Below are 57,671 nucleotides of genomic sequence, written 5' to 3' on the forward strand. Positions count from 1 at the left end.
TACTTCAATTACTTTATCTCGTTTGGAAACGAATAAAGATGTAGTCAAGCTACCCTTTTTGAATTGAATAAAACGGTCATTCAAAATGTATTGGGTATGTAAGAAATCTAACCATCTTGCTGCAACAACCACCATTAACAGAGCAGCCGATATGATCCACCATGCTTGCTCTATTCCTAGAACAGCTGGCTTAAAATAAAACAGAGCAGCTGATGATATCATCCATATCCAACTTGGGCTAAACACGCGGAACCATAATGATTTTTTAGGAAGCCGATTCATCTTTTGTGTAACTTCATACGCCGGTAAAATTTCCGATATCATATCATAGGCACGCCCGTCCGGAAGGAAAGGATAGAGTGAATTAATTTCAAGTTTCTCTTCCCCTAAACTTAAGCTACCAGCACTAGTCAGCTTCACTTCAGCAAAGCCAAGCAATCTTTTCAGAATGGACTGTTTTATTTCAATTGCTTGCACTTTTTCTTTTGCTATGGAAAAGGCCGTTTCATCAAGGACGCCTTTTGTAATGTAAATGCGGTCTTGATCAGAGGAAATTTCATACTTACCATATTTTAAAAATGTCCGCGCGATTCCGAAACCAACAGAAGCCATGATGAGAACAATTACGATGGTTGTAACAATCCACCAAGAACCGATGATAGAGAAAAAGATCCCCTTTGTTTGTTCCACCACATGAAAGATGTCATCCACTTTGGAATAAAAAGAAAGCAATAAAGGAATAAAAAGGAGAAAGCTTAAAGAAGTAAAGCTGGCCTTTAAGATGTCCTTTTTCATTGGCTTAAAATGAATGACTCTGTTTGAATCTACTTTTTCCACAGCCATTTCCAAAAGGGACAGATTCATAGCCTCTTCGTGTACAGCACTTGCTATAAATTCTTCCATTCGCTCTGCTTCTTTTTTGGAAACTACTTCGTATTTAACAGCGGCATCTTCACCTGTCATTCCTGTTTCAAAGCTGATGGAAGTCACATTAAACATCCGATGAAATAGAGAGGTATGACGGTTAACATTTTGAATTTTTGAAAATGGAATAGTCCGCTCCGATTTGCATAAAATTCCTTTGTAAAGATAAAAGCACCGATCGTCGAGCCCATATTTATGGGTGACCCATTTTAAAATAATGTAAATAAACGATACTCCACAAACAATAAAAAAAAGGAGCCTGCCATATGTAATGAAGAGTGATTGTGAACCTGCCTTTATTATAAATAAAAAAATGAAAATAAAAAAAATGTTCTTTAGTAGCTGCCATAGATCAAAAAGCATGAGAAGTGGGTGGTACCGTTTTACTTTTGTCATGACTCCACTTCCTTGATTTTTGCATAATGAGCAATTTGGTTCCTTAACTCAATGGCAATCTCTTTCGGCAGGGCAGGTATAGTGTGGGAGGAGCCCATCGTTTCAATGGAAACAGAGCAGAGGCCATATTTTCTGAGCAACGGCCCTTGTTTGGTTGCTACTGATTGTATTTTGGTCATTGGGACAAGTTGATGCCTTTCATTTATTACACCTGATTTCAATTGTAAAAACTCTTCATCGACATCATAACGCCAGTTTTTATAAAGTAAAAACGGATTAATCCATGACCAGACTGCTCCTAACACAGCGATTGGGATCAGCCCCTTTATAATCCAGCCAATCCATTCTTTCCATGAAAAACGAAAGTCTAGATAGAGTAAAATACCAAGGATGAGGAATCCAATTACATTCATAATCGTTTCATTTATAATCCATACCTTCACCGCATCCTTAGATAATCGTTTTTGAGGTCCTTTCATTTGAGGATACATAAAAAACTCCTTCTGTATTTCGATGACGTACTGTTTAGTTAGACATCGAAGTTATTCATCTAGAAATATGTCTTCAAGCGATGGCTCTTCCACTTCAACACGAAGGACATCTGCCCTACACTGCTGAATAGCTCGAATTATTTCAGCAATTTTTTTCTCATCTTTTACAGTGATGGTTACATAGGGATCATTCATTTCTAGATCTGTTCCTGCTGACTCGAGCCACTGATGTAAGTTCAACTGTTCCGAGTTCGGTACTGGAGAATGCTTGATCTTAACCTTGATGGTCGACCGATATAATGCTCTAAGTTCATCCATTGTGCCGCTATTGACTATCCGTCCTTCTTTCATAATCGCAATTCGGGTACACAGCTTCTCTACTTCAGCCAGATTATGGGATGTCATGAATATGGTCTTCCCTCTTTTTTGCAGCCCGCGGATCAGCGTATGGATTTGAATCGCAGATTCTGCATCTAAACCGGAAGTGGGTTCATCAAGGAAAAGGAGCTCAGGATCATGGATAATGGCTAGTGCAATCCCTAATTTCTTTTTCATTCCAAATGAAAATTTAGCCACTTTTTTTCGAGCATGTGATTCCAGGCCCACTAGCTTTAGTACTTCCAAGCACCATTCCATTCCGGCCGGCTGTCCTGACAAAGCTGAAAGATATTTTAAATGCTCTATTGCGGTTAAAGAGCCATATAAAGTGGAGTAATCAGGCATTACCCCAACTCGTTTCTTTACTTGATCATTGGGACCTTTTACACCTAACAGTGAGTATGTACCAAAGCTTGGTTGAATTATGCCGGTTAACATGTTAATAAAAGTAGATTTACCAGCTCCGTTACGACCTAAGAATCCAAAGATTTCTCCTTTTTCTACGAAAAGATCAATTCCTTTTACGATTGGCACTGATCCATACGATTTCTTCAGCTGTTTTGTTTCGATGGCAATCATCAGCATTCCCTCCTTTTAAAAATGAAATTGGCGAAAAAGAGCATGATACCTGATAATATAAAAATCACTAAAAAAGTAAAGTCTTCTCTGTCCAAATAATAAAAGGGGGTAAAAAACTTCGTCCAGCTTACCCAAACATTCGATGTAAGCACAACCCAAAATCCTAAAATCGGAAAAGTCAATCCAAACACAATTCCCAAAAACATGGTAAACCCTGGCTTAGGGATTAGGACAGAAAGCAAGATAGTAAAGGAAATTTGTAAGGTTACTAAACTTATAGTCTGAGAAAAAATGAAAAGATCGAACTTCTGTGCAAAAATACTGATAAGCAAGAAGGAGACCGTCAAACAAATAAACCAAAACATCCAAATACCAAAAAACTTCCCTAGTAAAATGGAGGTTCTTGACGTTCTTGTTACTAAAAATCGCATCGTGCGTTCGTGTGTCTCTTGGTTAATTGTATCATGGGAAAGTCCTGCTATAAATAATTGGCCTAGGAGGAACAACAATCCTAAAAGACCAACCGTGTGAATATTTTCAGCTTCCTTTGCTGAAAGCTCGATCCCCGTCGCTAATATATTAGCAAACTTGGCTGAATAATAGGAGGTTAACAATAAAATCGCAATGACTATACATGATTTAACCCCTTTGAATAAGCTCATAAATTCCCTTTTACCGATTACATACATATTTGAATTCCCCTTTCCACATTCATTCTGCTATTAATCCCTTTTATCTATTTACCATTATTATAGTTTTCCTTCCTTAAGCCACTCAAAAATCCACCTTAATTTTTCCTTAATTCCTAGATTTTTGACAACTGAGTGATATGATAATCTATAGATTGAAATAGGATAGGAGTTTCTTTATGCACGAGCCACAACTATTAATTGTCGATGATGAGAAAGCCATTTTACATATGTTAACAACGATTCTAAAAAAAGAAGCATTTAGCTTTATTGATACGGCAGGTACAGCTGAGGAGGCTCTTGCCTTATGTCAAACCAAACGATATGACTTAATCCTTTTGGATGTGATGCTTCCAAACCGTAGCGGTTTTGAAATTTGCCCTCTCATTAGGGAAACGACCGATGCCCCTATATTCTTTCTGACAGCTCGGTCAACAGATTTAGATAAACTTTCGGGCTTTGCATTAGGCGCAGATGATTATATCACAAAACCCTTCAATCCCCTTGAAGTCGTAGCAAGGATCAAAGCCCATTTACGTCGTCACACTGGAAAAATCACAAATACGTCTAAAACGTTTTACCAATTTGAACCCCTCCATGTAAACACACTCTCTGGGGAAGTGACCGTAAAAGGAAGGACAGTAGAATTACCAGCACAGGTCTATCAGCTCCTTCTTTTCTTCTGTAAACATCCAAATCAGCTATTTAGTAAAAACCAGCTTTATGAAAAAGTGTGGGGCGAAGAATTTCTAGGTGAGGATAATACCGTTATGGTCCATATTAGAAAGCTTCGGGAAAAAATCGAGGACAATCCTAGTAAGCCACGTCATATTATTACCGTAAGAGGGCTTGGCTATAAATTTGTACCTGATGGTGGCAGCCATGAACATCCATAAACGTTTTATAGTTCAATTTTTTATCCAGTTAATCCTTGTTTTCATCCTATTTTTCTTTCTATTAATCTTCATTTGGGGAATCATTGGCTTTTCGATTATGAATAATGAGGTTACCCAGGATCTATCCAAGGCAGATGACTCCTTTTTTTCTCATAGGATTACGATACATAGAAATAAAGCAACATTCGATGATGAATTAAAACAGCTGGCGGCGAACCAAAACGGCTGGCTCCTTGTCCTAACTCAAAAAGGGAAGGTCATCGGGTCTTACCATGCTCCTGAAAAAGTTCCTGCCCATTTTACACAAAGTGAACTGGCCTCTTTACTGCTGCAAGATAGCTCTGCTTCTGTGGAATACACGCATTGGCTGTTAAAAGAAACATATCCCAAGCCGTACTTGATTTTATTCGGAAGACAAAATGCGGAGACTAGATTATTAAACGAAATGGAATCAGATATTGATTGGAAAAATCATCAACTTCATCTTTCTGCTGTCACTGTTCAACAGTTAAATAAAGAAAATGGCTGGGCTCAATTGATTAATTCAACTGGAAAGGTAGTAGATCAATACGGTACACATAAGGAACCCATTACGTACTCAATTCAGGAACTTCACAGCTTATCAAAGAAAAATCAAGACTCAATTGCCGTCTACTATGATGCAAAGTCAGAACAAACAATCATTGTTGGCCTACATGATTTAAGTTCAACCCCTAATCTTGAAGTAAGCTTGTTTAAAACAATGAGTAAAGGTTTCGTCGTCATTCCTGTTGCATTATTTCTGCTATTGTTGATAGGTACATTTTGGTATGCACGTAAATTCGGGGTTCCACTGATTACGATGATGAAATGGATTCAAAATCTTGGCAGTGGTTTATTTGAGCAGCCGCATGATCTCCATCAACGCCCAATGATGTTAAATAAAAAGGGAAAACTAAAAAGGAAGTATCGTTTGTACAAGGATCTTATTGCAACCCTTTCACAATTAACTGAGATACTAAAACAAAACGAAGTACAACGGCGAAAAATGAAACAAACCCGTGAAGAATGGATTAGTGGTCTTTCCCATGACTTAAAAACGCCGCTTTCCTCCATTTCCGGTTATGCGCAAATGCTTGAATCCGAAAATTATTCCTGGACAGAGGCTGAGACAAGGGAATTCGCCGGAATCATAACGGAAAAATCAACCTATATGATGGACTTACTAGAGGACTTAACCTTAACTTATCGCTTAAAAAATCAAGCTTTACCAATGGCAAAAGAACAGGTAGATATGAATGAATTTATCCGGCGAACGATCATCCATTTCATCAATAATCCGACTAATACTGAGAAGAAATTCATCTTCCATCCGCATAATGGAACTATTTTCGCGCCGATTGATCCCAAATGGTTTCAAAGGATAATTGATAACCTGCTAACGAATGCCATTAAATATAATCCTTCTGGTACGGTGATTACGGTATCAATTTCATCTATTGAACAACATCTTATGATGATTACCATTGAAGATGATGGCATTGGCATGGACAATGAAACGCTCAATAAACTCTTCCATCGCTACTATCGGGGTACAAATACAAGCGACTCCGGCAGTGGAACTGGACTCGGAATGGCCATCACTAAACAATTAGTACATCTACACGGAGGATCCATTAATGTCAAAAGCGCGCTTCAAAAAGGCACAACCGTTCGAATTATCCTTCCCCTATTAATAGAGGAAAATAATAGAGGATTCGTATCAAAGTCAGATATTCAATAAAAGAGTTTAAGGGTCAGTCCCCCGTCGCTTTAAAGCATTGGGAGACTGACCCTTAATTTTGGTAGTTGAGTATCAAAATGATATTATTTTACTAAAATAGACTTTACCTTTTAATCCCCGGGGTCATACCAAGGCTTCCAGCTATTTAATCAATCGTTTGGTTAGTTTTCGAACCAGATACCTCTTTGGAACCAGAATTTAATCAAACGTTTGTTTAGTTTTAGCAAACCAGACATACCAAGGCTTCCAACGATTTAATCAAACGTTTGGTTAGTTTTTCAAACCATATATACCCAGGATCCCAGTGATTTAATCAATCGTTTAATTAGTTTTGGAATTCCAGACACTTCATAGGCTCTATAAAATTTAATCAATCGTTTGATTAGTTTTGCCATGCCAATCATACCAACGCTTCCAGCGTTTTAATCAAACGTTTGATTAGTTTTTCAAACCATATATACCAAGGATCCCAGTGATTTAATCAATCGTTTAATTAGTTTTGGAATTCCAGACACTTCATAGGCTCTATAAAATTTAATCAATCGTTTGATTAGTTTTGCCATGCCAGTCATACCAAGGCTTCCAACGTTTTAATCAAACGTTTGGTTAGTTTTGGCAAACCAGACATTTCAAAGGATTCAAAGATTTAATCAATCGTTTGTTTAGTTTTTCCATGCCAGTCATACCAACGCTTCCAGCGTTTTAATCAAACGTTTGATTAGTTTTTTGGACTGGTTTGTTACTTGTTTACGTCCTGATAATTTTTCGTGACCTTTACAGCATGTTCCTTAAGTTTTTCTAATATCCTGTTTTGGTTTTCTATCAATCGATCGTTAAAAGGAATTAGAATAGCAAAATCACCGAAATAAAGGACTTAAAAAAACAGGGACTTAGTATTCCGGAAATTAAAGAAAAACTAACTAAAAAAGGTTAGGATATTTGAAAAGGTGTCAGTCCCCCGCCGCTTTAATGCAATGAAGGACTGACACCGAAATTTAATTAATTCGTATAAGAAAGATAATAGGAAACATTTTCTGTGTTACTTCAATACTGAAGTTCTCCACACCATGCTCTCAACCATTTGCTCAAATATGAAAACTGATTCTAATTACCTTTATTTCTTTTTATCCAAAGGAACGACAAGTTCTAATTCCTTTATTTCTTCATTAAACCCTTCATTGTTTATATCTGCTGGCTTGAGTGTGAGTGATTCTGGTATCGTATCCATTGGAGGCAATGTCAGAACCATATGGTGGCCGTATTTTCCAGCCATGCCTGTTTGCAGTTTTAGTCGATCATATACGCGGCCATGATTATCAACTACAGAGAATTCAAACCATTTCCATGTATCGTTTTCGTCCAATTCAGTGGGGTAATCGACCGTTACGTCTATTCTTGTTGAAAGAGGTGTAAATGTTACTTTGTCAGCTGTTAACGTATAAACTCCGTTACCCTTTTCAGTTTTCACACCGGGATAGAACTCGTGCATATCACCCTTTACTTTTTCAAGTGGGAAGTCCACCTTCCATTTACCTTTATGTCCAAACAAATCTTCCCCATGGACAGCTATCTCAATTTTGTCGCCGTATTCATCGTAATTAGCAAGCGTGAATTGGTGATGCTCAATAATCGTTTTTGAGTTAATGGAATCCTGTCCAGTAGAACCAATCGCTGATTTGAATGGTTTTCCATTAATCGTTACATAATTAAAGCCCGTATTTCCTTCCTTGAGTGAAAGCTCTTTTTCTCCTGAATACTCCACCGTTACGATTAACCGGCCGCCATCATAAGCGGCTTCTTTCACTGTCATTGTTAAGCCGTTATGACTATCCTGTTTTTCAATCACTGTCGCAAGTTTGTCCCGCTCTATTTTATCAGATGCAATATCACTAAACTCTGCATAAATCGGCCCGATGAATGGTATATTTGATAGCGCTGCCGCCATACCCGATGAAACAAATCCAGAGCCTAATAATGTAATACATAAACCGCAGGCAATTAGTATCGAGTGCTTCGTTGTTCTGCCAACCTTTCGTCTATTCCTGGCTTGGGAGATAGCTGCCTTCTCTCTCGCTATTAACTTCTCTAGAGGTACATCTATGTTATCGATCGATTGATTAAAGTTTTCCTTATTCATAAATATAGCCCTCCTTTAAAATCGGCCTCAACTCTTTTTGCACTCGATGTAAGTGTGATTTGACTGTTCCTTCCGGGTAATTCATAATGGCCGCAATTTCCTTAATGGAAAAATCGTGATAATACCTCAATAAAATAATTGTCTTGTATTTGGGATCCAAAAATTTAAAGGCCTCAGATAAATCCATTGAATGGGCTATGTAATCAACGCTTTCTTTAGAAATTAATTCAGCAAATATCTCCTCATTATCTGTTGAAAAATGCCTCGATTCTTTTCGAATAAAATCAATACACTTTGAAACAAGAATCCTTGTTATCCAGCTTTGAAAACTCTCAGGTTTTTTTATTTTTTTTAGTGAAATGTAGGCTTTGTAAATCGTTTCTTGATAAATATCAAGAGCATCTTGTTCATTTCTAACGTATGAATAGGCAGTCCTATACAATTTAGAGCGAACAGAACTAATCAATTGTTCAAATGCTTCATCATTACCCTTCTTCGCCTTTTCTACTAATTTTGCTATTTCCATTGTTGCATTTCCCCTCCTTTTCATCATTAAGTCGAATGAGAAAGTGGAAACGTTGCATAATAATGAACTAAAAAATTATTTATCTATCTAAAGAACCATTGCTATCAACCCGCGGTTCACTTTCCATTTCATCGATGTACATTTTATCCTAACACAACTCCTTTTTAGAATATTTACCATTTCATTGTATTAATTCGTTTGAGAGCTCGTATAGAACGATTATCTATTCATATAGAATTAATTTTACCAGTAATCATTGCCATTGCCGGCCGTAGATTCTCTGGATTACGAACTCTACAGATATCTAAATGCAAAAAAGTGCTTCTTTTAAAAGCACTTTTTTGTGTTATTTCCATATTTTCATAATGGGTTCGACCGTCTTACTTTCCCCGGCATGCGCTAAACTGTAAAGATCCTCGATGGTTCTTAAAAGATGATAGTGATTTAACTTTTCATCGAATTGGCCTGTCTTTACCATTGGTCCGACAAAAAAGGTCGCGATTTTGTTGTCTTGTGAATAATCGTCCTCGTCCCAGGTCACAATCAATAAACTGTTATGATTTTTCGCCCATTGGACATAAGGATTGATCTTTTCCTTCAGCCAATCGTCTGCTTCCTTTATCGTTCCATCATGCATGTCATTCAGAAGATTCGGTATAACAAATGAAACCGTCGGCAGTTTGGTAAAATCCTTTGGAAAGTTAGTCAATGACTGATTTACTTCTTTCGGTACATTGGTGAAGTTTACCCAAGGGTTATGCTTACGGGCATAACCTCCCGGACCAGTTGATGCCCCATTATAGCCAGTAGAAGGCTGATCTTCGGAATAGCCAACAAATGAATAATTTTTAGCAATCAGCTCACTGGCCAAATTATCTGTAGAAAATTTCGTTTTTGGAACTTTATCATTTGTAACACCTTGGTTTGACCCCGAGAACAAGTCCAAATAGTTAGGCTGACTTGGGTGTTCAATAGCATGGAAGTTCGTTAAATTTGCTCCCTGCTTCATTAGTGAGTTGATATAGGGAGCAGACGGATTCCCTTCAATCGCTTTTTGAGATCGATTTTCTTCGACAACAATAACGATATGATCAATTTTTGGAAGCTTTCCTGTTACCGGGATAGTCTTTTCAGCTGGAGCCTGATTCTTAGGCTGACTTGGCGTACAAGCACTTACAATAATGACGACTAATAAAAGGAGAAATCCCCACTTTCTGAACAAATCAATGCCTTCTTTCTTTTCAATTCTTTATCTTATTATTAGCAAAAGAATATTAAAAAGACCAGTATCTCTGGAAAAAAAAGGGACACTCCCCACCACGTGAGCCACGCTCTGCAACAATTTCCGCTCGATTCCTTACAGCGTTTTGCCACACCTACCTGCAGAAATTTATGTATAACTGTGCTAGTATGGTTGATAGGAATAAACTATTGGGGGTAAAGAAAATGGTCCTAGCAAATTTTGATGAAAACCTACAAAAATATGCAAAACTTTTAGTAGCCAAAGGAATTAATGTTCAACCTGGTGATTGGGTAAAAATGACCATTACCGTTGATCAATCTCCTTTAGCCCGTTTAGTCACAAAAGAGGCTTATACGTTAGGTGCTGAAAAGGTCATCGTCAAATGGTCCGACGATGAAATTAGTAAACAACATTACTTACATCAACCTGTCGAAGTGTTGACCAACATTCCTGAATACGAAATTCAAGAATCCGAAGACCATGTATTAAATCATCGCGTAAGTCGTCTTTCTATTGTATCAAGTGATCCAGGCTTATTGAATGAAGTCGATCCTGCTAAAATTGCTGCCTATCAAAAAGTTGCTGGAAAGGCGTTCCATGCCCAACGTATTGCAACGCAAAATGATGATTTGAAATGGACCGTTGCCGCTGCAGCTGGCGCTGGTTGGGCTGCACAAGTGTTCCCTGACATGAAAACTTCCGAAGAACAAGTCGATGCCTTATGGGATCAAATCTTTAAAACTTGTCGTGTCTATTCGGATGACCCAATTGCTGCCTGGGATGAACATAAAAAAACGTTGAATGAAAAAGCAGCGAAATTAAATGAAATCCAATTTGATGCTTTGCACTACACAGCACCTGGTACGGATTTAACTTTAGGCTTACCAAAAAACCATATTTGGGCAAGTGCAGAAAGTAGTAATCCAAAAGGGGAAGAATTTATTGCCAACATGCCTACAGAAGAAGTCTACACAGCACCTGATACACATCGCATGGAAGGTGTTGTACGCAGCACAAAACCACTAAGCTATGCTGGTACATTAATTGAAGGCATTGAAGTGCACTTTAAAGATGGAAAAATTGTAGATATTTCTGCTGAAAAAGGGAATGAAACCATTAAGAAATTGGTTTTTGACAACGAAGGCGGAACTGGCTTGGGTGAAGTTGCTCTTGTTCCAGACCCTTCTCCCATTTCTCAATCTGGCATTACCTTCTTTACGACTCTATTTGATGAGAATGCATCCAATCACTTAGCAATCGGTGCAGCTTACCCTACTACGATTCAAGGTGGTACGAAAATGAGTCAAGAAGAATTATTAGAACATGGTATGAATACTTCCATTGTTCACGTTGACTTCATGATTGGTTCTAACAAGATGGATATTGACGGCATCAAACAAGATGGCACCATTGTTCCTATCTTCCGTAATGGAGACTGGGCATTTTAGATCTTAACGACAATCGATGGATTCCAAAAGTCCCGATAAAAGAGCCAGTTTCCTGCTGCTTTAAAGCTGCTGGAAACTGGCTCTTTCTTTACTCTGCAAGTTGCATAGAAAAAACCAATGCACTATTTTCACAGAAAAAATGGCATTTAATTAAGCAATTAAAATCTGTACCAGCGACGATTACGATTTTCGTTTTCTAAACAACATGATTAACCTAACAAAAGGGAAAATCCATCAACATAAAAAACACTAAGAAAAATCTACTTAGTGTTTTTTCGTTGAATCATAGATGAAATCTTTATTTGCCTTCACAAATCCAGTTGATTAGTTCTCTATCAAAGGATTGAGGTTCTTCGAACATCGGATTATGCCCACTATGTTCAAAAATCACTTTTTTCACGTTTTTATTCGTGTCATCAATAGCATCCCAAAGTGAAACAGGCGCTACCAAATAATCATATCTTCCTAAACCAATAAATACTGGTTTATTGAAAGTGTTCAGGGAATGTATAAGATTTAGTTCTCCGAACGCCTCTCCCCACAGGTAATCGATGATTGGCATATTCGTATATACACCTTCCCACATGTAAGCTGCATCAAATGTATAGTCATAAAAACTTTGCGCTCCCATACGAATACACATGTGGACAAATCGCCGCTCAGGGTCTTTCTGGATGTCACTTTCTAATAGAGCAATATCCTTTTCAAACTGCCTCTTTCTTTCTGGGCCTGCAGTCTCATTAAAAAATGCAAAGCTTTGATGCTGCCTAATCTGGCTATTTGTATGTGCTGAATTTAACAAGACAACTTTTTGGACATGTTCAGGATATTTTCTTGCATATTCCAAAGCCATGAAAGCGTGTCCTGAGTGCCCCAATATAATAAAATCTGTTAAGCAAAGAGTTTGCCTTGCTATTTCTATGTCATCTAACACTTTGCCCAATGTATAATCTTCTGACTCCAGAACCCGGGGCGGCTTCACAAATCCTCTATGATCAAGGAAAATAAGCTGGAATGTTTCATATAAATCTTCGGAGAATAGGTGAGGATAATACACACTGCTGCCTACCACCAATATGGGTCTTCCAGTTCCCTTTACACAATAATTCAGTTTAAATCCATCACTGCTTATACTTTGATATTTGTTCATTGTCATAGTCCTCTTTTCTTTTTTAATGAGAAGAGCTACTAATAAAGTAAAAGCTCTCCTTTACAACACTTCCTTTCTTCCTCTTAATTCCCAAACATTCTCCATAGAGCGTTCTAACACTTTACATCACCTCTAGCACATTTTTTCCTCTAACTAAGGATACTTTAGCATAAAACAAACTGACAGACAAAGCTCCAAATGTGTGGACCCGTGTTTGTCAGTCAAGCAAAAACATATGTCCAAAACTATAATGAAGGTGCTTCTCGCGGTTGAAGTTAACCACGCGGATTAACCGAAATAACGAAAAGCCGAAGTCGAGTTTTCTAATCAATTATTTTAGTTTCATTTAAACAAAAAGTTTTACGATCATGGATTGAGCAAATAAAAATATAAGCCATCCTCCCATCCCTAAACCTAACGAAACAAAAAGATGTAGAGAATTATGTAGAGATATTCCAATAATCACCAACATAACCACTGTTGCAGGAATTCCCCACACCACGCCTAATGCAAATTTACTTAATGTTTCCATCTGCTCCCCTTGCACATAAAGCCATATAATACTCAAAATGCTAACGATAGGTAATGCTGCAATTATTCCACCTTGAGTAGGAAATCTACGTGCTACTTCTGTAATTATCCCAATAATAATGGCCGATACGATAACTTTAATTATTGTGTACATCTTCTGCTCTCTCTTTCAATAATGTAAATGCGTCTAAAATGGATTGCCTCTCTTCATCAGTCATTTTTTCAAAAAGAAGATGTTCAAGCTTTTCTTCATCAAGACTAGAATGGCGGTGCAAAACACTAGTACCCTCGTCAGTTAGTTTAAGAATTACTTTTCGCTCATCAACTTTACTGCGAGTTTTAAATACGTACTCTTTTTCTAATAGTCGTTTGACATGTTCTGAGGCTGTGTTATGCGACACTTGAATTTCTTGAGCAATGTCTTTTATCCCAACTTCATTCTCTTTTTGAATGACCTGCATAATCCTTATGCTTTGGTGAGTAATCTTTTCTTTATGGTTATAACGTAATTGATAGTAAATATCCGTCCATAATTGGTTTATCTGAGCAATTTCTTTTACCATCTAACATTCCCCTTTTATCGTAAAATAAGATTATATCTTATAATACGATACAAAATGGAAATAAAACAACTTTTTTTGTAGCTTTGGAATAACGTTTAATAAAAAATATCATGAGGAGTTTTATATTTCGCAAAATAAAAAGAATCCATTATAAACAAGGTTTGATTAAAATGGATTCCTGACTTATATGCTATTTTATCGCTTTTATAATAAATTTTGGTACTCCCTAAGTAATTGAAAAATTTGACCTCTATGATGTGATTCATGTTCAATCAAATGGTATACAACCCACTCAGGTGTGACGTCATAATGTTCAAGTACCCTCGGTTTACGCCAATCCGTTAGGTCCATTGAACGAAAGTGGGATAGAAATACTTCACGCACCTTATTAAGTCGGTAAAAATGTTCTTCTAAACTTTGGCCCTCAAAGTGCGTCATTGAACCGTCTTCAGAACGGTCTTCTAACGGAAACAACGAGCGTATTTCGGGATCCCATTCAGCACCAAGGACTTCTACATATAACCAATCCGCCTCAACCAATGCAATGTGATATAACAGTGAGCCAATCGTTTGTCTTTCATCCATTTTTGTGTCGATTACACTTTGGCTGATTCCAGTTATTTCTGTAATAAGAGTACGGCGAACATCTTCTAAACACCATAGCCATCTGCCAATTTCTTGTTCATATTCTGGTAATGCAGATACCAGTAAGGATCTTCTCTCCAACGAGACCATCCTCCTCTTATTAAATTGATTTTACCATCATTATATTCGTCATTTCATAGCCCAACTTTTCATATAATCCACATGCAATTTTGTTTTGATCAAAAACAAGAAATGCATATTCTTCATTCCTAATTCTTTAGCAATAATTTCAATTTCGTTCATTGCTTTCTTACCATAACCCAGCCCATGATATTGCTCAAAACCTATAAAATCATAAATAAAACCTTCATCATTATTTATAGGAGATTTCTGTGCAATCTAAATCATTCCAACTATAAACACCTTCTCCTCTATAGGAAAGAGCCTAATTGTTGAAAATCCTACATGATAATTTAAGGGATATTGGGTAAAACGGAAATAGCCATGCTACTTCCTAGATACGTTCGTTATGATTAACGAAAGAACGGCATCTCGTTTACACCGATCAAACGTGCATACACGAAAAGTTGGCCTTTATGGTGAATCTCATGATCGTACATAGCGGTCAGATACCTCTTTTTTGTTCCTTGAAGTTTCGGGTGCGACGAATTATTTTCGGCTTCCAACTCCTCGTCAGTTAACGATTCATATAAAGCCTTAGTTTTTTCCGTAAAGTGCTTTACAGCTTCGCGTACGTCCCCCATCGTCTTACATTTTGGAATGTCCGGTAAAGCAAATTCTTCTGTTTTAACCAACGAAACGAACACATCATTCCATCCAGCAATATGCAACGCGAGTTCACCTAGTGACATGGCACCGTCCCAAGGCTTAAAATCAATATGTTCGTCGTCGATCTGTTCTAACAATTCCTCCATGACATTTCGATGCTGCAACCAATCGTTCATCATCTGCTCTGCTTGTTTCAAATGAATTCCTCCAATACGGTTTGTTATGGAGCTTTATTCCCCCTTTTAGGGTGGAAAGCCTTCTTTAAATCATATTTCTTTATAAAATAGATAAAATCCTCTTTAAGCCGTAAAACATGCTCTTATTATTTTTAAATAGGATTATTCTTTTTAAAGGTCTCTTTTCTAAAAGTTTGTTGCTTTTTACTTATTGTTGCTACCTATTTACCTGCTAATTTCTTGATTCCTAAAGGGCAGCTACTTTTAAGGCAGCAAATGAAGATGTCGATTTAGTCATTACAACAACGAATACTAAAGAAGCATTTGAGCAACTAAAGCAATATTAAGCAGATGTTGCCATATATGGAGGGGTATTTCGGAAAGACCAGAGGAAGTTGAATGGGACATCCATGTTACACATAAAATTGCGATTTGCACAAGAAAAATCGAGAAACAAAGCTTGCTAGTAACAAAATTTATTGAGACTTGTAAAAAAACCCTTTAAAAGAAAGTTGAACTTTCCATTTGAAGTTTTTAGGTGAGGCATTTTGAAAATAGTATATTTAGCTTAAGTTTGATCATTTTTAAATTCCAAATAGAACTAGTGCACCCCTTTGTTAAATATGTTAATGAAAGCTTGTTTATAAATAAACTATACACCCTTTTTCTTTTAACTTTTCTAGCCATTTCGGGATTTTCAAGTTATGGTTCCATCTTAAATCTAAACGTTCTAACCCTTCAATTTCCATCAAAGAATCCGGCAATTCAATCAATTGATTACTCCTTAAATCTAATTCCAATAAATTTACTAGCTTTCCAATTCCATCGGGTAAAGTATTCAATTGATTATTTCTCAAATTCAACCGTCTTAATTTTTTACATTGGTTGAGTGAATTCGGTAGTTGTTTTACTTTATTTTCTTCCATATCTAAAACTCGTAATAACGTCATATTTTCAAATATTTCTGGGAGAGTGCTGAGTTGATTATTTTTCAGATGTAGCTCTCTCATATTGGTTAACCTGCTAAAGCTCTCAGGTATTTTATTAAGATTGTTATTCATTAAGCGTAACTCTATCAGGTTGGTTAATTCACCAATTTCTCTTGGTAATTCACTTAAATTATTATCACTTAGATTTAAATATTTTAACTTTGTAAGGCTTTTAATTTCAGGGGGGATCGTTTGGAATTTATTATTGTGAAGATATAAATAATCCTCCAAATTCACAAGATATTCTATTTCAGATGGAATTATTTCAATCTGATTATGTCCTAAGTCCATCATTCTAAGTTCTTTCAAATTTTTTATATTAACAGAAATTTTTTCAAGCTCATTAGCAGAAATATTTAACACTTTTAAATGGTTCATTTTATAGATTTCTTCTGGAATTTCTTTAAAATTATTATCAAAAAGATTTATATCAGTAATTTCATTCAGAGATAAGTGTATGTTTTGTAAAGAATTTAAATTAGCATGAGGTAAGCTGATTTCCATTTGATCTCCTCCTAAGCTCAAGTTACCTATTAGCGACAAAGTACTGCGCCTTTCCTTTTTCGGTTGCCTTGAACAACTCAATCATTGCCTTTAAAAGAATACTCTCTTACTATCTTACAAATCTGCACGTTGTAATTACTGTACCACGTTTCTTTTCCTTTTTGTTGTGCTACTTGATGTGCCGTATTCGCTTTCCACTTTTGAATCGCTTCTAACGATTCCCAGTAAGAAACGGTAATACCATGTCCTTCGTGATCTCTTGCACTCTCTACGCTAATAAATCCAGGTTGTAATCTTGCTAATTCTTCCATCTTGTCTGACATACTTGCATATCCTTTTGAATCGTTCTCTGTTCTTTGAGAAGTAAAAATTACTACATAATAGGTATTCATCCTGTTCCCTCCTTGATTTGTTATGATTCATTATACATGATAGACACTTCAGCTATAATCGAAATATGGAATGCAGATGGAGATAACCAAAAGGATTATATTGTGTTTTCAGTGAATTAGAGATTCGTATATTCGGACAGGGCAAGGGGCAGATAACGAAATCCTGTCTGAATCACGGTCCTATTCGGACAGGACAAGGGCCCAAAAACGAAATCCTGTCTGAATCACGGTCCTATTCGGACAGGTCGAGGGCCAAAAAGTGAAATCCTGTCTGAATCCCGGTCCTATTCGGACAGGACAAGGGCCTAAAAACGAAATCCTGTCTGAATCCCGGTCCTATTCGGACAGGACAAGGGCCCAAAAACGAAATCCTGTCTGAATCCCCGTCCTATTCGGACAGGGCAAGGGCCCAAAGCAACCGTTAATCGAGCTTCTTCAAGATACTCTAAAACAGACGTATAAGAAAATCAAAAAGTTAATTCAAAGTCAAGTTGCTCAGTGGATTTATGGCCTTCCTAGTTATATTAAGGTTTATTTACCAATTTCACTCTGCGAAAGTTGAGTTATTAAAAAATAAAGAATGATATTTTGTAAGTTATTATGACATCTTTTATGAAGAAGGAATAATAATAGAAAACTGTGTTCCCTTTCCTTTTTCGCTTTTTATTTCTATATCTCCATTTAACTCTTTTATAATACCGTATGAAATCATAGTGCCTAGCCCAGTTCCCTTCTCTTTTAAAGAATAAAACGGCATAGCGATTCGCTTTATCTCCTCAAGCGACATTCCAATACCTGAATCAATAATATCAATCACAATATTATTCTTTACCTTTCTCACATTAATTCGTAGTTTCCCTCCATTAGTCATGGCTTCAATCCCATTTTTTGCAATGTTAATTAAACACCGTTTTATATTAACAGTGTTGGCATTAATATAAAGGGAACTAATAATATCGCATTCAACTTTAACATTATATAGGCTAGCCATCGGTAATATATCATCTATTACTTGATGGACGATTGGTCTGATATCTAATAATTCCTTCACAACATTTTGTGGTTTTATAAGGGATAAATAATCGTTAATAACGAGTTGGGTGTTTTCTAACTCCATTAGGATGACTTGCATATATTCGCCTTTTTGTGTTTCGGAGATTTCGTTTTTACTAAACATTTGCATAAATCCATATACCGTAGTCAACGGGTTCCTTATTTCATGAGCAATAGACGCAGCTAATTCACTAGTCACAATAAATTTTTCTGTACGGTGAATTTTTTCTTTCATTTTAAACCTTTCTATCATTCCTTCAATTAGATAAAGAGATAACAAAACAGTGAGAATATTGATTACTATATAATTGGATAAAAAGTGAATAAAACCAGGTTGAACTTTATCGCTTATCCGCATTTGGTTCATTAAAGCGAAGATGGAGAAGGAAATAGTGCAAAGAGAAAGAAGCAATGTGCTAAACAATATTTTTCTTTTTTTAAAATAATCAGATAGAAAATATTGTGATAGCATAGTAATGGAAGTGGCCATAAAATATACAATAACTGCAGGGAATACTCCGTTTCCACCCAAATAAAAACGGTAAGAAACAAATACAAAGGTGATGAAAATAAAGCTTCTAAAACCACCATAGAGAACGGCTAAAAGGATTGGGATAAGCCGTAAATCATATATGTATCCGGAATTAAACTTAAAGGGGAACGTCATACAAAGAACGATTGCAATAGATGCAAGAAAGGAAATTAATACATCATTACGTGCTTCTTTTCCATCTTTATCTAACCAAAATATTTGGTAGAAAAAAATACAAAGGATAATAATAAAGGCATTTATTAACAGTGTCGGTGTCCCCATGCTCAGCGCCCCTAAATTGAGTGATAAGTATCTGAAAGGTATTAAAGTATAAAATGTTAAGATAATTATAAACAGTTTTTTATAAAAAAAAAGCAGGAAGTTGAAAATAAAGTCAAAAAAAATTCCGTTACAGCGTACTCTTTTCACATTTCTAAAAGACTACAACTGCTCGGAATCGATTGTTTAACTCTTTATCTCCAATCGTGCCGATTTTAGCTTTATTTGATAGGATTTCCTTTTACCAGATTCCAAATAGAGTCATCGGATTATGTGAATCTCCATACATCGACAGGATTCTGGCCTCAAGATTGTTAAACAAACGTTTGATTAGGACTGCCTCAATCTCGTTTAAATAAAAGAGTTCAAGTTCTCCTAACTGAGGAAAGATGTCGAAAAAAAAGAAACCCACTAAGGGGTTGTTGACTATGGAAATCTTCATAAGGAAATAGGTAAAGTGATATCTACTATTGTACCCTTGTTGATTTCACTTGTGATGTTGATACTGCCTTGATGATCTTTAATAATTTTATTACTAACAAGTAAACCTAATCCTGTTCCCTTCTCTTTTGTGGTGTAAAAAGGTTCCCCAAGTCTGGCCAGGAGCTCCTTTGAAATGCCACAGCCGTTATCAGAAAAGCGAATAAGGACCTGGTTGGCACTTAGAAGTTTTGTTTGAATACAGATTTCGCCATTTGCTGAGGTGGCATCCAGGGAATTCTTCATGATGTTAATAAATACTTGTTTTAATTGATTTTCTTCACAGTTGACCGCAACAGTTGTGTTTTCGAATTCTTCCATAATTGCAATACTTTTTAAATTAGCTTCAGATTTAAGCAACTGTACAACATTTTCAATGATACTGTGCAAAAGAATCGGTTTCACATGAAGATTTTGCGGCTTCGCCAAGACAAGCAGCTCACTCACGATAAAGTTAATTCGATCTAGCTCAGTCAACATAATATTAGTGAAAACAGAATTATCTGAAATCTCTGGTTGCAAATACTGAATAAAGCCCTTTATTGTTGTAAGAGGATTTCTTATTTCGTGCGCTATACTTGCAGCCAATTCTCCGATGACTGATAGCTTTTCTGTTCTCCGGAGAAGGTCTTCATTTTGTTTTCTCTCTGTAATATCACGTGTAACGTTGAAAAAGTATTGACATTCGCCATCAGTGCTGAAAAAAGGTATTCCTCTTGATTCCAAATGAATCCAGCTTTCATTTTCAAGTTTGTATCGATATACACAAATAATAGGGGTTTTCGATTGAAGCATGTATGAAAATCGTTCACAGACAAGAGAAGCATCGTCAGGATGGATATTTTCAAAGTAAATTCTATCAGTACCTAACTTTTTCACATGAGAAGGAGAGCTGTACGATACATCTCCATTCTTATCAATCACAGAAATGAAGTCTGCTGTATTTTCAGCAATGAACCTGTATCTTTCCTCGCTCTTCTGCAATGCTTCTTCTGATTGTTTTCGTTCTGTAATATTACGTGAAACTACCAGATAGCTCTCTATCTCAGAGTTCTCAGATAAGATAGGTACACAACGAGACTCTAAATACACCCACGATCCATTTTTATGTCTTAACCTGACCTCAATTTGAGCATTTTTTTTATGGATAAAGATCGATTGCTGGAGATCTACTACTTTTTTTACATCATCAGGGTGAATAAAATCAAAAGTACCAGCCTGATGATATTCAAATTGAGTGTATCCCAATTGGAGCTCTACAGAAGGAGATACAAATGTTTTGTTCATGTTCAAATCATATGTGCTTATAATCTCGTTCGTATTTTCTACTAGTATCCGGTATTTAGCCTCACTTTCAAGCAATGCTTCTTCAGCCTTTTTACGGTCTGTAATATCTCTGGCGATAACAGAAGTGCCAACGATATTCCCTACTCTATCTCGTATAGGGGAAGCTGTTAGACATACTTGAACAATCGTACTATCTTTTCGGTTACGTACGGTTTCATACCCCGAAATTTTCTCTCCTGAGAATTTAATCAGATGAAAAATTTCTTTCGTCTCGTTTATTAAATTTTCAGGTACCAGGCAGTAGGGTTCATTGATCAGGTCCTGGTATGTCCAGCCATAAAATTTTTCAAAGGCACTATTTACGAGGAGTATGTTTCCCTGCATGTCCCTAATAGAAATAGCGTCAATCGTGGTTTCAACAAGAGACTGAAGCAGTTCTTTCATGTAGATATGCTCTTTACTTAGACTTGTTCGAAGAGTATCTTTATCCATTGAGTTATACCTGCCTTAAATAAAGATTATATTTAGATATATATATTCCATCTTTTTTGTAAAACTCCTTGGAATGTGAAAGAAAAAAATTCACTTCCCCCCCTACCCAAATCCGTATTCCATCCCTTTACCGATTTAAACTTTATCTAAGTGAGGGGCTGACCCAAGGAATAATAAAAAATATCCCAGAGGGTTACACTATCCTGGTAACGAAGTTGCTTTCTAGGAGAATATAAATGAAAAACCAAACCATAAGCTTACTTCAAATGTCATTGATCCTGATTGGCAGCACCGGACTTGTTAACCATGTCATTATCATCCCTATGCTTTTAGACGTTTCGGGCCGTGATTCCTGGATTGCTATATTGCTCTCATGCGTTTCTTTTCTATTCTTGTTACCGATTCTCTATTTTATCCAAAAACGTATGAATGGAGAGCAGCTGTTTATTTGGATTAAGCGGAACTTTGGGATTTTTGTTGCCTATCCATTATCAGCTATTATCCTCCTATACCTATTTTCCTTGAGTATTGTCACTTTAAAGGAAACATTAACGTTTTTATCGTTTTATCTCCCGATGACACCTAAACTAGTTCTAGGTGCTACATTTTCTATTATCTGTTTTTATAATGCAAAGCACGGGATTCAATCCATTGGGTTAACAGCGGGTATCCTTCTACCGATCGTTTTTATTTTAGGTTTATTTGTCATGACAGCGAATTTCCCGAATAAAGACTTCTCTTTTTTAAAACCATATATGGAGTATGGCATCTCACCTGTCATAAAAGGCACAATCTATCCAATATCAGGATTTATCGAGTTTGGTTTTATCCTATTTATTCAGCATCACATAAAGACAAAAATAAAGTTCACTTCTTTGATTTGGATTGGAATCATTTTTTTAGTACTTACTCTTGGACCAACGATCGGGGCTATCACAGAGTTGAAGGAAATGAAAATTCAAATCAAGTGGATTTTCCGCAGTATCAAGGCATTGGAAATGATTGACTTGACCCCAAGATGTTGTTAAAATTATTGTTGGAATTTATGTGAAAATATTCACAAGGTTTAACTCTTATTCTACTAAAAAATACTGTCAAAAGGGGTTTCACGTTATGAAAAGAATCGTAACACTGAGCACTCGTAATCTGAAGGATACCGCAAAACACGGTGGATGCGGTGCATGCCAGACATCTTGCCAGTCGGCTTGCAAAACTTCTTGCGGAATTGCAAATCAGAAGTGTGAAAACACAATAAACAGATAGGAAACAGGAAATGTGCCGCCCAACTGCTTTCTAGATGGGCGGCAATTTTTATGGACAAAAGGAGATTGATTATCAAGTATGATTCATCAATATAAACTAAACGGATACAACATCGTACTCGATACCTACAGTGGATCGGTGCATGTAGTCGACGACCTCGCCTATGAAATCATCGCGCTTTATGAGAATACTCCTACGGAAGAAATCGTGATAATGATGCTGGAAAAATACGCATATGATTCCGACATCTCCGAAGGGGACATTCGGGACACCATCGCGGACGTCGAGAAGCTAACAAATGATGGGCAACTCTTTACTGTGGATGAATATAAGGATCTTTCAATTGATTTGAGAAATCGCCAGACTTATGTAAAGGCCCTCTGCCTCAATGTCGCACATACGTGTAACCTGTCATGCGAATATTGCTTCGCCAGCCAGGGGAAATACAACGGAGACAGAGCAATCATGAGCTATGAGGTTGGCCAAAGAGCCATCGATTACCTATTGGAAAACTCCGGTCATCACCGAAACCTCGACGTTGACTTCTTCGGTGGAGAACCACTAATGGCCTGGAAGGTTGTCAAACAGATTGTCACTTACGCAAGAAGCAAAGAAAAAGAGTACAAAAAGACATTTCGCTTCACTTTCACGACGAATGGCATGATGCTCACCAATGAGGTCACCGATTTCTTGAATCAGGAAATGTACAATGTCGTATTGAGTCTTGATGGAAGAAAAGAGGTCCATGACCGACTTCGCAAAACGATCACTGGAAAGGGCAGCTACGATCATATCGTTCCGAAATTCCAGGAATTCATCGAAAAGCGTGGAGACAAAGAATACTATGTACGTGGGACATACACCCACAACAATGTCGATTTCACCAATGACATTTTTCACATCGCAGACCTTGGTTTCGACAAACTCTCGATGGAACCAGTCATCTGTGATCCACGGGAACCTTATGCGCTCACCGAGGAAGACCTCCCAGAGATTTACAACCAGTATGAGATTCTCGCCAAGGAAATGCTGAGTCGCGAGGAAAAAGGCAATGGCTTTACCTTCTACCATTACATGCTTGACCTCTCAGAAGGCCCTTGCATCCAAAAGAGAATTTCCGGCTGCGGTTCAGGAACCGAATATCTCGCAGTTACACCTTGGGGTGAGCTCTTCCCTTGCCACCAGTTCGTTGGGGATGAAGAATACAGCTTGGGGAACATCTGGGATGGAATCACAAAACCAGAGACGCAATGCCAATTTAAAGAGAGCAACTGCTACTCGAAGCCGGAATGCCAGGATTGCTGGGCGAAACTCTACTGCAGTGGCGGCTGCCCTGCCAACGCGCTGCACGCAACCGGCTCCCTCAAGGGAACCTACGACTTCAGTTGTGACATCTTCCGCAAGAGAATCGAATGTTCCATGATGGTTAAGGTAGCTGAATCCATCCGAGCTATGGAACAGGCCGTGACTGAATAAGAACAAAAGATGCAAAAAGAGGCTGGGACATAAGTCAGAAAAAATCTGATTTATGCTCAGCCTTTTTTGATTTAATTCTTATTCCTTTGCCAAATTCCACTTAATGATATGTACAGCATGTGTAAGTCCACCTCCAAATCCATACAGTAAAAGAGTATCCCCATTTTTTAACTTTCCTTCGTTTATCGCTATCTGTAAGGCTAATGGAATGGAAACAGAAGAGGTATTCCCTGTATATTCCATACTAGTTATTGTTTTATCTAGTGGAAAACCTGATTTTTCACAAATGGATTCAATCATTCGTAAATTCTTTTATAAATATAATCCAAACCTCTTTAATTCAATGAAAATACTTTCTAATCGTTTTCCTTTTTCTGTTAATGTATATTCCACACGAGGGGGAACCTCCGGAAATACCTTTCTTTCCAATATCCCATGATTCTCCAGTTCCTTAAGGCGTAGCGAAAGTGTTTTTGGACTAATTCCATCCATTGATTTCAATAGCTCACTGAATCGCATTGTTCCTTCGATAAGCAGATCCCGAATAATTAAAAATGTCCATTTAGTTCCAATTACGTCAAGCGTTTTAGCTATAGGGCAAATCTCACCTGGTGTTCCTTTGGTCAGTATGACAGGCTCCATAACACTCATCTGAAACATCCTTCCTAAAACATTTTTTGATTAATTTCCTTTATCATATCAAAAAAGTATACTTTCGGTTACTTTATGAATTATTTATCACTACTTCCCTAAATAAAGTTCCTATATTTATAATATCAATAAACCTATTATTCCATCACATTCTTGAGGAATTGATCAGAATAAGTGAGAGAAATCCAACAATCAAAGGAGAGAGAAGAAAGATGAAAAATATACTTATTATTAACGGACATCAAAGGTATAGTACAGCGGAAGGTAATTTAAACCAAACATTAATGGACAAGATGGTCAGCTTGTTAAGTGAAAAAAACAATATAAAAACAACCATTGTTCAAAACGGATATAAAATTGAGGAAGAACAGCAAAAGTTTTTATGGGCTGATATTGTCATTTACCAAACACCTGTCTATTGGTTCAGTGTTCCAGGCTTATTGAAGACGTATATGGATGAGGTTTATGCTTATGGTTTGTTTTTTAAGAGTGCTGATCAATATGGAAGCGGAGGTTTACTGACCAAAAAGAAATATATGTTTTCGACTACCTGGAATGCTCCTGAAAAAGCATTTAATGATCCAACTCAATTTTTCGAAGGGAACAGCCTGGAAGATGCATTAAGCCATTTGCACCTCATGCAGAAATTCATCGGAATGAAACCTTTAAAGAGTTTCACTTGTTATGATGTAATCAAAAATCCGAAAGTTGGAAAATTTGTATTCGAACTTGAACTACATCTGAAAGAAGTATTGAACTTTTAATCTTTAAAGGAAAATTACAAGGAGGTAAAAAGATGTTACAAGATAAAAAAGTGGTAATTATCGGCGGAAGCTCGGGGATTGGTTTTGAATCAGCTAAACAAGTAATAGCCGAAGGAGCAAAAGTTATTATTGCCAGCCGTTCCGAAGGGAAATTACAGAATGCAATAGAGCAACTAGGCGATAAAGCTACGGCTTTTACGCTGGATACAACACAAGAACAGCAAGTTCAGTCTTTCTTTGAAAAAGTCGGCAAGTTCAACCATCTTGTGGTGAGCGCGGCTGAAACATCCGGCGGGTCATTCCTCCAGACGGATACAGCCCATGCCAGACAACTGTTTGAAAACAAATTTTGGGGCCAATACTACGCAGCTAAATACGGTGCACCGAAAATCTTACCACATGGTTCGATCACTTTATTCTCTGGGGTAGTAGCCTACAAATCGATGGTTGGTTCGTCAATTTTGGGTGCAGTCAATGCGGCCATTTCGAATCTAGGTCAGACCTTGGCTTTAGAACTTGCTCCGATTCGAGTGAACATCGTTTCACCCGGTATCATTGATACACCTTCCCGCAGCAAAATGCCAGAAGAAGATCGTAATCAGTTCTATGCAACGGTCAGAAACAAACTTCCTGTGAAACGAATAGGAAGGGCTGAAGACGTTGCACAAAGCGTACTATACCTGCTCCAAAATAGTTTCGTGACCGGAACCGTCCTTCATGTAGAAGGCGGTCACATTTTAGCTTAAGTAGCGGTAATATTGTAGGTTAAACAAAGATTGTAAAGTGGCTTCTCCTCAAAAGGTAATGTTAAGTGAAAGTACGTCAACCAGCCGTTATCCCTTAAGGGAATTCGGCTGGTTACTAAAGAAGAGATAGAGGTATGAGCTATTATAAGGGTGTAATGAGTTAAGTTTAATTTTACAATGTTTGACCATTATCAATTGTAAAAACTTGACCTGTGACAGATTCTTGAGTCAATTGAAAAAGAATAGCTTCCGCAATATCATCTGGCGTTGAAATTCTTTTAAGTGGTAGGTTACCTGCAAGTTGATACATCTTCTCTTCATGACCTGACCACCACCTTGTATCAACTGCACCAGGAGCTATACTATTTACTCTGATATAAGGTGACAATGCGATAGCTAATGACTTTGTCATTGTGTGAATAGCTGATTTTGTGGCTATATACGGTATGGATGAACCTATTCCGGTCATTCCCGCTACACTGCCCATGTTAACAATTACACCCGCTTGTTGCTTCTTCATATAAGGAACAACAGCTTTTACACAATGAAACATTCCCTTCACATTCACACTAAAAAGGGAATCCCACACTTCATCTGTTACGGCATCTAAGTCATTCATAGCAATTTGAGCTGTAATACTTGCATTGTTTACTAAACCATCCACCGTCCCTAATGATGTAATCGTTTGGGATACCATATCATTCACTTCTTTTTCTATCGCTACATTCGCTTTATAAGCGATTGCTATGCCACCTAGTTGTGTAATCTCATTGATAACCTCGACCGCTTCTTTTTCCGATCGGTTATAATTAATAACCACTTTTGCACCTGCATTTGCTAATTTCAAAGCTGTTGCTTTTCCTATACCAGTACCACCGCCAGTTACAATGACTACTTTATCTTTTAATTCCATTCTAAATCATCCTAACTTTGTTTGATTTATATGCTCAATTATACTTTTGAACACATAAAGGATATAATACTGAAAAATGAAGTAGGTATCATTTTAAATAATACCAGTGGAGGAATATATTCTTGGAAAGCCATGATTTGTGGATTTTTAAACATGTTGCAGAGCTGCATTCAGTATCAAAAGCTGCTGAAAAATTGGGCTACGTACAACCTAATGTCAGTCAGCGAATTAAGAGTTTGGAAGATGAACTACGTGTTAAATTATTTATGCGTAACAATAGAGGGGTTACATTGACCGAAAAGGGAAACGTTTTATTAGAGTATACAAATCAAATCATATTATTAATGGATGAAGCCAAGTCAGTCATTAGTCCGCAAAAATGGAGAGAATCAATAACAATAGGTGCATCCCAAACCATTTCTGCGGTTAGAATTCCTCAGCTGTTTTCTTCTTTTTTGAAGGAGCATAAAAATATGGATGTAAAGGTACGAACGAATGATAAACAAAGGTTACAAGAAATGCTTTCCTATGGAGAACTTGATGGTGTTTTTATAAATAGTGCGGATAATTCCTCACAGTTTGAAACCGTTTATCGTTATTTTGAGAAAATCGTACTCATTTCACCTAAACATAGTCAACTTGAAAAGCAACATGATCAAACGTTAATTGTTAATAGTGACATAAATTGTATCTACAGAAACAAAATGATAGATTTCGCTAACAAAAGTTATTTCCATGATCCTACTATTATGGAGTTTGATTCTCTAGAATCTATTCTGCAAGCGGTTCATGATGGACTTGGAATCACGATATTACCGGCAGATGTTGCTTATAATCGAAAAGAAATAAAAACGGTTCAATATCAAGAACTGTCTGACACAATCATGATAGATTTTATAATCAAACGTAGAAAACAGAAACCGCAAAGTCTAACAAAGTTTATTCGTTTTTTGCAGAGAACATAATTCGGTAGTACTTGGAATAGTTTTTCCTTTCGATTTATGATTTTCGAGAATTCAACAAATTAATTCTAGACATTCCCTGTAAGATCGAGTAATATGAAGTTAAGTTCACGTGAAACAAACTTCACATTACGCTATGTTAGGAGTGATTTGTTTGAAAAATAAATTTACACAGTTTTATTTAGTCTCATTAGCAATGATTGCACTCGGTTTGATTGAAATTTATTTCAATTATACTAACGCTAATACTACGGAAAGATTGTATTTTGGTTTTTTAAAATTATTCGTAGGAGCAATGCTTTTAGTCTTCGCTATAACTTCTCACGTTAAATTTAATACTAATCGCAAACAATTAGAAAGAGAGCTATCAAAAGATTATGATGAACGCGATGATTTAATTGAAGGAAAAGCTGCTCACTTTACCATAAGCATTCTAATGATTGTGACGATCCTGATGATGTTTCTTTCAAAATGGATTACAATTCCAACAAATACTGCTTTAATGATCATTATAGTATTTTCCCTAATTACTAGCACTTTAGCTAAAAAATATTATAATCATTTTCTTTAATTTGGTGAATTATATGAAAAATATAGTAAAAGAATTGCGGTTAAAGCATGGAATTACACAACAAGAATTAGCGGATAGAGTATGTGTATCTTCAAGAACAATAATCTCTTTAGAAAAACAACAATATAATCCATCTGTTTTACTAGCATATAGAATATCTTCAATTTTTAACTTACCAATTGAAGAAACTTTTATTTTTGAAGAGGAAGATCAATGCTAATAGTGTACAAATATAATTGTTGCGAAAGATTTTAATACAAAAGTAAAATAAAAAGAATAAAGAGAGGTAACTATATGATCATTTTAAAACTATTATTTATACTTTTTGGAGTAGTCCTTGTATTATGGGGTAGATATAGAATGAAAAAGGATGATGCGTTTGTAGGAAAAACCCAAAAGAGAAAAAACATTTTTAATCTTTTAATAATGGGGGAAGCCTCTGGACTAGGACAATTTTTAGGTGGAATCTTGTGTATAATTTTAGGGATTATATCCTTTTTCATAAAATAATTTGTAAATAAAAGGGGCTAAGCTGTATTTTAAAGTTAGCTCCTTTTAATATTATTCTAAAAAAATTTCTGCCCTTTATTTTGCTATGAGAAACTTAAGGGAAATACTGCGCTTAATAATATTATCTCTCTTTAAAGAGCAACGGAAATCTAACCCCAGGTATGCCCGTAATCTAGAGTAATTTACTTCAATACCTTGTTTAAGAAGTCCAGCTTCTGTTTCGCATTGTCTTCAGTAATAATATCTACACCACTATCAATGTTTCTTTTAATCTTTACTCGCCTTGTAACTTTTAATGCAGCTTGAACGCTTAAATATCCCATATCATAAGGGTTTTGGGCTACTGTACCGGTTAATGTTCCTTTTTCTACTAACTCAACCATTTTGCTTATTCCATCTCCTCCTGTAACAGGCATAGTAAGTCCTTGTTCCTGAAGAACCTTAACCACAGGAATGGCCAGATAATCAGTTGAGGTAATAACACCTTTAAGATCTGGATGCTGCTGCAAAATCGTCTCGATTACCTTGATCATGTTTTGATTATCCTCTTTATCCTCAATTGATAGTTTTAACGTTTCTGCCGCTATATTGATCCCTGCAGCTTCTAAACTAACTTTAGCTCCTTTTATCCGTTCTCTCTCCACGGATGATTCTCTGCCGATAAGAGCCACTTTATCTCCAGGCTGAAGCATCGCACCCATCAATATCCCTGCTTTTCTCCCTAATTCTATGTTATTGGTACCAATATAAGCCGTTTTATTTTTCCAAGGTTCATCTGTATCTATCAGCAATACAGGAATGTTCCTTTTGACAAACTCTTCTAAGTTAGAAATGATATCAGGTGAAATAGCCGGAGAGACAACTAATACATCTGGAGGTTCTTCAAGAACATTCTTTAACATCTTCATTTGTTCTTCGGCTGTTCCATTTTTCGGTGCCATTACCAAACCGTCTATCCCAAAATCTTTACATCCCTGCTCGACACCAGCTTGAATAATTTCCCCATACTGATTATCTAACGTTCGGAAAACAAAGACGACTTTTGGCTTTTCAACGACAAATTGCTTATAAATAATAACGATTAATATAGTAGAAATCATAAAGAATATAAGAAGAAATAGCTTGCTCCTTTTTAACATGCAAACCGTCCTTTTCTATTTTGAAATACCCTAGAATGGTTTGAAACGAATGGAAAAGGTTGACCCCGCGTCTCCCGTTTCGATGTCAATATCTGCTTGATGACGTTCTGCTACACTATAGCAGATTGCGAGGCCCAACCCTGTTCCATTTTCCTTCGTTGTGAAGAACGGTGTTCCTATTTTTTCTAAAATCTCCGAGCTAATCCCTATCCCCTGATCTTTTATTTCCAAAATAACAGCCTGTTCTTCTGCATATGTTTTTATCGTAAGCTGCCCTCCAGACGACATGGAATCGAGCCCATTTAACACAATATTTAAGATTAATTGGCGAATTTCTTTTTCATCTACTGAGATATTGGGACAATCATGTAAATCGAGCACAGCTTGTTTTCTAGAACGTAAGGCTTCAGCTTGAATAAGCGGAAATAATGCTTCAATAATCGTATTTAAGTCTTGGATTTTTTTATCACTTACTTTATTTTTAGCCAAATTAAGAAACTCAGTAATAATAGAATTAGCCCTGCTTAATTCTTCCAGCATGAGGTCAACAATTTCTTTTGGTAATCCCTCACTGTTGCTTCTTGCTACTTGCAAAAATCCAGAAACGGTTGTCATCGGGTTGCGAATTTCATGGGCAATTCCGGCAGCCATCTCGCCAATTAAATTCAACCGATCTAGTCTGGACATCTCCCTTTCCATAAGAATCCTTTCCGTATAATCTGTCAAAACAAATAGAATACAAGGTTCAGGTTGGACATCAATTATTTCTGTAGATAATAATCCCGCACGGATTTCCCCATGTTTTGTCTTATAGTGGATTTTCTTACTACGAATGTGCTGCCCTAAATGAAGATAGTTACCGTCGGGTTCGTCAATAAAATCTAGAAAATTTATTTTTTGATGAATTAATTCATCATAACTGTAACCCGTAATGTTTATCCAACTTGTATTAACATCTAAATATGTTTTATCTTTTAGCGAAATAATCGCCACCAAGCAGGGACTAGACTCAAAGATTTTCCGAAACCGTTCTTGAGAAACAAAAAGATAATCGGTAATCTTTTTTCGCTCCTCAATTTCTATTTGCAGCCGCTCGTTTGCTAATAAGAGCTCTAATGTGCGGTCTTTTACCATATTCTCCATCTGATTGAATTGTTTCTTTTTAACTTCTTCCATCAGCTTTCTTTCCGTCACATCACGAATGGTACAAACAAAAATTGGATGACCATCTACTGCTGTCTCGCCAATTTGAATATCCGCAGGAAAATGGCTTTCATCCTTCCTTAATGCAACCGATTCGATCACACTACCTAGACATGAGTTGATTAAAGAAAAGAACAAATACGGAGAGCTATTTCTATTGTCCCCCTTCACTTTTAGAAACAGATTGCCAATAGGCTGTCCTACTAATTCATCCGGATGATAGCCAAACATGGTTTTTACAGCTGAATTCACCGATAGTATAGACCCTTGACCGTTAAAGGTAACAATGGTATCAATTAACGTTTCACTAATCACCTTTGCTAATGCTTCTGTCCTCTGCAAATCCAAGGTTGTCTGATCTAACTTTTTATTTACTTCATTTAATTCAGCTGAACACTGCGACTCACTCTTGCTAATTTCCTCTTTATATTTTTGATAGATTTCAACAAATTTCTCTATTTTTTGTTTCAATGTTTCAGGCTGATATGGTTTAAAAATATAATCAATTGCCCCTACAGAGTAACCACGTTGAACATGCTCCATATCTTGACTAATAGCGGTAATGAAAATAATTGGAATATGTTTAGTTTTTTCTCTTGCCCTAATCAGTTTAGCTGTTTCAAAACCGTTTAGTTCTGGCATCTGTACATCTAGTAAAATAACAGCAAATTCTTGTTTAAGCAGACATTTCAGCGCCGCGTTTCCTGAGGTTGCACTAACTAAATTATAGTGTGGAGAAGAGAGTACTGCTTCCAATGCCAGTAGATTTTCAGGTTGATTATCCACCATTAAAATATTGACTTTTTGAGTAGTGGTACTATTTAAATTTACGGTACAGTCTTTCTGCCTGGTTAAATTCTTCGTAACAGGTTCCATAACTAGTAAATCTAATCCCCTCTCTTTTACCCAGCCCAAGAAAGCCTGATAAACTTAGGCTTTCATAGAGAAGCTGATGGACATCATTTTGCAAACACTTATTAAAATAGATTAGGACATTTCGACAAATAATCATATCAAACTCATGAAATGAAGAGTCTGTTACTAAATTATGCTCTGCAAACACCACGTTTTTTTGTAGATCAGGGTGGAAAACAACTTGGTCAGCAACCACCTGGTAGTATTCTGAAAAAGCCCTCGTCCCACCAGCTAATAAATAATTTTTGGTGTAAAGTTGCATATCAGCTAAAGAAAAAGTACCTTTCTTCGCCTTTTCTAACACACTTGTGTTGATATCGGTTGCATAAATTTTTGTCTTTTCATATAGGCCCTCTTCTTGTAACAAAATGGCCATTGAATACACTTCTTCACCAGTAGAGCAGCCCACATGCCAAATTCGAATTTCAGGATAATCTTTTACTAATGGAATAAGATTTGTTCGTAAAGACTTAAAAAAACTAGGATCACGAAACATTTCGGTAACATTTATAGAAAAATCAGAAAATAAACCATTCATGACGATCGGATCACGCAATATTTTTTCTTGCAGAGCAGATATACTTGTTAGATTCTCCTTTTGAACACGTTGCAAAATTCTCCTCTGAATGAAGGGACGGGCATAATTTCGAAAATCGTAGCCGTAAAAGCGGAAAATCGCTTCAAGGAGTAAATCGATTTCAATCGTTTCTACCACTTGGCTCGGTGTTTGCTTTTGTAGGTTTTCCCTTTTTTGAATCGTAATCGCTTATCCTTCCTTTCTATACAACCATACATGCATAAGCGAGAATAACTGATCTAAGTTTAATGGCTTACTGATATAGTCCGTTGCTCCTGCATCTAAACATTCTTCTCGGGCTTGTTTCATCGCCTTTGCCGTAAGGGCAATAATCGGTAAGGATATAAACTTATGATTACTTCGAATTGTACGTATTGCCTCAAATCCATCCATTTCAGGCATCATAATATCCATTAAAATAATATCTGTATCTGGATTCCTATGTAAAACTTCAATCCCTTCACGGCCATTGTCGGCCACAATAATTTCCATTTCATACTTCTCTAACGCGATCGTTAGCGCATACACATTTCGAATATCATCGTCGACAATGAGGACCTTTTTATCTTTTAGCGAAGATTTCCCGAGTTGTTCATTACTACTATCTTCTTCATCCATTGTGTTAGTAGCTTCCGGTAAGTAATACTTATTCTCGAGGCTTGCAGAAGCTTCCTTCATATAAGATTTCACCTCTTTTGGCTCGTTTACTTGGTCGTAAGGCAGATATAAAGTAAAGTTGCTGCCCTTTCCTACCTCACTCGTTAACTCCATAAATCCACCTAATAAATATGCTATTTCTCGGCAAATAGATAATCCAAGTCCTGTACCACCATACTTTCGACTTGTCGTTCCATCTGCTTGTTTAAAGGCATCAAATATCGTCCCTTGTTTTTCCCTAGCTATGCCAATTCCTGTATCAATCACGGAGAAGGCTAGCATAAGTTCTTCATGGTTATTCACAAAAATCTGCTGCCAAGCTGTTTCTTTCATTACCTTCCGAACAACTAGGGTCACACTACCACTTTCAGTGAATTTAAATGCATTTGAAAGCAGATTTTTTAAAATTTGCTGTAAACGATGTTCATCCGTATAGAAACTTGATGGTAAATCAGGTTCCACATGAACGATAAATTGAATATTTTTCTTATAGGCAATTGGTGAAAATTGCATCATGATGAAATCTTCTACACCATGTAAATCTACTTCTCTATGAATCACGTCTAATTTCCCTGATTCTACCTTTGCTAAATCGAGAATATCATTGATTAAATGTAATAAATCATTCCCAGATGAATAAATGGTCCGAATATATTCCTCTTGTTTGGCTGTAAGATTGCCCTCACCGTTTTCGGAAAGGATCTGTGCTAAAATGAGTAAACTATTAAGTGGCGTTCTAAGCTCATGGGACATATTAGCAAGAAATTCTGATTTATATTGGGAACTAATTTCTAATTGTTGCGCTTTTTCTTCAAGTTGCTCTCTTACTTTCTCTAACTCTTCTTTTTTAAGGACTGATGCTGCATATTGTTCCTCCAGTTGTTCATTTGTCGTCCTTAGCTCCTCTTGCTGTAATTGCAATTCTTCAGATTGAGCTTGAAGTTCTTCTGTTAAGCTTTGTGATTCTTGTAATAACCTTTCCGCCTTCATGTGATTAAACATACTTTTTAGCGTAATTCCCGTAGTGGGAATGACTTCTTCAAGGAGCTTGATTTGAGAAGGACTAAAGGATTCAAAAGAAGCAATTTCGATAACAGCAAGTACCTCATCTTCGTTTTGTATAGGTAAGATGATAATATTTTTCGGTGTAGCTCCTCCCATACCAGAGCGTATTCTTATATAATTTTCTGGAACTTGATTTATGAAAATGGGCTGCTTCTCAAGCGCACACTGCCCAATCAGACCCTCTCCCAAACGAAACCTTTCAAATTCTCTATTAGGATTAAAAAAAGCGTAAGCAGCTATTTTTTTCAAATACTGCTCGGTTCCTTCCACCGTCTTCATATAGAACACACCATTACTAGCTCCTACCATTGGTACAAGCTTTGAAATGAACAATTCAGCAAGCATCTGCACATCTTTAGCTCCTGGGTACATCGCAAGAATTTCAGCAATTTTCGATTTAAGCCAGTTGCGCTCTCCTGCCTCTTCTTTTAATTGTTTCTCTCGTTTGCTATGTGCCTCAAGCTTCGAAACCATTTTGTTAAAAGCAGCGGCGATGGCACCAATTTCATCTTTAGAAAAGATCTCTATCCGCGGCAGGGCATCAAGGCTACTATTGGTCGCACTTTTCATGACAGTCGTTACATGGTTGAGATTCTTTGTCATCCCTCTGATGATCCAAATAATGAATCCTATTCCTAAACTCAAGCTGATCGCAAGATAAAAATAAATCGTTGAGACAACCCAATGGTATGTATCTCGTGATCGATAAAGTTCATTTTTCATCTCTTGTTCTTGCAGCCCACGAAGAAGTTCAGCAAGTTGAACCATTCTTTCCCTGGTAAGCTTCAAATCATTCAACAGCTGTGGTTGGATAGCAGCTTTAGGGTCGGTTTTTTTAATAGCAATCACTTGCTGTGCCGTAGCTAGATAGGTTTCATGAAGTACTTTATATTTTGTCATTAATTCACGTGACTTTCCTTTATTATCTATTCTTTCAAGTGACTCCATCGCTCGGTTGATATTTATGTTCGATTCTTCCAAAGCATTAATCGACGTAGTCAGCGTTGCATTAGATTGATTGACTGTAACCTCTCTTAACTCTCTAGCAATATTAACTGTCTCGTACTTAATCGTTGAAGCCATATTGATTCGTTCATATTTATCGGTAACTACCACATCGATATTCACCATAGACTGTTCAAGCATATTCATTAGAATGATGACACTTATTGAAATTAATACTACTATTGATCCTGTGCTCGCATAGAGCTTTGTCCTAAATTTCATACGGCCTCCTACTACGTTGTCCCTTTACACTAACGTTTCAAATAATACACTTATTTCAAAATTTTCTCACATCTAAAAACATTATGATTCCTATTCATTATTGACCATAAAAAAATTCCCTTTTTACGACAAATTATAGCACATTTTACAAAATACTAAGTGGAAATATTTTTTTAAAAAAATGAAAAAGGGATCGGTCTCCCGCCACATTACCGCAGCGGGGGACCGACCCAAATTCTTGGATAGAAAGGCAGATTATTTTCTGACCTTTCTATCCATTTTATTCCCATTTCATTTTTGGACCATTACTGAATCACTCTTCGTCCCGTGACATAATGAGTGTCATACCATGGAACAAACAAGACCCTTGAAATAATCCCTTTCGTTGGGTCTGTAAGAAGGAACTTCTGATTCCCAGCATAAATGGCAGCGATGGTTGGTGTCGTCCCACCGGCGGTAGTGGAAAAGAATATTAGGTCGCCCTTTTTTAAATTAGCTCTGGCTACATAGGTTCCTTTCTTTGCAAGTTGACTGACATTATTTGTGCCAAGCGTAATTCCGTTTTGCTGGTAAATGTAGTTCACCAAGCCGCCATTCGTAAAAGTATTTGTTGAAGGATCATTAACAGAACTGCTTATCTTCACATTCCCCATCATCGTATAAGTCCTGTTGACAATTTTATCCGCTGTAGTCAGCGGTTGGGACGGCATATAACTAGGGATGACACGTCTCGCTCCCACAAAGTTTTCTGTGTAGTAAGGTTTCGCCGTCATATCCGAAATCACAATGTTTTGTTTAGAATCGGCCATATGTAGAAGCTTGTTATTTCCTAAATAAATTCCAATATGATCAGCCGGATTGTTATCCGATTTGTCCACATCAAAGAAAAACAAGTCACCTTTTTTTAGCTGGTCAGCGGGGACGCGGACCCCTAGTTTTAACATATAGTCCTCATTATACGTCGCTAAATCAGCTCCATTTTGTTTAAAAATATAATCAATAAATGTTGCACAAGAGAATTTGTATGGATAGGTCGTTTTGTATTCGGTTCGACTGTAAGTAGCTTTCCCGATTAAACTAGTCCCTGTTTTAATAATCGCATCGGCAATCTGCTCTTCTGTTTGGTTTGGCCCGATAATCGGAGCAGCAGCCACTTTATCTTTTTCAAATGTGATGGTAAAAGAACCAGCAGTTAACAAGAACATCCCCATTAAAATAAACATGAACTTTTTCAAAGCAACATCCTCCTATTGATTTTGATTGACCTGTTTATTGTGCAGCAATTAGTTCTTTACTATACAAGCCAGAAATAGGAGAAGTGCTATTTCATTGTAAAAAACTAAAAACATTTAACATAGTCTTTTAAATGTGAAAGGGGGAAAAGTTTCCTGTTCCTTTGTCCTCCCCCTTCAGACCACTTTTCCTAACGTGTCAATTAAGATGTTATTTCATATGTTATTTATACAAAGGATATATTCAGAGACCTTATTTAGGATGGTTAGACAAATGAAAACGATTGTTTTTATTGGATGTAACAACTTCGGAACCAGTAAAGAAGCGCTAACGATCGCTAAAGAAATGGGATACTTCATTGTTTTGTTGACAAACAAGAAAAATCACATGATTAATAAATGCGAATTTCCGGATGTTGATCATTTTGTTTTTATCAAGGACATATTAGATGAAGTGAAGGTTATCGATGAACTTACATTATTAAAGGTAACAGGAAAACAAATATGTGCATGCATGAGTTTTGTTGACCCCTATGTTTCTTATGCCGCAAAACTATCTGAACATCTTGGATTGGTACAGCTATCGGCAGACTCCCTTTATATGATGGAAAATAAAATAAGGTTTAGAGAAAAATTAATGGGCCTTTCTAGTTCCCCTTTTTATGTAGTCTTTAATTATGATCAAACTGTTGACCAGTTTGTACAAAGATACAAAGCATTTTTACCATTGATATTGAAACCGCCAGCTTCCAATGGCTCAAAGAATGTATTATTGGTTGATACAACAGATAAGTTTAAGGACGGTTTAAAATTTTTGCAAAAAAAGGATCCAATCCACCCGATATTAGTAGAAGAATATTTATTAGGACCTCAGTTTCTAATCGAAATCATTGTACACAACAATGAAATGACAGTTGTCGGAGTCATTGAGCAGGAAATCACTACCAACGATAGATTTATTGTGACTGGATATCAATACCCCGCAATGTTAACGAATGAAGAATATAAAAACCTCGTTGATGCAATCACAAGCATTGTTGATCAAATAGGACTTTCAAATGGCTCGTGTCATTTAGAGATGAGAAATGTACAAGGAAAATGGAAACTAGTAGAGATCAACCCAAGAATGTCTGGGGGAGCGATGAATCGAATCATTGAGGAAGGAACAGGAATTAACCTCATAAAAGAAATAATAAGAATGGCTCTAGGTGAGCAACCTTCATTAATCGAATCTCGAAAACAACATGTGTACGCCAGATATTTAACGATAAGCTCTCAAGGTAAACTTCTCAAAGTAACAGGTAAGGATCAGGCTATGAAGCATAAAGGCGTAAAATACGTTCATATCAAGCCTCAGGAAGGAAGTATTTTAATCGTCCCCTACTCTATGGGCAATCGCTATGCATGCATCATTGCCGCCTCGGAATCTCCAGATATAGCAAAAACCATCGCAATAGCTGCTGCACAGGAAATAAAGTTTTATTTGGAACTACTTTGAGCATAAATGGGTGAATGGTCCAAGTATGAATTCCTTTTCAATTCGCACACTCCCCTTGAATCTTAAATATCATATTAAAAAGGACAGATACAGGGAGCTGTCAGTGAAATTGAGTAGTGAGATGAGTAGTAAACACTTTTTATGTGAAGCGCTTTTTGAATTAAAATCCTTACAAGACTTTTTAACCGATTCCTCGACCAAATACTTCGGAAAATTGCTTGCTAAATTAGTAGGCGTTGATACCATTCCTTTCATCTTATTAACCAAAGATGGATTACTTTCACATGAGGGTGTGGAGATCAATCATGAAAACGGAAATGAAGAGTCCTTTACATCCAATTATTTTCGAATCGAGTCGATTGACAAAAAAGAATCCCTTGCAACCGTATCATTACTTCGTCCTTTAGATATACAAGGCGATCCTCCACATTCACATCATGATGTCATTAGATTAAAGAAAACATCCAATTTTATAGAAGTTGATTTATTAACTATATATGCCATTCAAACCGTTGATATTGAATTACTCAAAAGGAAAATCATTATTGAGCCAAAATGGTAATGCACAACATTCGCCCTAGGAATTCTTGGGGCATTTTTTCTGGAAACGGGGCAGAGAAATGTTGAATGATTGGATTGCTCTTCCCCAGTCATTAAATATCAATAAAACTGAACTTCTGTCCGTATCAAATGGATTAGCAATTGAATGTAATGTATAAGGTTTTACAGATCAGATAAAGGAGATTATTTAATGACATTAATAGGAATGTTACATCATCGTAAAGACCCCAAAACCGTCATAAAGTCTTATGCCTATGCAGCGGTTGCTAAAGCAGAAGGGGCCAAGTTTTTCTTCTTTTCACCTGGAGCAGTGAATTTTGTTAACAGTTCCATTAAAGGACAAGTGTATGAAAACGGCATTTGGGTGGAGAGAATTATGCCTTTCCCAGATGTCATCTACAATGCAGGGAGTCCTGAAAAACTTGCCAAGTCTAAGGAAATTATTCAAAGGTTAAAAGAAAAGATCCCCTTTACCACTCATTCAATCGGTAATAAGTGGAATATTAATGAGCGGTTAAAAGAAGCAAAAGAATTCTCAAACTATTTAATTCCGACAGAAATTGTAATAGATACGGAGCATTTCTTCAAATTTGTAACTGCATTTGAAAAGGTTGTATTTAAACCGATTGATGGAAGAAAGGGAAAAGGAATCTTTTTCATATCCAAAAGTGAAAATGGCTTTCTAGTTACGAAGGACTCCGATCGTATTTCCTATTCGAAACAACAGCTTAACGATCTTATCGGATCAAAACTTTCAACAGGAACCTTTATTATTCAACCCTATATCCAATCGACCACCAAATCCGGCCAAGTGTTTGATTTCAGACTTCATGTTCAAAAAAATGGTGAAGGTAAATGGGTAATCACTACGATCTATCCGCGAGTTGCTCCAATGGGATCGATTATTGCCAATATTAACAATGGTGGCTTCACCAATTATTTAGATCCCTTTTTACAACAAGAATTTAAAGAAGAAGCTTTTAATATTAAACGAACACTAGAGCATTTTTCCTTGTCATTAGCCAATCATTTGGACGAGCTTCAAATGTTACACTATGGGGAAGTCATTGATGAAATTGGCGTAGATGTAGGATTAGATGAGAACTCCAAAATATGGATCTACGAGGTAAACTGGCGGCCAGGTTGTCCCCCCGCCTTTTATTTGGAGTTAGATGTAGTGATCAATACGATTAGATATGCCGTGTTTCTTGCAAAGAACCAACATACAATTACAAATAAAATAAAATCATTAAAGAAGAAAAAAATGGAAGAAAAAAAGGAAATACCAATTATCGCTGTAACAGGGAGTGCCGGTAAAACAACTTCTAAAGCATTCCTTGCATCAATTTTATCGAAGAAATGGAATATATTTGAATCAAAGGATTATTGGAATACAACAGAGCATACGAAAAAACATGCTGCAGAAATAAATCCAGCCCATGAAGCAATTGTGTTAGAGTATGGAATGGCCTATCCTGGTGTCATTACTGAACATTGCAGCATCATCAAGCCTAATATTAGTATTGTGACAAATATCGGCCTTGCCCATGTTGGCAATTTTGAGGGTGACATTAAAAAAGTCGCCCATGCAAAATCTGAATTAATCCATGGGATGGATCAAAACGGAGTTCTGTTTCTAAACAAGGATGATCCTAATTCAACCTTTTTAGAGACCCAAAATTTCAAAGGGAGAATCATCACTATTGGTGTAAATTCAGCCGCCGACTACAGTGCCTATGATGTTAAATATGTAGACACTGGAATGAACTTCAAGATGAAGCTTCAAGGGCAGGAAGTATCGCTTTTCATTCCTATTTTAGGGGAGCATCATGTATACAATGCCCTAAATGCAATTGCTGTTGCAGATTACTTAGGGTTCACGCCAATGGAAATTAAATTAGGGCTGCTCTTTAGAAAACCACCACGAAGACTGACTATATATAACTGCCGTGACAATATTACACTGATAGATGATACCGTTCACTCCCACCCTCAAGGGGTAAGAGCTGCAATTGATGTTCTTTCAAACATTGGAAAACACCGAAAAATAGCGATTATTGGACAAATGAGGGAATTAGGGAACTTAAGAGAGGAAGAATATCGTAAAGTCGGAGAATATGTGTTTGAGAAAGAAATTGATCTTTTAATCACATATGGTTTTCGAACAGATGAAATTGGAACACAAGCAAAAACAAAGGGTCTTTCCGCCAAAAATGTTTACCATTTCACCAATCGGGAGCAATTACATGAATTGTTATTGAGGATAGTAAAAAAAGATGACACTATTTTGATCAAAGGAGCTAGTAAAACGAATATGTTTGATACCGTAAAGTTTTTAGATCAAACATTTAGTTAATTTCTCTTTCATTACCCAAATGGATTTCGGCACATTACAAGGGCACTGAAAAAGTACCTATTAAATTAAAGGTACTTTTAAACTTGGTTGTTGATTTGCGCTCCAGGCGCTTCGCTTTCCGCGGGCGTGCCGGGGAGCCTCCTCGGCGCCTTAAGCGCCTGTGGGGTCTCCCCAGCCCCGTACTCCCGCAGGAGTCTCGCGCCTTCCGCTCCAATCAACAGTGTTAATAAATCAACAATGACCTTTAACATATCCAAAGTAAAAAAAGGTATAATACCTCATATTCAGAGGGAATTATACCTTTTTTGCTTTATAATTATAGTATCAATTTCAAACGGGTAGGTACTATGATACAAAATGGTGGTATTCGTTATTCCGTTTTACTCCTCTACAAGATGGAACTTAATCTCGTTTGCAGCACTTTTTGCAAGTTTTTTAGCTTCTTCCATACTTGCTCCTGTTGCAATCACGTAGGCATATCTATGACCCATTGATAATGGTGGAGTTAACTTAGTTCCCTTTTTAGGCTTCACGTAAACTTTAACTACACCTGGGGACCTTATTGCCCTCCTTTTTCCGGTAACCTTTTCTAATATTCCCTTTTTCGAAACAATGACGTGCTGTGTAAATACGTAATTCGTACATCTTGGCATTAACGACGGGCTTTCTCCTACATATAATTTAAGGGTTTCTTCTACTAAATTAAACCCAAATGCAGCTAGAATCATATCATTCATTGCTCCACCGGAAACTCTGGGGTTGATTTCAATAAGTCTCCAACCGTCTTTTGTCCATCGTAATTCAAGGTGAAGGGCACCATTCTTTATTCCGAATTGTGAAATGATTGAATGCAGGACCTGTTCAATTCCTACTTTTATATGATTGGGAACATCCGCCAGCACACCATAACCTGTAATAATAAATCTTTTACCCTGCGTAATTTCTTGTTCGATAATACCAGCAATCATAATCTGATTGTTGTATATGAGCGCCTCAACTAAATATTGGTTTCCATCAATATATTCTTCAATAATAATCGTTTCATCTGGATTCTTTTCTTGTAATCTTATTATCTGTTTTTCTAATTGTTCTTTTGTTTCCACGAATAGCACGTCTTTAGATCCTGTTGATTTCGAAGATTTCACAATGACTGGAAATGCAAACTTTTTGTCTATCGTTTCGAATGGGATCGGCTTGTCTTGAGTGACAATGAGAAATTCAGGCGTATAAGGTTGATCCCTTAGAAAAACCCTTGTCCCCTCTTTATTTTCCATTTTTGAAATAGCTTCAGACGAAGAATAATTCTGACAAAATTCATCACAAAGAACGGAGGCACTATGAACATTAGCATCAATAAAACTGACAATCGCCTTAATATCCTTCCCCTTTAATCGTAACTTTTTAATTTCACCTTTCATTTCTGAAAGATTATTCGTATCAACCAAAATCATCTCATGAACATCCGTGTACTCTTTCCTTTGTTCCAATTGCTTTTCATTATTTGTGAAAACAACAGTAAAATAACCAAGTCGCTCTGCTGCTTTAACTGCTTCTCTACTTGAGCCCGATTTATTTGTGCCTATAAAGATAATCGTTTTCAAACGGTTCCACTCCCTACATAAACTTCGATAAAACAACTCGTTATATATTTATGAAACAGACCGTTTTTTGAATGGTTATGTATCATGTAAGAGCCAATTAAATACAATAAAGGCGGCGTTGTATCGAATTTTTCAGAAAAGAGATTTTTATGGTGTTCCGCCAAAATGATCCTACTCTTGGTTAATCGTACAAGCAACAGGAGTAATAAAAACATAATATGTCTAAAGTGAAAGGAGTGTAAATATCACAATGAAGCCCCTCTCGGTTAGGCGAATAAGAACAACTCTTGCCGGTGAATTGATTCAAGGGTCTGATTATGTGATTATTCATTATGGTGCATATCGGCTTAAACAAATAAAGGAACAAAATACCATTCTTTTTTCAAATAAGAGGATTGTAAATTGGGAAGGCCTAAAGAGATTTTTCCCTTTAGTACTTGTAACCGATCAGGAGTTTAGCAAAAATGGACAATTAGAGGATTTAACTGTAATAAAAGTAAAAGATACGGAAGAGGCTTATTGGAAATTTGTGAATTACTACCGCAGCCTGTTTCAAATTCCTGTTGTCGCGATAACAGGAACTTCTGGAAAGACAACGACAAAAGAAATGATTAAGCATATTCTCTCAGCTGATAAAATAGTTACTTCTACAAACAGCAGTAATAATTCACGAACTGCTCATTTGCATTACCTTCTAAGCATTGATGATGATATCGAAGCAGCTGTTTTTGAAACTGCAGTTGGTGCACCTGGGGATGTACTAAAAGCAGGTGAATATTTCAAACCCACAATAGGAATTATTACGAATATAGGTGCACACCACTTGAATTATTGCCAAACGCTGGAAGCCTATATTCATTCAAAGGGAGAAATGGCAAGAGCACTCAATAATTCAGGTGTACTCATCATAAATGCAGAGGATAAAAATAGTAGAAAAATAGATTTAACTAATTATCATGGAAGGATCATAAAAGTTGGCATCGATTCGTCTTGTCATTATAAAGCTATCGATATTCAATACTGTAAAGACGGAATGCAATTTAGTGTCCAATATGAGCAGAATACTTACCCGATGTTCGTACCCGGATTTGGAGAGCATCAAGTTTATAATGCGCTTGCCGCTATTGCTGCTGTTCATGAAATAGGTGTTGATCTGATGGAAATCGCGGATAGATTGAAAACTTTTCAAAATTTAAATAAACATCTGCAAGTGTATGAAGGAATGAATGGATCAACCATTCTGGATGACACGTGGAGCATGACAACCACTTCATTGGAAGCAGCTCTAAAAGTGTTAAATGAACTTGGAAAAGAAAAAAAAAGAGTAGCAATATTAGGTACGATAACAGATTTAGGATCTTGGGGATATGTGATTCATGAGCAAGCCGGGGAAATAATATGTGAGAAAGGTGTAGATGTTCTCATTACAATAGGTGAGCACGCACGCATAATGGCTGACCATGCAGTGGAAAATGGGTTGAACGCACAGGTCTATACATTTAAAAATAGTCCCCTAGCCTATGACCTACTAACAAAGATCGTAGACCAAGAGACCATTGTCCTTATTAAAGGGGATATGTACAGCAAGGCCATTATTGATTTGGCCTCTAAATTACGGAAGAAAAAATAACTTACCTTTGACAGTTTTGTAGTTCAAAGGGGAGCTTTTTTTGGACAAGTCTTTCTTTATTATTCCTATTCGCGCTCATTTCGAAAAAAATTGGACAAACACTGTGCCACATTTCAAATCACTTTTATATATTATAGTATTCTACTAGAAAGGAGGGATAATGAATGGGTATTCTTTGTACTTGTGGAGTCTTGGTTAATAATGCTGTCTCTACAAATAATAATGTTAAATTTGAAGGACAAAATGGAACGACCAAAGGTGACTTAACCTATAATGCAGATGTTTGTGTCTCTACGCTTGAAACCTCGACTCTCTCTTTAAATTTCGTAGACACGGAAACAGGAGCAAACAGCTTCACATTTACTGCAAATTCAATCACTTCTGTTACCTGTAAGCAGGAAGGTCAGAACTGTGTAGTGACGGTTGATGGTACGGGATTAGTTAACGGGGAACAATTTGCTTTTGAAGCTGTGTTTAGAGACCAGGTTGCTTCAGCCGCGAATGATAACGTGCAATCGTTTGTCATTACTGGTTTCTTTGACCAAAATGGCGCTGCACCTGTTCCTCAAGGCACAATTATAGCTCTAGGATGTCAGTAAAAATATTTATAGAACTCTTGGTGAATTTATGCCAGGAGTTTTTTATTTTTTCATATTAAACTAACAAAATATCCAAGAAAAAATGATTTAGATGAATAGTATAGAGTATGAACAATTAAGAGAGGTGGGGACTTTGAAGGCCAGTAGTGGTCGAATAAGCCAGTATAGACTATTAAATTCTGAAGAAAAATTATCTAAACACCTGTTAGAAACTAAACTATTTTCAAAGGATTCCCTATTCACATTTTTAGAAAAATATAAAACGATTGTCATTAAACCTGCTTTTGGCCCAGGTGAGATTTTTGTTTCCTCAGAAAATAATCAATTTAAGATCATCTCAAGGGCGAAGCTGACTAAACTAATTGACAAAGAAGATCTTTATCAACATCTGGTTCGTCATAAATTAACTCAAAAACACCATATCATTCAGCCTGGCAAATTCCATTCATATTTTCTCCAGAGCCCCTTCCAATATTTCGTCACCGTTCATCGAAAATCACCTTCTGCTGAATGGTGCTCTGTATCCAAAACGGAGAAAAAACGCTCTTTGTTCGGCCAGTTTTTTTACATGTATTTTTTAAAAAAGATCGAGAACATATCTATTCTAGCAGCGAACACACTCGGGGAAGCTTTTCCAGAATGCAATACGATTGTCATTGAAATCGCATATGACCTAAAAGGAGGAATATGGATTCAAGATACTATATTGCATTACCCTACAAGTAAGTGGAGCCAGTTCACTACACTTAACAGCAATAGTACTCTTTCTTCTTTTTTACCAAATACAGATTTATTCAGTAAAGTTACTTTTAATCATTTTCTTCTCAAATATAAAGACGTAATCATTAAGCCTTGTAACGGCCAAAAAGGTTTAGGAATCGTAAAAATCAGCTCAAACGATCAGCTCACTTATGAAATCCACACAGGAAGAAAAAAGCTCATGAAGGCGAGCATAGAGGAAGCTTATTGTTTTATTGAGGAACATTTTTTAACAAGGAAGAATTATATAGTTCAGCAACCATTACCACTAGCGACGATTAATGATTGTCCAATCGATGTAAGAGTCATTATTCAAAAGTACGATTCAGCTTGGCATGTTTCTGGAAAAATCGTTAAAGTCGCTGATCAAGATTTCTTCATTACCAATGCAACCCAGAAACTACTATCACTGGAGGAAGCTATTCAAGACTCAAACATAACAAATAAGAATAAAGAAACGCTTGAATCAAAAATGGAAGCCATTTGCATCTCTGCTGCTAATCAGCTTGAAGAAAACGTTCGAGAGATTACTATCATTGGATTTGACATTGGAGTCACCGATCAAGGGGATATCTGGATCATTGAAGGAAATTATCAACCAGACCTCTCCATGTTTTATAGGCTGGAAAACCATGACATGTATATGAATATATTAAAAGCTAAACAAGATGCGAGGTTTCTCGAATCCTAATAGTGTCCCTTCTACCATCCACACAAAGTTACAAACAAACCAAAATAAATGACTAATGAGGTGTCTTTCGTGAGCGATACTCTAGGGAAATGGAAACAAAGTTTGCTTTTGCAACAAAATCCTATAACAGCCAAATTTATTCCAGAAACGACCAAATACAGTCTTGAAAACCTATTAGATTTTATTAGTCGTTATGATTTTGTTTATGTTAAATACAATTCAGCCGGACAAGGAAGAGCAATGTATAAAGTTTACAAAAGAAAAGACGAGCATTATTGCTTTAACGGTTTTACCATGCAAGGTGAACCAATAAATAAATGTGTTGCGGCAATTGAGGATTTTCACCAACTTCTACACCCATTTGAGAAATTTGGGAAATTAAGTGGCACCTATATTATTCAGGAGGGAATCCAGAGTTGGATTCAAAATGGACAGCCCTTTAGCATTCGGGTTCATGTGCAGAATTTAAAGGGAGAATGGGTTATTGGTGGCATGTTTGGAAAGATTGGAATATCAGCAACAATTGATCATGGAATAGCCAACACCCATCGGGGGGCTCTTGTACTGTCGTTAGATGAATTGTTGATGTTACATTCAGAAATGGAGGATTCTAAGAAAAAAGAGGTCGTTGATTGTTTAAAGGAAGTTTCTATCACAGTAGCTGAAGTGATTTCTTCCTATTTCCCTTGCAGGGAATATGGCCTTGATTTTGGGTTAAATCGCACAGGAAGACCTGTATTATTTGAAGTGAATACAACTCCAGGAATCGGCGGATTTGCTCGCATTGAAAATAAGACCATATGGAAACGAATTGTGGAAATTCGGAAATTACAAAATGAGACTGATTCGTAAGACTGCATAAAATACACCTTCGTCATACAGAAGAGAATAAATTGATTTATGCACGCCGTAAAGAAGCAATTGAACGTGTATTTGCAGATGCAAAAGAGAAGCATGGTATGCGATGGACAACCTTAAGAGGTCTTAAAAAATTGTCCATGCAGGCGATGCTTACTTTTGCTGCCATGAATTTAAAGAAGATGGCTACATGGACTTGGAATAGTCCAAAAACGGGATAAATATTGACCCCGGAGGGGTCTACTTTAAGAAAAATTCAACAGAAATATACATAAAAATAGAAAAAGGCAACCGAATGGGGACATTCGAAATGCCCTTTGTCTACAAACCACGATGTCTGTTCACAATTCTATCATTGCCTGCTGAAAGTTTTCCAAGCATTCCTCCGACAATCCATTTCATGAACCCTAATACCTGATGATAGTCCACTGGGAGTTGTACTTTGGATTCCTTCTTGAATAACATATGGAAGGATTCTCTGAAATTTAGTATATGGTTGAATGAAATTATGCAAATCCTCGATTGTAGCAATATGCTCATCTACGGATTTTCCTTGCAGCGAGCAGCCCAAAATATGATATCCACCTTGTGTCTCTTTATTGACGAGTAAAATCCCTCTTCCCTGACCACTTAAATCAGGTTTAATAAATACTGTCTTATATCTATTTATAAAATTCAATAAATCGTCTTTACTATACGACCTGGTTTCCGGAAAACAACGGGACAGGATAGAGTCATTCATAAATAGCTTAGCTTGTTCCCACTTGCCAATATTGAAGGTAAGAATAAACACCTCTCCAAATTTTTTGATTTTTGCCTTCTTTTCATTTTATTCAGAGGATCCTATTTTTTTGAAAGGCATCGTGGGTAATTCATTAACCGAAACAACTTTATCAGTCTTTTTTATCGGCTTTTTCCAATATTGTTCATTGTCCGGTAAATCATCAAACCAGGAAGCGGAAGGAGGACAATCCAAGATCATGAACTTTCCATAATCACCATCACGTGATTGATGATACTTAAGGTAAGCCTTTCCGTTTTCGATTGCTAGAATTTCAATTTTCCCGGAGGTGTGACTCATTACTAATTTAACCCTTTTTCCTAGCCCTGAAGTTCTAGCCTTCGCTTGTTCTACAATTTGGTAAACCTGTTCCAAGGTAAGGACAAAGGAACTATTTCCTGCTACTGGCCTATTCACAAAAAAATAATATGGCGTTACCCCTGCCCAGGAAAGTTGATCCAATAATTCTCCTAGTACAATTGGGTCATCATTAATCCCTTTAAGTACAGGAGTTTGATTTACGACAATGACGCCTGCTTCGTGCAAAGACTGGACAGCTTTTCGGGCCTGTTCAGTAAATTCCCGCGGATGATTAATGTGTGCCATGACATAAATACGTTTATCTTCTTTAGAAAACTCCTTTAATGTAGACAGCAGATTTATATCTTCATAAATTCTCATGGGATTAAATACTGGCATTTTTGAACCAATACGAACGATTTTCACATGATCAATAGACCTTAATTCCTCGAGAATCCAACGGAGTTTTGCGGTTCCCAAGATTAGCGGATCTCCCCCAGTGAGAAGAACATTATTAATCTCCGGTGTCTCCCTGATATATTTGAGACCCTCAGTTACATCTGGCATTGCTTCCTTTACGTCCGACCGGAATAATCGTTTTCGAAAGCAATATCTGCAATAGGCTCCACAAACTTCTGAAACCAATAGAAGTGCAGTTGTTGAATATTTATGCTGACAACCTGGTACATGATAATTCGTATCCTCATCCGATGCATCCCATCGACCATATTCCAATAATTCTTCTGAATCTGGAATGACCAGCTTTTTTAAGGGGTCTTGTGGATCGGACCAGTCAATAAGGCTAAGATAATATTCATTTACCCTGAATACGAATTTTTCTGAAACCTGCTTAAGTGTCTCTTTTTCTTCCTTTGTTAAATACGGTATTTTGTCTAAATCAGTTATATATTTAGGCTGTTCCACCTTATTTCCTCCTTCGTCTTTTCATTGTTCGCAGGCAACTCTCTCAATTGTTCAAATTCTCTATGACCATTTTATGAGATACAGGAAATGGCGGGCACGGCGTATAAGGTAAAAAGAGATTATTAGGTTATCTTTTATCGTTAATATTAATGGTGAAATAAATTCTCTTCATTTTGGACAGGTAACTATACATTAAATATAAAAATTCATAATTTAATATATATGAATTTACTGTGTGTATTGAAATATTAAGGCTAGTCCAAAACATTTAAGATACTTAGGAAGGTGAGCCAATGGCTATTGAAAGACGCCAGGTAAAAAGTAAAGCCGTCATGTTTTATGTTCTTCAGTCCTACCCTGAAACTAAAGATTATCTGCCTCATACAGAGATACTTGAATATCGCGCATTCAGGAAAATGATGGAATCCTACAACAAGATTTATTTGAAACCGGATCAAGGCTGCAAATCGAAAGGAGTTATCCGAATCGAGAATGCAGAAAATGGATTGTATTTAATACGCAGAAGTGAATCGGCGACACCCCAAGAATTTCACAAGTTCCCTGATTTATGGAAAACTGTTCAACTTATGACCTCTCATACTCGCCATATCATACAAAAAGGAATAGAAAGTGTCACCTTGGATCAAAGAAATTTTGACATAAGAGCACACGTCCTTCGTGTAAGGGGAGAGTGGACCATAGGCGGCATTTGTGTCCGTCTCGGGGCACCTGGATCTATTGTTACCACCTCCCTTATAGGCGGAACACCAATCCAACTGGATACTCTGTTTACTGATATGCTCGGTTATACAGAAGAGGATCAGCAGCAGGTAAAAGAAAAACTACATGATTGTATTTTAAATACAGCAAAAAAAATAAGCCCTGTGTATCCAAATAACAAGGAATTTGGCATTGACATGGGTTTAGATGCAGAGAAGCAGGTTTGGCTATATGAGGTGAATACCGCTCCACTTGTGAACGGGAATTTCAAGCTTCTGCATGATTTAACACTATATGAGAAAATCACATCTCTGCGAAGAATATCAAAATAAGATGACAGAAAGAGTAGAGCTAAGAATTAACATATATTTCTTTACAACCGTCTTTTACATTATTAATTTATTTGGTTTGTCCTATATATATATCCTCTCCTTCCTTTCTTCCTTTTTGAAGCTTGCTTTATGTCGGCATAGAAAGGCATTAGCATATTCCAACGCAACACCTATACAATTTGACTCGGATTTTCATATGCTATTCAGAGGAAAGGAGGAAGTTGTTTGCAACCTTTATTAGTGAAAGACATTCGACAATTGCTTCAGGGCAAATTAATTAATGGTTCAGAAAGTTGGCAGGTAAGAGAGACCATTTATTATAATCGTCACGATCATACAAAGCGATATACCCTTTTGTTTGTTAGCAGGGACGATACAATTAATTGGAATGCGATTAATAAAAAGGGACCTTCTCTCGTGATTTCGGATAAGCCTACTTCGGAGCTGAAAATGGCCCTCCCGAATACGACAGTCATCAAAGTTGATAGTCTTGTGCAAGCATACTGGAAATTTATCGAGTATTACCGTGGTCTTTTTCATATCCCTGTTGTGACAATAACGGGAACATGTGGAAAAACAACAACGAAAGATATGATTAAACATATTTTAAGCAAGGATCAAAATGTCCAAGCTTCCGAAAGCAGCAAGAATGAACCACGAAGATCATTACCGTATCTAATGGGGATTGATGAAAAAACAGATGCAGCGGTTTTTGAACATGGGCTAGGAAATTCAGGTAACATTAAGCATCAGTGTTTGATTTATCAACCTACAATTGGGATCATTACCACGATCGGTGTCCATCATTTAGATGGATGCGGAAATCTTGAAGGGTATATAAAAGCAAAGGCTGAAATAGTTGATGGAGTGAAAAAAGACGGTACATTGATTTTAAATGCTAATGATGAAAATACTAAAAAGATTCCACTGCATTCATTTAAAGGAAAGATTATTTATTTTGGAACCGATATGCGCTCTGATTTCAGAGCCTCCACCATTAAATTCGCGAATAATGGAATGGAATTCCTGCTACATGTTTCAAATCGTACGTACGAAGCTTTTATCCCCGGCTATGGCGAGCATCAAGTATTTAACGCACTAGCTGCACTAGCGGCTGTGAACGATATGGGAATGGATATTAAGGAAGGAATTTCTCGCCTTGCAACCTTTAAAAATATGGCGAGGCATCTGGAGTTTTCAAATGGGTTCGGCGGGAGTACGATTATAGATGATACATGGACAAATAATCCCACTTCTGTGGAAGCCGCATTAAAGGTGCTTGATTCTATTGGCGAGGGTAAAAATATCATTCTTGTGTTAGGCGATATTAATAGATTAGGAAATTTTGAAAAGAAGTATCATCGTGAAATTGGTACTTTGGTTGCGAAGCGAAACATCCACACTCTAGTTACAATCGGAAGTAAGGCAGAAGAAATAGCAAGACAAGCGAAACAAGACGGAAGCAAGGCAAATATCCATATGTTTCAAAATGTCAGTGGTCTTAAAGAAGTATTAGATCCTATACTTGATGGTAACGCAATTCTACTTATTAAGGGGCCTATGTCAAGCCGCTCCATGATAGATTTTGCGAACAGTTTAAAAACGACCTAATAACAAAGAAGCATTCGAATGCCGTAGCATCGAATGCTTCTGATTTTTTTAACTTCTTTTTCCATTACACAATCAAAGAACACGTCTTGCTGTAGCATAGTTGTTCTTAGCCCAAACAGAATTTTATCTGCTGGTACGGTACTTGGCTGCGGGCTCTTTCTCTACCTGTAAAACACTGTCTTAGAAAACACGTTTTGCCGTGATATAATGCTGGGCATAGTAATCAACAAACAGAACCCTAGTTGAGATACCGCTAGAAGTTGGAATAATGATTCTGTGATCTCCTGCGTAAATGGCTACTAAAGACGGTGTGCTTGAACCTATAACACTATTGAAAAAGATCAAATCACCTTTCTTTAAGTTTCCACGTGAAACTGTGGTGCCTAGTTTCATTTGTTCTTTTATATTAGTTGTTCCTAAATTAACGCCATTTGTTTTATAAACATAGTTAACAAAGCCTGTACCTGTAAACTTCATTGCTTTTTCATCATTAACACTGCCCATGGTCACTTTTTTCATTAAATTAAATGCTTGTCCAACAATGTTATCCCCTTTTGTTGCTGGGTTTGAAGGGAGTAAGCTTGGTAGTACTCTTCGGGCAGAAAAGTAAGCGTCTGTATAATATGGCTTACTATTCATATCAGCAATAACAATATTTTGTTTAGAGTCAGCCATATGAATCACTTTATTGTTGCCAATATACAACGCTACATGATCTGGATCCGTGCCCGTTTTCTTACTTTTAAAGAACACTAAATCCCCTTTTTGTAATTGATTTCTTGGGACGTATGTCCCTTGCTGCACCATATAATCTTCATTGTAAGTAGCAAGGTCTACCCCATTCTGTTTAAAAATATAATCAATGAATGTTGCACATGAAAATTTGTAAGGGTAAGTTGACTTATACTCGGTAGTACTGTAAGTAGCCTTCCCTATTAGACTCTTCCCCGTTTGAATTAATTGATCTGCCTTTGCTTCGACTGCTAGTTGATTGTTTTGAGTATTAACGGTTGCAGCTGAGACCTTTTTTGGATTCATAGCGATAGGGGCTGCCAAAAAAGTACTAAAACCAATGGAGAATGCTAGTGTAGTTGTAACCAAACGTTTTTTCATAGGTTACCTCCTAAAGTATTTTACTTTTTCTCACAACTGAGTGTAACATATTAAAGCGACTGGTCTTTGTGGGAAAATATTCCGAACTACTTTGTTGTATGACCAAAACCCCTGCCCTAAAGGGTTTTACGTAGACATTTACAGTTTGGTTACAATGGTTACAAGGGATTGTAAATCAATTATGACCATTAATAGGACAGAGGGACAGGTTTCTACTCCCGAACAAGGAAAGAATCAAAATCCCATGATTTTCGAGAAGATTTTTGAACTGGTCTATTGAAAAAATCCAATAACTATCATAGACAATCTTTACATTTGTTTATACGGTTTAGGTATACTTACAACTAGCTGATACCAAGTTTTACTTTTATTTAGGAAAGAGGTGTGAGTAATGATTATAAAAGTTGTAGAATATGATCAAAATTGGAAAAATGAGTATAAAAAAGAAGAACAGGCTATTAAGCCTATTCTTCAAGAAGAATTGGTAAACAGTTTTCATATTGGCAGTACTTCGGTACCAGGTCTAAAAGCAAAACCAATTATTGATATTTTACTTGTGGTCAATGATATTAATAATTTGGACTCATTTTCTAAACCATTTGAAGATCTTGGGTATGAGGTTATGGGTGAATTTGGAATCACCGGACGAAGATATTTCCGCAAAGGTGGAGATAATCGTACTCACCAAATTCATGCTTTCCAATATAACAACTTCGAAGAAATTGAAAGACACTTGTCATTTAGAGATTACCTTCGTGAACACCCCGAAATATGTAAACAGTATGGGGAATTAAAGAGCAAACTTGCGGAACAATATCCCAATGATATTGATGGATATGGCGATGGAAAAGACCATTTTGTCAAAAGTGTTGAAAAAGACGCTATTAAATGGCATTGGACTGTCCGTTAAAATTACCTTTGCTAACAAGAAAAGCGCAAGCATCCGGTAAGCGGCGTATGGATTGGAGCAAATAGAAAGATCATGTTTTGAAAAAAGAGTAATCAAAACATGATTTTCTATCTTCAATTGAATCATTCTTTTAAAAAGGATTGATCATTTCTGTGACTCTTCTTCCATTAAAGTGCCCGATTGTTGAAGATCCCTCTGGAGCATCCACGCTGCATTGGATATTCCAAAAAAGCCCAATTCCTTTTCCTCCTTGTCATTTTTGTTACTAAATCAGCAAAATATCATCTGATAAAGAATATATATGATTACTATTGATAAAACCGCTTATGGTAGGATTGCCAAAGAATGTTCGATTCCAACCGTCTTCTGTATTGATTTTCCTCTTTTCTTTCTCGCTTTTCATGTATCCACCTACCAATGAATTAATATTTATCAATCGTCGCCCCAAGAACCGAAGCACGGATGAAATCCAAGTTCTGAAAGCGTCGCAGTTCTGCAGAGGTTCCTGTTACAACGGCTCCGTTTAATCGAATTTTCCCATCTGTCGATTGAGTGTTTTCGTTAATTCCTTTGAGGGCTTCTTTTATTGAACGCTTATGTGAATCAGTTTGACTCAGCTGATCCATCGTATCCATAAAAAACTGTCCATTTTTTTCTGAATATGAGTATTCTGGGTTCACATCAAAACCAAATGCTCCGCCTCCGCCCTTTGTTTTATTACTATCACTATCAAGTTCTTTTTCCATCCTTTTCATTTGAGCTACTGATGTTGTATCAACCCATAACCAATTGACATTGTCATGTCCTAGTTGCTTACTTACTTCTGTTATAGTCATTGGTTTATTAAAGGAAAGTGCAACTTCGATCAAGACATTCTCATCTAAACCAGTAGCAATTTTAAGTTCATTTGGTAAAAAATCATAAGATAATCCAGGATAATAAAAATCAATTTTTCTCTCATTATTTAAGTCATTGTAACGGACATATCTCTGTGCACTTTTATTAAGAGAATTGACTTCCACCATACCATTTCCGCTTTCCAGTGTTTCTTTCCTCCCAAAAAGGGGGATTTTTTCCCTTTTGATATCCCATAGTATAGTACGGTCTCCAATTGTTTTACGGTATCTTGTTTCTGAGGTAACACTGAAAAGATCATAATTATATCCCCCACCACTTGCTTGTATGTTTGCACCATGAACCGTGTCAAACATTGTACTATCTTCTTTTTCTATTCGCTTATTGATAAGGTATTGACTACTGCTAAAAAAACCCGTAATTAGAATGATCATTGTTAGGACCGTTATAATCACATACTTTATCGTCTGTTTTCTTTTCGTTTTTCTGATGGCTTTCTGCATGGCTGGACTACTAAGAAAATCAATATCCTCCACATTCTTTGAATCTTGTTTATCGCTCATGTTTTTCCTCCTTGTAAATCTTTGCAAACTGTTTCCTTGCCCTAAATAAATTCGTCTTGACTAAACTGACGCTAAGTTCTAATAATGCTGATATCTCTTCATATGATAACTCCGTTTGATACTTTAAAAGCAGCAGTTCCCTATATCGAGGCTTCAATTTCGAAAGAGCATGTTCGAGTAGGTCTTTTCTTTCTTTGACCAAGATTAATGCCTCGGGATCCGTTTGAATATCCGTGTCTAGAATTTCATTATTTAGATAGAAATCATACCGTTTTTTCTTTCTGCACTGATCGTAATGAAAGTTTAAAGCTACACGAATGAGCCAGCTTCGAATCTTGGAAGACTGTATCGTATCAGAGTATAGTAGGTACTTATATGCGGTTTCCTGAACAATATCTTCCGCATCCGCATGAGAGATATTTAATTTGCGTAGGTACCTATATACAATATTCAGTTCAGAATTAAGTTCCTTTTTCGTATTTATGTCATTCATCATCGTCCTCCTGCATACTAGACGTCTAAATGCGTAAAAAGTTTACAATGCTTATCAAATTTTTAGATGAACAATGTTTTAAAATAAGAGAGCTGGAAATTGGCCCAATACACGAAAAAGACGCGTTCCTAAATAAACGCGCCCGATTGTTGAATAGCCACCAATTCTTGCTTGTCAGCAACCTTCGAATGATGTATGGAGTTCTCGTTGCAGTTAGTGTAGTTACAATACACTACAAGCGATGCTAACACCTGACATATTTGCGCTTGAAACCAAGCTTCCCTCTATCTATTTCCTTTTGGATATTTTCGGAAGCAAGTAGAATACTGCTTTTTTTCTTGTCCCGCTTGATTTCGACTGGTCCTACTGCCTTTGCGGTTTCAACCGCCTTATCATGGAGCGGCAAATAGGAAATCCCGACTGTGTAAATAAAATTATTCATAGCGGATTTTGTTCGAGCAGGAGAATCGTGTATCGTATTTTCTACCTGATCAAGCATACTGGCAATCTTGTTTGCACTAAATTCGCTGTCCGGGCGATTACCCAAAAGCCAGCAGTAACAGCTCCAGCCTGCCGACATTCTAAGTTCTTCCCCGCTTGCGATCCATTTATCGGCAACAGCTTGCGCAATATCGGTTTCAGCCAAAGTTACTGCAACCACATAATCAGACAGCATATAAAAATACGCCGCATCCATCCAACGCTCAAAATCCGCCTCCGTCATTGTCATTGGGTCCGCAATGATGCCGGCAAAATACATGGCATCATAGTTCCCGGTGGCGTAAAGCTGCTCGGCTAAAGGCTGATTTTTCTTTATTTTCTTTGCGTGTGGCTTCATTGCGCCTGTAGCCACCCCAAAAAGCGGCTCGTGTGCACCATTGCTTAAGTAAGTCTTCTTAATTCGTTCCTTGCCTAGCGCTTCGAGTTCCTGCATAACCATTTCGAAATCCATCGTTTTGCACTTCCTTCGTTTATAATCATACTTTAAGTACATTTTTTCACAATATCAAAAGTTCCCATACTTTTTCTATTTTATGCTCAATGTACTTTTCCTTCATTTTCTATATGGAAAAAGGATTTTCTAACATATAAAGTATATATTAGAACGATTACAGACCAAATAAGATTCCCTATAAATGGTTGTTGGTTATATGAGAATAATAGAATATAACTTACTAACCCAAATCCAACTGAATATATAACCATTTAACCAAAATCCCCACCTTTTTAAACGCATATAACCATATATACCGACAAGGGAAAGAATCGCAACTATAATCCTGAATACTTGTTCTGGGAAGTTTAGTAAACCGAATCTATCTGCTATTCCAAACTCATTTGCTTCTGCACTAAAAAATATTGTCGAGATATCAA

Annotated in this window: 52 protein-coding genes and 4 pseudogenes (1 of these 56 only partly in view); 24 read left to right on the forward strand and 32 right to left on the reverse strand. The window is 36.8% G+C overall.

What is annotated here, in order from left to right; all coding sequences use genetic code 11:
* The 4 genes in view from M5A78_RS08595 to M5A78_RS08610 are tightly spaced (at most 51 nt apart) and all read right to left on the reverse strand, a layout consistent with a single transcriptional unit that may run on beyond the window.
* Positions 1-1,320, reverse strand: partial view of a PH domain-containing protein gene (locus M5A78_RS08595; protein ID WP_248734870.1) — the 5' portion only. 168 nt of this gene lie to the left of the window's left edge; the window shows 1,320 of its 1,488 coding nt (coding positions 1-1,320); its start codon is at positions 1,318-1,320; the stop codon falls past the left edge of the window.
* Positions 1,317-1,811: a PH domain-containing protein gene (locus tag M5A78_RS08600; RefSeq protein WP_248734871.1), complete on the reverse strand. Its 495-nt coding sequence runs from the start codon at positions 1,809-1,811 to the stop codon at positions 1,317-1,319. The genes M5A78_RS08595 and M5A78_RS08600 overlap by 4 nt, the downstream gene beginning before the upstream one ends.
* Positions 1,812-1,862: 51 nt before the next feature.
* Positions 1,863-2,768, reverse strand: a complete 906-nt coding sequence (locus M5A78_RS08605; protein WP_248734872.1) for an ABC transporter ATP-binding protein — start codon at positions 2,766-2,768, stop codon at positions 1,863-1,865.
* A complete protein-coding gene (locus M5A78_RS08610; protein ID WP_248734873.1) occupies positions 2,768-3,457 on the reverse strand; it encodes a hypothetical protein in 690 nt (229 codons plus the stop codon). Before M5A78_RS08610 ends, M5A78_RS08605 begins: the two co-directional genes overlap by 1 nt.
* Before the next feature lie 179 nt (positions 3,458-3,636).
* Here M5A78_RS08610 and M5A78_RS08615 point away from each other — a divergent pair, with 179 nt between their 5' ends.
* Complete coding sequence (locus M5A78_RS08615; RefSeq protein WP_248734874.1) at positions 3,637-4,353, forward strand: response regulator transcription factor; 717 nt, start codon at positions 3,637-3,639, stop codon at positions 4,351-4,353.
* The gene (locus M5A78_RS08620; RefSeq protein ID WP_248734875.1) at positions 4,340-6,115 is read left to right on the forward strand and encodes a sensor histidine kinase; all 1,776 of its coding nucleotides are present in this window, start codon (positions 4,340-4,342) and stop codon (positions 6,113-6,115) included. Before M5A78_RS08615 ends, M5A78_RS08620 begins: the two co-directional genes overlap by 14 nt.
* 1,114 nt (positions 6,116-7,229) lie before the next feature.
* Here M5A78_RS08620 and M5A78_RS08625 read toward each other — a convergent pair.
* The 3 genes from M5A78_RS08625 to M5A78_RS08635 form a co-directional block, all read right to left on the reverse strand.
* Positions 7,230-8,252, reverse strand: a complete 1,023-nt coding sequence (locus M5A78_RS08625; RefSeq protein WP_248734876.1) for a DUF4179 domain-containing protein — start codon at positions 8,250-8,252, stop codon at positions 7,230-7,232.
* Positions 8,245-8,778 (reverse strand): sigma-70 family RNA polymerase sigma factor, encoded by a 534-nt coding sequence (locus M5A78_RS08630; protein WP_248734877.1) that lies wholly within the window; start codon positions 8,776-8,778, stop codon positions 8,245-8,247. Before M5A78_RS08630 ends, M5A78_RS08625 begins: the two co-directional genes overlap by 8 nt.
* Positions 8,779-9,124: 346 nt before the next feature.
* Entirely contained in the window at positions 9,125-10,000 is an 876-nt protein-coding gene (locus M5A78_RS08635) for an alkaline phosphatase family protein (protein WP_248734878.1), read from the reverse strand.
* A 224-nt stretch (positions 10,001-10,224) separates the two neighbouring features.
* On the opposite strand from M5A78_RS08635, the gene M5A78_RS08640 reads away from it, so the two are divergent.
* Positions 10,225-11,469: an aminopeptidase gene (locus M5A78_RS08640; protein WP_248734879.1), complete on the forward strand. Its 1,245-nt coding sequence runs from the start codon at positions 10,225-10,227 to the stop codon at positions 11,467-11,469.
* 298 nt (positions 11,470-11,767) lie between these two features.
* Here the strand turns inward: M5A78_RS08640 and M5A78_RS08645 are convergent, their stop codons facing one another.
* The 8 genes from M5A78_RS08645 to M5A78_RS08675 all read right to left on the reverse strand — a co-directional run bounded on the left by M5A78_RS08645 (position 11,768) and on the right by M5A78_RS08675 (position 17,148).
* Positions 11,768-12,619 carry an alpha/beta fold hydrolase gene (locus tag M5A78_RS08645; protein WP_248734880.1) on the reverse strand — a complete coding sequence of 284 codons (852 nt, stop codon included), beginning with the start codon at positions 12,617-12,619 and terminating at the stop codon, positions 11,768-11,770.
* Positions 12,620-12,965: 346 nt separating this feature from the next.
* Positions 12,966-13,304 carry a DUF3147 family protein gene (locus M5A78_RS08650; RefSeq protein ID WP_248734881.1) on the reverse strand — a complete coding sequence of 113 codons (339 nt, stop codon included), beginning with the start codon at positions 13,302-13,304 and terminating at the stop codon, positions 12,966-12,968.
* A complete protein-coding gene (locus M5A78_RS08655) occupies positions 13,288-13,713 on the reverse strand; it encodes a MarR family winged helix-turn-helix transcriptional regulator (RefSeq protein ID WP_248734882.1) in 426 nt (141 codons plus the stop codon). Before M5A78_RS08655 ends, M5A78_RS08650 begins: the two co-directional genes overlap by 17 nt.
* 204 nt (positions 13,714-13,917) lie before the next feature.
* Complete coding sequence (locus M5A78_RS08660) at positions 13,918-14,439, reverse strand: DinB family protein (protein WP_248734883.1); 522 nt, start codon at positions 14,437-14,439, stop codon at positions 13,918-13,920.
* Positions 14,440-14,487: 48 nt separating this feature from the next.
* Positions 14,488-14,697: a GNAT family N-acetyltransferase gene (locus M5A78_RS24885; protein ID WP_406603682.1), complete on the reverse strand. Its 210-nt coding sequence runs from the start codon at positions 14,695-14,697 to the stop codon at positions 14,488-14,490.
* 134 nt (positions 14,698-14,831) lie between these two features.
* Positions 14,832-15,284, reverse strand: a complete 453-nt coding sequence (locus tag M5A78_RS08665) for a DinB family protein (RefSeq protein ID WP_248734884.1) — start codon at positions 15,282-15,284, stop codon at positions 14,832-14,834.
* A 620-nt stretch (positions 15,285-15,904) separates the two neighbouring features.
* Positions 15,905-16,756: a leucine-rich repeat domain-containing protein gene (locus tag M5A78_RS08670; protein ID WP_248734885.1), complete on the reverse strand. Its 852-nt coding sequence runs from the start codon at positions 16,754-16,756 to the stop codon at positions 15,905-15,907.
* A gap of 77 nt (positions 16,757-16,833) precedes the next feature.
* The gene (locus M5A78_RS08675; RefSeq protein WP_248734886.1) at positions 16,834-17,148 is read right to left on the reverse strand and encodes an antibiotic biosynthesis monooxygenase family protein; all 315 of its coding nucleotides are present in this window, start codon (positions 17,146-17,148) and stop codon (positions 16,834-16,836) included.
* A gap of 415 nt (positions 17,149-17,563) precedes the next feature.
* Between M5A78_RS08675 and M5A78_RS25100 the strand changes: the two are divergent.
* Positions 17,564-17,710, forward strand: a pseudogene (locus tag M5A78_RS25100) (IS4 family transposase); the annotation flags it as partial.
* A gap of 48 nt (positions 17,711-17,758) precedes the next feature.
* Here M5A78_RS25100 and M5A78_RS08680 read toward each other — a convergent pair.
* Complete coding sequence (locus tag M5A78_RS08680; protein WP_248734887.1) at positions 17,759-19,015, reverse strand: ATP-binding protein; 1,257 nt, start codon at positions 19,013-19,015, stop codon at positions 17,759-17,761.
* Positions 19,016-19,450: 435 nt separating this feature from the next.
* Positions 19,451-21,271 (reverse strand): PAS domain-containing sensor histidine kinase, encoded by a 1,821-nt coding sequence (locus tag M5A78_RS08685; RefSeq protein WP_248734888.1) that lies wholly within the window; start codon positions 21,269-21,271, stop codon positions 19,451-19,453.
* A gap of 236 nt (positions 21,272-21,507) precedes the next feature.
* Between M5A78_RS08685 and M5A78_RS08690 the strand changes: the two are divergent.
* The 3 genes and pseudogenes from M5A78_RS08690 to scfB form a co-directional block, all read left to right on the forward strand.
* Positions 21,508-22,212, forward strand: a pseudogene (locus M5A78_RS08690) (endospore germination permease); the annotation flags it as partial.
* 172 nt (positions 22,213-22,384) lie between these two features.
* Positions 22,385-22,534, forward strand: a complete 150-nt coding sequence (gene scfA, locus M5A78_RS08695) for a six-cysteine ranthipeptide SCIFF (RefSeq protein ID WP_248734889.1) — start codon at positions 22,385-22,387, stop codon at positions 22,532-22,534.
* Between the two features lie 78 nt (positions 22,535-22,612).
* Entirely contained in the window at positions 22,613-24,010 is a 1,398-nt protein-coding gene (scfB, locus tag M5A78_RS08700; RefSeq protein ID WP_248734890.1) for a thioether cross-link-forming SCIFF peptide maturase, read from the forward strand.
* 78 nt (positions 24,011-24,088) lie between these two features.
* On the opposite strand, the pseudogene M5A78_RS08705 reads toward scfB, so the two are convergent.
* Both M5A78_RS08705 and M5A78_RS08710 read right to left on the reverse strand, forming a co-directional pair.
* Positions 24,089-24,319: pseudogene (locus M5A78_RS08705) on the reverse strand (3-oxoacyl-[acyl-carrier-protein] synthase III C-terminal domain-containing protein); the annotation flags it as partial.
* Between the two features lie 3 nt (positions 24,320-24,322).
* Positions 24,323-24,661, reverse strand: a complete 339-nt coding sequence (locus tag M5A78_RS08710) for a winged helix-turn-helix transcriptional regulator (protein ID WP_248734891.1) — start codon at positions 24,659-24,661, stop codon at positions 24,323-24,325.
* A 212-nt stretch (positions 24,662-24,873) separates the two neighbouring features.
* On the opposite strand from M5A78_RS08710, the gene M5A78_RS08715 reads away from it, so the two are divergent.
* On the forward strand, positions 24,874-25,425 hold the full coding sequence (locus tag M5A78_RS08715; protein ID WP_248734892.1) for an NAD(P)H-dependent oxidoreductase: 552 nt from the start codon (positions 24,874-24,876) through the stop codon (positions 25,423-25,425).
* Positions 25,426-25,457: 32 nt separating this feature from the next.
* The gene (locus tag M5A78_RS08720; RefSeq protein ID WP_248734893.1) at positions 25,458-26,171 is read left to right on the forward strand and encodes an SDR family oxidoreductase; all 714 of its coding nucleotides are present in this window, start codon (positions 25,458-25,460) and stop codon (positions 26,169-26,171) included.
* 172 nt (positions 26,172-26,343) lie between these two features.
* On the opposite strand, the gene M5A78_RS08725 is transcribed toward M5A78_RS08720, so the two are convergent.
* A complete protein-coding gene (locus tag M5A78_RS08725; protein WP_248734894.1) occupies positions 26,344-27,084 on the reverse strand; it encodes an SDR family NAD(P)-dependent oxidoreductase in 741 nt (246 codons plus the stop codon).
* A gap of 122 nt (positions 27,085-27,206) precedes the next feature.
* Here M5A78_RS08725 and M5A78_RS08730 point away from each other — a divergent pair, with 122 nt between their 5' ends.
* The 4 genes from M5A78_RS08730 to M5A78_RS08745 all read left to right on the forward strand — a co-directional run bounded on the left by M5A78_RS08730 (position 27,207) and on the right by M5A78_RS08745 (position 29,127).
* On the forward strand, positions 27,207-28,049 hold the full coding sequence (locus M5A78_RS08730) for a LysR family transcriptional regulator (RefSeq protein WP_248734895.1): 843 nt from the start codon (positions 27,207-27,209) through the stop codon (positions 28,047-28,049).
* A 142-nt stretch (positions 28,050-28,191) separates the two neighbouring features.
* Positions 28,192-28,617, forward strand: a complete 426-nt coding sequence (locus M5A78_RS08735) for a DUF2178 domain-containing protein (protein ID WP_248734944.1) — start codon at positions 28,192-28,194, stop codon at positions 28,615-28,617.
* A 13-nt stretch (positions 28,618-28,630) separates the two neighbouring features.
* The gene (locus M5A78_RS08740) at positions 28,631-28,837 is read left to right on the forward strand and encodes a helix-turn-helix transcriptional regulator (protein ID WP_248734896.1); all 207 of its coding nucleotides are present in this window, start codon (positions 28,631-28,633) and stop codon (positions 28,835-28,837) included.
* 77 nt (positions 28,838-28,914) lie between these two features.
* Entirely contained in the window at positions 28,915-29,127 is a 213-nt protein-coding gene (locus tag M5A78_RS08745) for a hypothetical protein (protein ID WP_248734945.1), read from the forward strand.
* Between the two features lie 182 nt (positions 29,128-29,309).
* Here M5A78_RS08745 and M5A78_RS08750 read toward each other — a convergent pair whose 3' ends face one another.
* The 5 genes from M5A78_RS08750 to M5A78_RS08770 all read right to left on the reverse strand — a co-directional run bounded on the left by M5A78_RS08750 (position 29,310) and on the right by M5A78_RS08770 (position 37,145).
* A complete protein-coding gene (locus M5A78_RS08750; RefSeq protein WP_248734897.1) occupies positions 29,310-30,266 on the reverse strand; it encodes a sugar ABC transporter substrate-binding protein in 957 nt (318 codons plus the stop codon).
* Positions 30,267-30,296: 30 nt separating this feature from the next.
* Positions 30,297-32,345 carry a PAS domain S-box protein gene (locus M5A78_RS08755; protein WP_248734898.1) on the reverse strand — a complete coding sequence of 683 codons (2,049 nt, stop codon included), beginning with the start codon at positions 32,343-32,345 and terminating at the stop codon, positions 30,297-30,299.
* Entirely contained in the window at positions 32,287-33,141 is an 855-nt protein-coding gene (locus tag M5A78_RS08760; RefSeq protein ID WP_248734946.1) for a CheR family methyltransferase, read from the reverse strand. The genes M5A78_RS08755 and M5A78_RS08760 overlap by 59 nt, the downstream gene beginning before the upstream one ends.
* Before the next feature lie 9 nt (positions 33,142-33,150).
* A complete protein-coding gene (locus tag M5A78_RS08765) occupies positions 33,151-35,910 on the reverse strand; it encodes a response regulator (RefSeq protein ID WP_248734899.1) in 2,760 nt (919 codons plus the stop codon).
* 305 nt (positions 35,911-36,215) lie between these two features.
* Positions 36,216-37,145: a C40 family peptidase gene (locus M5A78_RS08770; protein ID WP_248734900.1), complete on the reverse strand. Its 930-nt coding sequence runs from the start codon at positions 37,143-37,145 to the stop codon at positions 36,216-36,218.
* 271 nt (positions 37,146-37,416) lie between these two features.
* On the opposite strand from M5A78_RS08770, the gene M5A78_RS08775 reads away from it, so the two are divergent.
* From M5A78_RS08775 to M5A78_RS08785, 3 genes are all read left to right on the forward strand, one after another.
* The gene (locus M5A78_RS08775) at positions 37,417-38,640 is read left to right on the forward strand and encodes an ATP-grasp domain-containing protein (protein WP_248734901.1); all 1,224 of its coding nucleotides are present in this window, start codon (positions 37,417-37,419) and stop codon (positions 38,638-38,640) included.
* A gap of 103 nt (positions 38,641-38,743) precedes the next feature.
* Positions 38,744-39,202, forward strand: a complete 459-nt coding sequence (locus tag M5A78_RS08780; protein WP_248734902.1) for a CotY/CotZ family spore coat protein — start codon at positions 38,744-38,746, stop codon at positions 39,200-39,202.
* A gap of 189 nt (positions 39,203-39,391) precedes the next feature.
* Complete coding sequence (locus tag M5A78_RS08785; RefSeq protein ID WP_248734903.1) at positions 39,392-41,557, forward strand: YheC/YheD family protein; 2,166 nt, start codon at positions 39,392-39,394, stop codon at positions 41,555-41,557.
* A 380-nt stretch (positions 41,558-41,937) separates the two neighbouring features.
* Here the strand turns inward: M5A78_RS08785 and M5A78_RS08790 are convergent, their stop codons facing one another.
* A complete protein-coding gene (locus M5A78_RS08790; RefSeq protein WP_248734904.1) occupies positions 41,938-43,158 on the reverse strand; it encodes an ATP-grasp domain-containing protein in 1,221 nt (406 codons plus the stop codon).
* A gap of 250 nt (positions 43,159-43,408) precedes the next feature.
* Here M5A78_RS08790 and M5A78_RS08795 point away from each other — a divergent pair, with 250 nt between their 5' ends.
* From M5A78_RS08795 to M5A78_RS24890, 5 genes and pseudogenes are all read left to right on the forward strand, one after another.
* A complete protein-coding gene (locus M5A78_RS08795; protein ID WP_248734905.1) occupies positions 43,409-44,788 on the forward strand; it encodes a Mur ligase family protein in 1,380 nt (459 codons plus the stop codon).
* 164 nt (positions 44,789-44,952) lie between these two features.
* Positions 44,953-45,387, forward strand: a complete 435-nt coding sequence (locus tag M5A78_RS08800; protein WP_248734906.1) for a hypothetical protein — start codon at positions 44,953-44,955, stop codon at positions 45,385-45,387.
* A 133-nt stretch (positions 45,388-45,520) separates the two neighbouring features.
* Positions 45,521-46,837, forward strand: coding sequence for a YheC/YheD family protein (locus tag M5A78_RS08805; protein ID WP_248734907.1), 1,317 nt, complete (start codon positions 45,521-45,523; stop codon positions 46,835-46,837).
* A gap of 69 nt (positions 46,838-46,906) precedes the next feature.
* On the forward strand, positions 46,907-47,689 hold the full coding sequence (locus tag M5A78_RS08810; protein WP_248734908.1) for a YheC/YheD family protein: 783 nt from the start codon (positions 46,907-46,909) through the stop codon (positions 47,687-47,689).
* 14 nt (positions 47,690-47,703) lie between these two features.
* A pseudogene (locus M5A78_RS24890) lies at positions 47,704-48,113 on the forward strand (transposase); the annotation flags it as partial.
* On the opposite strand, the gene M5A78_RS08820 reads toward M5A78_RS24890, so the two are convergent.
* Both M5A78_RS08820 and M5A78_RS08825 read right to left on the reverse strand, forming a co-directional pair.
* The gene (locus M5A78_RS08820) at positions 48,048-48,488 is read right to left on the reverse strand and encodes a YheC/YheD family protein (protein ID WP_248734909.1); all 441 of its coding nucleotides are present in this window, start codon (positions 48,486-48,488) and stop codon (positions 48,048-48,050) included. The pseudogene M5A78_RS24890 and the gene M5A78_RS08820 overlap by 66 nt on opposite strands.
* A 36-nt stretch (positions 48,489-48,524) precedes the next feature.
* Complete coding sequence (locus M5A78_RS08825) at positions 48,525-49,700, reverse strand: KamA family radical SAM protein (RefSeq protein ID WP_248734910.1); 1,176 nt, start codon at positions 49,698-49,700, stop codon at positions 48,525-48,527.
* Between the two features lie 293 nt (positions 49,701-49,993).
* Here M5A78_RS08825 and M5A78_RS08830 point away from each other — a divergent pair, with 293 nt between their 5' ends.
* Positions 49,994-50,752: a YheC/YheD family protein gene (locus M5A78_RS08830; RefSeq protein WP_248734911.1), complete on the forward strand. Its 759-nt coding sequence runs from the start codon at positions 49,994-49,996 to the stop codon at positions 50,750-50,752.
* A gap of 225 nt (positions 50,753-50,977) precedes the next feature.
* Positions 50,978-52,363 carry a Mur ligase family protein gene (locus M5A78_RS08835; protein ID WP_248734912.1) on the forward strand — a complete coding sequence of 462 codons (1,386 nt, stop codon included), beginning with the start codon at positions 50,978-50,980 and terminating at the stop codon, positions 52,361-52,363.
* Positions 52,364-52,543: 180 nt separating this feature from the next.
* Here the strand turns inward: M5A78_RS08835 and M5A78_RS08840 are convergent, their stop codons facing one another.
* Positions 52,544-53,476 carry an NlpC/P60 family protein gene (locus M5A78_RS08840; RefSeq protein ID WP_248734913.1) on the reverse strand — a complete coding sequence of 311 codons (933 nt, stop codon included), beginning with the start codon at positions 53,474-53,476 and terminating at the stop codon, positions 52,544-52,546.
* 391 nt (positions 53,477-53,867) lie between these two features.
* On the opposite strand from M5A78_RS08840, the gene M5A78_RS08845 reads away from it, so the two are divergent.
* Entirely contained in the window at positions 53,868-54,386 is a 519-nt protein-coding gene (locus M5A78_RS08845) for a GrpB family protein (protein WP_248734914.1), read from the forward strand.
* Between the two features lie 422 nt (positions 54,387-54,808).
* On the opposite strand, the gene M5A78_RS08850 is transcribed toward M5A78_RS08845, so the two are convergent.
* The 3 genes from M5A78_RS08850 to M5A78_RS08860 all read right to left on the reverse strand — a co-directional run bounded on the left by M5A78_RS08850 (position 54,809) and on the right by M5A78_RS08860 (position 57,249).
* Positions 54,809-55,804 carry an anti sigma factor C-terminal domain-containing protein gene (locus tag M5A78_RS08850; RefSeq protein ID WP_248734915.1) on the reverse strand — a complete coding sequence of 332 codons (996 nt, stop codon included), beginning with the start codon at positions 55,802-55,804 and terminating at the stop codon, positions 54,809-54,811.
* Positions 55,794-56,300: an RNA polymerase sigma factor gene (locus M5A78_RS08855; RefSeq protein WP_248734916.1), complete on the reverse strand. Its 507-nt coding sequence runs from the start codon at positions 56,298-56,300 to the stop codon at positions 55,794-55,796. Before M5A78_RS08855 ends, M5A78_RS08850 begins: the two co-directional genes overlap by 11 nt.
* A gap of 241 nt (positions 56,301-56,541) precedes the next feature.
* Positions 56,542-57,249 carry a DNA alkylation repair protein gene (locus tag M5A78_RS08860; RefSeq protein WP_248734947.1) on the reverse strand — a complete coding sequence of 236 codons (708 nt, stop codon included), beginning with the start codon at positions 57,247-57,249 and terminating at the stop codon, positions 56,542-56,544.
* Positions 57,250-57,671: the final 422 nt, after the last annotated feature.

It is taken from the genome of Neobacillus rhizosphaerae, assembly GCF_937468385.1.
Classification (GTDB): domain Bacteria; phylum Bacillota; class Bacilli; order Bacillales; family Cytobacillaceae; genus Neobacillus; species Neobacillus rhizosphaerae.

Coding starts and splice junctions, on each gene's coding strand:
- M5A78_RS08600 (WP_248734871.1), bottom strand. CDS start 1,811: ATGTATCCTCAAATGAAAGGACCTCAAAAACGATTATCTAAGGATGCG.
- M5A78_RS08605 (WP_248734872.1), bottom strand. CDS start 2,768: ATGATTGCCATCGAAACAAAACAGCTGAAGAAATCGTATGGATCAGTG.
- M5A78_RS08610 (WP_248734873.1), bottom strand. CDS start 3,457: ATGTATGTAATCGGTAAAAGGGAATTTATGAGCTTATTCAAAGGGGTT.
- M5A78_RS08615 (WP_248734874.1), top strand. CDS start 3,637: ATGCACGAGCCACAACTATTAATTGTCGATGATGAGAAAGCCATTTTA.
- M5A78_RS08620 (WP_248734875.1), top strand. CDS start 4,340: ATGAACATCCATAAACGTTTTATAGTTCAATTTTTTATCCAGTTAATC.
- M5A78_RS08625 (WP_248734876.1), bottom strand. CDS start 8,252: ATGAATAAGGAAAACTTTAATCAATCGATCGATAACATAGATGTACCT.
- M5A78_RS08630 (WP_248734877.1), bottom strand. CDS start 8,778: ATGGAAATAGCAAAATTAGTAGAAAAGGCGAAGAAGGGTAATGATGAA.
- M5A78_RS08640 (WP_248734879.1), top strand. CDS start 10,225: ATGGTCCTAGCAAATTTTGATGAAAACCTACAAAAATATGCAAAACTT.
- M5A78_RS08645 (WP_248734880.1), bottom strand. CDS start 12,619: ATGAACAAATATCAAAGTATAAGCAGTGATGGATTTAAACTGAATTAT.
- M5A78_RS08650 (WP_248734881.1), bottom strand. CDS start 13,304: ATGTACACAATAATTAAAGTTATCGTATCGGCCATTATTATTGGGATA.
- M5A78_RS08655 (WP_248734882.1), bottom strand. CDS start 13,713: ATGGTAAAAGAAATTGCTCAGATAAACCAATTATGGACGGATATTTAC.
- M5A78_RS08670 (WP_248734885.1), bottom strand. CDS start 16,756: ATGGAAATCAGCTTACCTCATGCTAATTTAAATTCTTTACAAAACATA.
- M5A78_RS08675 (WP_248734886.1), bottom strand. CDS start 17,148: ATGAATACCTATTATGTAGTAATTTTTACTTCTCAAAGAACAGAGAAC.
- M5A78_RS08680 (WP_248734887.1), bottom strand. CDS start 19,015: ATGGGGACACCGACACTGTTAATAAATGCCTTTATTATTATCCTTTGT.
- M5A78_RS08685 (WP_248734888.1), bottom strand. CDS start 21,271: ATGGATAAAGATACTCTTCGAACAAGTCTAAGTAAAGAGCATATCTAC.
- scfA (WP_248734889.1), top strand. CDS start 22,385: ATGAAAAGAATCGTAACACTGAGCACTCGTAATCTGAAGGATACCGCA.
- scfB (WP_248734890.1), top strand. CDS start 22,613: ATGATTCATCAATATAAACTAAACGGATACAACATCGTACTCGATACC.
- M5A78_RS08710 (WP_248734891.1), bottom strand. CDS start 24,661: ATGAGTGTTATGGAGCCTGTCATACTGACCAAAGGAACACCAGGTGAG.
- M5A78_RS08715 (WP_248734892.1), top strand. CDS start 24,874: ATGAAAAATATACTTATTATTAACGGACATCAAAGGTATAGTACAGCG.
- M5A78_RS08720 (WP_248734893.1), top strand. CDS start 25,458: ATGTTACAAGATAAAAAAGTGGTAATTATCGGCGGAAGCTCGGGGATT.
- M5A78_RS08725 (WP_248734894.1), bottom strand. CDS start 27,084: ATGGAATTAAAAGATAAAGTAGTCATTGTAACTGGCGGTGGTACTGGT.
- M5A78_RS08740 (WP_248734896.1), top strand. CDS start 28,631: ATGAAAAATATAGTAAAAGAATTGCGGTTAAAGCATGGAATTACACAA.
- M5A78_RS08750 (WP_248734897.1), bottom strand. CDS start 30,266: ATGTTAAAAAGGAGCAAGCTATTTCTTCTTATATTCTTTATGATTTCT.
- M5A78_RS08755 (WP_248734898.1), bottom strand. CDS start 32,345: ATGGAACCTGTTACGAAGAATTTAACCAGGCAGAAAGACTGTACCGTA.
- M5A78_RS08765 (WP_248734899.1), bottom strand. CDS start 35,910: ATGAAATTTAGGACAAAGCTCTATGCGAGCACAGGATCAATAGTAGTA.
- M5A78_RS08775 (WP_248734901.1), top strand. CDS start 37,417: ATGAAAACGATTGTTTTTATTGGATGTAACAACTTCGGAACCAGTAAA.
- M5A78_RS08785 (WP_248734903.1), top strand. CDS start 39,392: ATGACATTAATAGGAATGTTACATCATCGTAAAGACCCCAAAACCGTC.
- M5A78_RS08795 (WP_248734905.1), top strand. CDS start 43,409: ATGAAGCCCCTCTCGGTTAGGCGAATAAGAACAACTCTTGCCGGTGAA.
- M5A78_RS08800 (WP_248734906.1), top strand. CDS start 44,953: ATGGGTATTCTTTGTACTTGTGGAGTCTTGGTTAATAATGCTGTCTCT.
- M5A78_RS08830 (WP_248734911.1), top strand. CDS start 49,994: ATGGCTATTGAAAGACGCCAGGTAAAAAGTAAAGCCGTCATGTTTTAT.
- M5A78_RS08840 (WP_248734913.1), bottom strand. CDS start 53,476: ATGAAAAAACGTTTGGTTACAACTACACTAGCATTCTCCATTGGTTTT.
- M5A78_RS08845 (WP_248734914.1), top strand. CDS start 53,868: ATGATTATAAAAGTTGTAGAATATGATCAAAATTGGAAAAATGAGTAT.
- M5A78_RS08850 (WP_248734915.1), bottom strand. CDS start 55,804: ATGAGCGATAAACAAGATTCAAAGAATGTGGAGGATATTGATTTTCTT.
- M5A78_RS08855 (WP_248734916.1), bottom strand. CDS start 56,300: ATGATGAATGACATAAATACGAAAAAGGAACTTAATTCTGAACTGAAT.
- M5A78_RS08860 (WP_248734947.1), bottom strand. CDS start 57,249: ATGGATTTCGAAATGGTTATGCAGGAACTCGAAGCGCTAGGCAAGGAA.